We start from the raw sequence: 55,046 nt of genomic DNA, 5'->3' as shown, positions 1-55,046 counted from the left end.
GGACGCGCCATTACCTCGGTGCCGACACCCGGGATGCCCTGGACCAACTTCTCGTCCCGCAGCAGCTTCATGGCCCGGTCAGCCGTGGCCGTGCTGACCTCCCAATGGTCGGCCAGCCCGCGGATGCTCGGCAGCAGGTCACCCGGCGAGAGCTCCCCGGAGCTGATGAGGTCGCGGTAGAAAGCCGCGATTCGCGCGTACGGCGGTCGGTTGTCCGCTCGGGGTTGCCCTGGCATGTCGCCTCGCCTCCTTCTTTTTCGTCTGGGTGCCTCACTATACCGCTTGACACTTGAGGTTACCTGATGCAACCTGATGTATGTAAGGCGGCGGCGCGGTGATCCTCCGGGAACACCGCGCAACCGCACCAGCAAGACCGCAGTAGTCGTCCGCCTTCGGGCGGCCGGGGTCGAGAGCTCCACCAAACTCCCCCGGGCCTGACAGCACGACGACTGCGTGCACCGTCGCAGCGCAGTGCGCTGTCTGTCCTGCGGGACGCCCGGCTTGCCGAGCGACCTGGAGTGGCAGAGAGAGCATCGGCGACGCGCCCCCTGCCACTCCATTCACGAGGAGTCCGCATGTCTGCTTCGACGATTGAGCGCACCGCCCGTCCCCGTAAGAGCCGGACCCGCTCCCGGAACATCAACGGCCGCCCGGCGCTCGTCATCTCCACCCTCCGCCCCCACCAGTACGACCTACGCCCCGCCTGCGCGTCGCTGATCTGCCCTGACTGCAAAACGTGGGTGCCGATCACCGGCATCCAGGCCCGGCAGCAGAAGCTCGTCCCGCACGACACCGGCCGTGCGGGGAAGGACCCGGCCGTCCGCTGCCAGGGCAGCAACCGCCTCGTCACCGTCGACGTCGCGTTCGAGAAGTGGCAGCAGCGCCTCCAGGACGGCGGCGCCGAGACCGCCGCCCGGCGCCCGACCACCGTGCTGCCGAAGGCGTTCAGCCCCCGGACCGACCAAACGCTCCGGGCCCGCGCGCAGCGCACGCCGGCCGGACGCGAAGCCGACTGGAACGCGGTACTGCCCCAGGTCGCTGACGTCGACGTTGCCCGTCGGCAGGTGCCCGCCGGCGACGCGCCGCTGGACGGCCCGACGGTTCCGCTGACCACGCTTCACCCTCAGCGCCCGACCTGCTGACCAACCGCACGATCGACCACGGCCCCGGCCGCCCCGCACGACCGGGGGCGGCCGGGGCCGTGGCTGCTCGTACGAACAGCCTGAACAGCACGACAGCCCCGGTGACTTGAGACCCTCCGGGGCTGTCCAGGACCTACGTGGAGGACCTGATGCAGCCCAGCATCGCACGGAACGACGGCGACTCCGACCCGATCATGGACGAGGCCCTGCGCCGAGTCCGCGAGGGGCGGTGACCGGCATGGACTGGCGCCACAACGCGATCTGCCGCGAAGAGGCGGACCCCGAGCTGTTCTTCCCCATCGGCAACACCGGCCCGGCGCTCCTGCAGATCGAGGAGGCCAAGGCCGTCTGCCGCCGCTGCCCCGTCATGGAGCACTGCCTCCAGTGGGCGCTGGAGTCCGGCGAGGACACCGGCGTCTGGGGCGGCCTGTCCGAGGACGAACGGCGCGCGATGAAGCGCCGCGCCGCCCGCAACCGGGCCCAGACGAGGAAGGAGGCGTCGGCATGAGCGACGCCGACCTGAAGCGCCTGGAGGACTGGCGCCGCCGGACCGAGAAGGAGCACGACTTCGGCCGCCGCGCTCATGGCTGAGGGCCTGTACGACCGCTACATGAAGGCCGCGGCCGCCAACCGCGCGCACGGCGAGACCTGCGAAGGGTGCTCGCCGGACGCGCGGTGCGACACCGGCCAGCGCTTGTACGAGTCGTTCGCCCGGCTCCAGGACTCCTACCTCGCCCAGCAGAAGCAGAAGCGGCGCTGACCCGCCCTGCGGGACGGAAGCCCAACTTCCTGCCCGCGCCCCGCTCCTCAACCAGGCCGGCCGCCCGCACTACGGGCGGCCGGCCTTCCGCACGCCTTCGGTCCGGGAGAGTCTCGGGCCCGCTTCCCCTCGCCAGGAGAGCTCATGCACCGCAGCACCCAGCTCGACACCGCGACCACCATCACCGACACGGCCCGGCAGCTGCCGGAGTCGCTGTGCACGCACCGGCCGACGTGCCCGACCGCCGACAGCCCGGACCGCGAGGCCGCGCACACCATCGCCAGCCACCCCGAACAGGGCTGGAGCCTGCTCTGCAACTCCGTCGTGATCTTCGAGGACACCGGCGAGCTTCTCCCCGACGGCCAGATCATCGCCCCGCACCGCCCCCTCGCGGCCACGGCCTGACGGCTGCCCGATCCGCCCGCACCGACCGCCGAACCCCTGGCGGCCGGGTCGGGCGGTGACAGGGAGCCGGACAGCCCGGACCACGATCCGCGAGGAGAAACCGGATGCACGCCTACACCGGAGCCGCAGCCACCACGGCCACGACGTTCAAGCCCGACGACTACGTGCTCTACCGCAACCCGGAGAAGTTCTGGAAGGGCGAGCCGAACCACACGTTCGTCTGCCGGGTGGAGGCATCCTTCCCCGCGTCCCGCGGCCAGGTCTGCTACACCCTCACCCGCCTGAGCGACAACGGCCGGATCTACAACGCCCAGCCCGCCTACATGCGGCTGCTGCCGTCGGCCGACGCGATGCGCGACATCGACACCGCGCCGCTCAGCACCGACGCGGTCGCCGACGACATGACCCCGGCCGCCGTCGCCTGGCTCACCCAGCAGGCCGCCACCGCCTCCCGGCGGCCGGAACTGCCGCCGAAGCACGCCTGACCCGCACACCCCCCGCACCAGGCTGCGGCCGCCGCCTCCCCTCTATACAGGCGGCGGCCGCAGCCAGGCGTACATCGAGAAAGGACCCGCCGCTGTGACCGCCCGACGCCAGACCCGCCGGCCCGCCACGAAGACGACGAAGACCACCACGACCAGCCCGGCCGACAAGACCCCCGAGACCACCAACGGGGCCGTGGCCACCGCGCCCGCGCCCGGGCCGGAGGTCGACACCGGGGCCGCGGTGACCGCCGCGCGCGCAGAGGCCGACCAGCTGCTCGCCGCCGCCCGCAGCGAGGCCGCCGCACTGCTGGAGACGGCCCGGCAGCAGCAGGCCGACGCCGACGCGATCACCGCGAAGGCGCAGGCAGAAGCCGAAGCCGCCACCACCAAGGCGCAGGCGGAGGCGGACGAAGTCGTCGCCGCCGCGACCGCGCAGGCCGAGCGGATGCGCAAGCTCACCGGCGAGCAGATCTCGGCGGCCGAGGAGACCGTGCAGCGCGCCCGTACGATCGCCGACGGCGACCTGGCCGCCGCCGAGCAGACCCTGGCCCGCCGTCGGCAGGCCGCCGAGAAGCTCCAGGTGGAGGCGGAGGCGGAGGCCGGACGGATCGTGGAAGCGGCCCGTACGCGTGCCGAACAGATCCGCGCCGAGGCCGACGAGGACAAGGCGCGGGTCCAGGGTGAGGCCGAGGCCACCGCCGCGCACGCCGCGCACCTGGTGGAGGAGGCCAAGCAGCGGGCCGCCGACCTCATCGCAGCCGCTGAGGACGACGCCCGCGCCCGGCGCGAGGCCGCTGCCGAGATGCGCGAGCAGGCGGAGAAGGACTCCGAGCAGCTGCGGACCCAGGCCCGCGGGGAGGTCGCGGCCGCCGAGGAAGACGCGGCCAGGATCCTGGACACCGCCCGTGGCCAGGCGCGCGAGCTGCTGCGTGAAGCCGAGGAGGACGCCGACGAGCGGCGCTCCGAGGCGCAGCAGACGCTCCAGGCGGCGCAGGAGCAGGCCGAGGACAGCGTCCTCAAGGTCCGCTCGATCGCCGAGGCCAAGGCTGCCGGCGCCATCTCCAGCGCGGAGGCCGCGGCCGCCGAGCGGATCGCTGCGGCCGAGCTGGAAGCGGCCCGCCTGGTCGTCGACGCCGAGAAGGAAGCCGAGTCGGTGCGCTCTCGCTCCCGCTCCGAGCAGCAGGAGGCGTGGGCGGAGCTGGAGGCCACCCGCGAGGAGGTCGCCAAGGCCGAAGCGCTCATCGCCCGCCAGGTGAAGAGGAAGAACTTCGTCAACACCTGGGGCCCGCGCGTGGCCCTGGGCGCGACGATCGTCCTCACCGCCTCCGGCGAGTTCGCGCTGGCCAAGCTGACCGGCTGGCCCGCCGAGGTCGCCTGGGCGCTGCCGCTGGCGATCGACGTGTACGTCGTGCAGGCGTTCCGCCGGCACCGCGACGTCGCCGCCGCGCTGATCCTCATGGTCGCCGCGAATGCCGCCTACCACCTGGCAGCGGCCGGGCTGGTCGGCGTCGACAAGGCCGACGGCAACAAGCCGCTGTGGTGGCTGATCGTCGCGGTCGCCGCGATCGCCCCGTGGGTGATGTGGCGCATCCACCAGATCACCAAGGAGCCCGGTGAGACGGACTCCGGTGAGACGGGCCCGACCAAGCAGTCCGGGCCGGGTGAGACCGAGCGGAGCACCGCCGCCGGTGAGACTGGGCCCGCCCGAACCGCCGATCTCACCCCGCCAGGTGAGACGGTCCCCCACCCGCGCAGCGCCCCGGCACCCGATGCCGAGACGGGCGAGGGCGAGACGGGGTGGACCTTTGAGACGGCCACAAGTGAGACGGGCCACTGGGTGAGCACCGGTGAGACGGCGACCTACACGGTTGAGACTCCCAGGTCAGACCGTGAGACGAACGAAGGCGGCACGGGCGCGGTCGCCATTCCGCTGCGCCCCGCTGAGACGAACCGCCCCGCGCTCGCCCGGGACGCTGAGATCGAAGGACAGGTCACCTCGCTCCTGACGCTGATGTACCGGCGCCAGGGCAAGGACACCGTCTCAGTCGACGAGGCGAAGGACATCCTCGGCGTCTCACGGGCCACCGCCGGACGCCGCCTTGAGATCGCACGGTCCCGCTTCAAGAACGTCTCGTGAGACCGCACGGCTCGCACCGACCGCCGACGGGCGCTCAGCCCTGACGGCACGGCACCACTCAGCGGACCCGCCGGAAAGCCGGCGTGCCCGCATCATCCGGCACACATCAGTGAGGGCCAGCCCGCGGGATTCGGGCTGGCCCTCGCCGCGACTGCCGGAAGCAGTCCACAGCCCCCCGAGTACAGCAGATCCGATCCCCACGGAGGACCCCGTGAGCACCGACGACAAGCCCTTCTTCGACGACCCGAACGCGGCGCTGCGCGAGATCGCGCAGAACCCCGCCGCCTACGCGCACTACCTCGCGGACTTCAACCGGGTCGTGCTGGACATGGCGGCCAAGCTGGAGGTCCTCCAGCGCGAGACCCGCGTGCACTGCCGCGGGACCCGCGTGGAGGGCGACAAGATGGGCCAGGCTTTCCTGCGCTCTTTCCCGGTGGAAAAGTCCCTGAACGACGTTCTCAAGAACCTCAAGAGCGCCACTGCGGGACTGGAAAAGAGCGCCCATAAGCGCCACGCCCACGATGAAAAGGTGAGGGAGGTAAAGAAACAGCGCAAGGAAAAGGCGCAGCTCAAGGAGCGGAAGAACAACCCGCCGCTCCAGGCCGCCCCGGAAAACCCGGGACAGTGGGGTGCGCAGAGCCCGAATATGGGCTATGGTGGCCCCACGTCGATTTACAACCTGGACCGCAGGGAGTCGGCGTGAGTGCAGGTCGCCCGCTCACGAAGGTCGAGCGGAAGAGAATGAACCGTGCGGAACACGAGCGGAAAATCAGACAGGATCTGATCGCCCAGCACGGTAACGACCTCGGCACCTTCTACTACTGGCTCCGGATTATGAATATCCGGGGCACCCAGGCTTATCGCGACGGAGACACGGCGTTCATCCGTGACGTCGCGCTCGCCCTGGAGAACGTCTACCGCCGCCACGCCGGCTAGCTTCCCGCGCCCCGTACGAAGGGCCGCCTCCGATCCCGGGGGCGGCCCTTCGGCGGTCCCAACGCGTGCCGCGCGTGTCGCGTGCCGCGCGTGGCGTGCGCGCGTGTACGCGAGGCCGGTGCCGACTGTCAAGCCCAGGAGGAGGGAGTCGCGTGTCCGACGACACCGACAGCAACGTTGTTCACCTCCCCGCTCGGGGCAGTGATTCCGGCGGAATGCCGGACGCTCCCGACGGCGGGGATCTCTTCTATTCCGAACCGTCCGAAAGTGCGGGCGGTGGTGCTCCTCCGGAGTCCCCGGCGGGGACGGCACGGGAACTCCCGCCGATTCGCGGGCCTATTTCCCCGGAAACGGCTTTGCGGGAGACTGGAATTCCCGGCCCTCCGGATTCTGGCGGCGGAGAATCAGGGGGAGGTGAATATGTTCAGGCTCGTTCTCTCGCCGATCGACTCGGTGACTGGCTGGAATACCGGCTGGAAGTGGTGCGCGAACAGCACGCCGGAGAAGCGCCGTTCCGTGAGGCGGAAATAGCGCGCAAGACCGCGCTTTTGGAGGCCCGTACCGCGCAGGAAGTCGCGATGATGGAGCAGAACGGCCAGCTCCACACCGCGATGATGAAAGCGAAGGCGGACAAGACGGCAGCCCGCGGCAAGGCCGACTCGCGGTCCTCCGGCTCCGGCATGGGCGCCGACAAAGGCCGCTCGAAGGCCGGCGGCGGGGGCGGCTCACGCGGCAGCTCCGGCGGATCAAGCCGCGGTGCCAGCGGCGGCCGAGGTTCGGGAACGAACGGCTCTGGCGGAGGTCCTGGGCGCGGCTCCGGGGGCGGCAACTCCCCCAAGGGCGCCGGGAAGGGCTCTGATCGCTCCGCTGGCGGCCGTAGCGGCGGTTCGAAGGGCAATGAGTCGTCCGGCGGCTCCAAAGGCCGCCAGAACGGCTCTGGCGGGGCCGGGGCGGGCAAGGCCGGTACCGGCAAGGGCAGTTCGGGCGGCTCCGGCAAGAACGGCTCGAGCAGCTCCGGGTCCGGCAAGGGCGGCTCGAAGGGAGACGGCGGCAAGTCGCAGAACTCGCCGGCCAGCCCGGCGGCCGAACGGGCCCGCGGCCGCCAGGAGCGCGCCGCCGCCCGCCAGGCGGCACGCCAGCAGCGGCGCAGCGCCAACCAGGCCGCCAACCTCGCCGACCGCAGCAAGGACCGCGACCAGGACCGTGCCGCCAACCAGGCAGCGCGGGAAGAACGCCGAGTGGCGAAAGCCGAACGGAAGGCCGCGAGGAAGGCGAAGCGGGAGGCCGCCAAGGCCGCCGACGGCCGCACCACCTTGGGCGCGGCCGTGGCGGCTGAGGCGCAGCGGCGCTGGGATGAGCGCCGCGCGGCGGCGGAGAAGGACAAGGCCGCGAAGGACGGCAAGGCCAAGGACAGCACTGGTGATGGCAAGGCCGCCACCGGCGACAAGGACTCCGAGGCCACGACCAAGAAGATGCCCAAGGCCGACCCTGAGACGCCCTCAGACGGCCCGGACGATGGGTCCGCGACTAAGGAATCGGAGGACACGAAGAAGGACGACGAGAAGCTGTCTGACGACTCCAGCGACAAGGACCCGAAGGACGGCACCGGGACGGACGACAACTCCAAGCAGGACGACGTCCAGGACCCGCCGGACGCCGGCTCGAAGCCCGACGATGTCAAGGACCCGCCGGACGCTGGCGACAGCGGCGACGGGCGCTCCTACAAGCAGCGGCTCAAGGACTTCTTCGCCAAGTCCGGCGAGGACACCGCCCCACCCGAGCCGGAGGAGTCCTCGACGCTTCGGCCGGAGGATCTCGGGGTCACGATGGACCGCCCTGGCGGCCCGACCCGGTCTCCGAAGTCCGAATCGGCTGAGGAGGACATCCCGGACGCGGTCATCGTCGAGGACCCGAGCGATCCCTTCGGGGCGCACGTCAGCAGCCCGGCGAGCCTCCCCCGCGCCCCGGAACCCCCCGCCCAGCGTCCCGGCACCAGCCGCCCCACTGCACAGGAGGACCCCGTGGCATCGGAGGTCAGGAAGCCCGCGTCGGGCCAGGCCGGTATGGCGGCCAAGCACCGAACTGACATCACCTTCAGCGAGTACCTGATGGAGATCGTGAACATCGCGGTCGCCGCCGGACTCGACAAGGACCGCGCCGAGGGCCTGGCCGTCGCGCTCGGCAAGGTCGCCGACGCCCTGCGGGACATGGCGGCCGACCTGGTCGGTGACCACAACATCGCCACCGAGGTCGTCGACCAGATCACGGACCTGGCCGACGCCGCGGCCCGCATGAAGCAGCTGGCCGAACGGTGCGCCACCGAGTGCGAGATCGCCTCCGAGGCCGCCCGGATCGCCGCCGTCTCGGTCGGCCGGACCTACGGCGAGGACATCCAGGCCATGGACGACGCGGGCCTGGCCCACGCCTCCTCCGCCGCCCACCACGACTAGGAAAGGGGATCCGCTGATGAGCGACCTCGCGCCCCACACCAGCGGCGCCGCCGCCCGGACGGACGGCGACAACCGCTACAAGGCCGTCCAGCACAAGCTCAAGACGCTGGGCACGGCCATGACCATGGCCAGTAACGAGCTCGAAGCGCTGCTGCGCGGGATGCGCATGAACGCCCAGCGCGCGGAGGGCCTGGCGGTGGACATCGCCAACGCGGAGCTGGACCGCAAGTTCATCGAGATGACGAACCAGGTGTCCGTCGCCCTGGGCGGCGCCGCCGTCGAAGTGAAGAAGCTCTACGAGACGGCCCAGGAGGTCTCCGGCCTCGCCCACGACACGCGGCGTACGCACGCGCGGCTGTACGAGGGCCTGGACACCGTCCGCTCCGGTCGCCCGGAGCGCACCCCCAAGCCGGGCTTCTTCGCTCACTGACCCGATTCACCGAATCCCCTGATGGGCGGCCCGCCACCGACGGCGGGCCGCCCATCGTCACTCCCGAAGGAGAAACCCCCGTGTCCGTGCCGCGCAGCGTCGCCCTGGAGCGCACCCTCTACACCCTGACCGCCCCGGTCCTCGCCGCGGCCCCGAACCTCTTCGCCGACAGCCCCGTCAACACGGTCGTGCAGCTGGCGGGCGCGGCCGGCGTCGGCGGCTGGGTCCTGGCCTACAAGAGCAACGAGCCCGGCACGGGACGCAAGATCCTGCGCTGGTCCCCGCTCGTGGCCGCCGCCGCCATCGATGTCGCCGCCCGGAACACGATCGGCTGGGGTCCCTACTGCCTGGACGCCCTGCTCGCTGCCGGATGGGCGGCAGCCGGCCTGCTGGTGATGCCCTTCTCCCGGCACACCCGCCGCCGGCACCGTCCCGCCCTCGCCGCCCCGGCCTTCGCGCCGCAGCTGCAGCCCGCCCCCGAACCGTCCCCGGCCCAGCCGGACGACGGCGCGGACACCTTCACCCGCCAGGTCCGTCAGCTGTGGGAGAACCGTGGCCTGCCCGGCCGCACCATCGTCGTGAAGGCCACCCCGCACCCCGGCATGCCCAACGACCTGTCGCTGCTGCTGCGCGCCACCGAGGCCGGGCGGCCGATCTCCGGACTCACCGACGACGCTGTCGCCGCCGCGTTCGGTGTTGACGCCAGCGATGTGCGGATCGAGGAGGTGGCACGGCAGTACGGGCGCGAGGGAGGACCCGGCTGGAAGGAAGTCCACGTCACCCCCGACCTGAACGAGAGGCGCCGCAAGGCCCCCACCGACCACGAGTGGTGGGCCGACCGGATCGGGCAGGCGGGCGGCCCCGTCCCTGGCTCAGAGTTCGTCAAGAAGGTCCGAGACCCGGGACGCAAGGTCACCCACTACATCGCCCAGGTCCCCGACGACATGGGCGAGCCGCGCGTCAACCAGCACACGCTGGCGGCCGCGCTGAAGACCAAGTACGACGAGGGTCGGCTGTTCGTGACCGTCGACGGCAGCCAGGTCCTGGTCTCGCTGTGGGACACCTCGCCGCTCGCGCAGGTCTTCCCCGCAACGAGGGAGCTGCTGACCCCGGACAAGGACGGACGGTGGGTGACCGGCTACCTCGGCAACGGCCAGCCCGCCCGCAACCGGGTCTACACCGACCGGGGCGCGGCCCACGGCCTGTTCGTCGCCCCGTCCGGCGGCGGCAAGACTCAGCTGATGGCCCTGCATGTCGCGGCCGACGCCCTGTTCGGAGCCGTGGTCATGCTGGCCACCGAGGCGCCGGACGAGAAGACCGCCGCACTGGGCAAACACACCGCCCGCTACGGCATCGGCGCGCTCTACATGATCCGCCTCCTGCGCGTCCTGGACGCGCTGATGGAGATCCGTGGCGAGATGGTCTGGGAAGACGGGCGGGTGCACGACTGGGACCCGGGCCAGCCCGGCTGTCCCTACCGGATGCTGTCCGCCTACCTGGACGAGTTCCTCTCCGCCGCCCGCGACGGCGAATACGGCGCGGAGATCATGGACCTAGCTGAGGGGGTGTCGGTCAAGGGCCGCAAGTACGGCATCGGCATCAAGGTGGCCGGCCAGTCCATCTACGTGCAGGACGGGTTCACGCAGCTGCTGTGCGAGAACCTGCGGGAGAACTGCATCCCGGTCGTGCTGAAGGTCGCGCCGAAGAAGGTCGGCGAGATGTTCAAGGCCCTTGGCATCTCGTCCGAGAACACCCCGGCCCCCCTCCCCCGTTCCTTCTCTCCCGCCGAAGCGGGCCGGATCGAGCGGGTGATGCGCGGGGAGCCCGAGCCGCCGTCGGACTCCAACACCGGCGGCGCCGGATGGATCGTCGAAGCCAAGCAGCCCGATGTCCTGCGCACGTTGTTCATGGACTTCAAGGCCGGCATCGACGGCTACTTCCCCGACACCATCGCCACCCTGACCGACCACGAGATCCGCGAGCTCGAAGCGCGGGACCTGTGGTTCGACTGGACCGAGCCGCCCCGGCCCGGCGAGTTCGGCCCCGAACCCACGGACGACGAGTACGGGGACGAGGACGCGCCAAAGAAGGGCGGCGGCAAGCGCCGCAGCGGGGGCGGGAAGTCCGCAGCCCGCCGCGACGCTGTCACCTCGCCCCGCCAGGCGCTGGAGGCCATTAAGAACCTCTCCGGCGTCTGACCCACCCACACACATCCCGCAGGGCCCGGCCGTACCTGGCCGGGCCCTGCTTCCACCTGGAAGGACACACCGCTCGTGGCCGTATCGATCTCCGCCGTCGTCCTGCTCGGCATCGTCGCCTTCGTCCTCATCCGGGGCGGCTCCGTACGCCTCTGGCATGCCCTGGCCTGCGCCGGATTCGGCTTCTTCCTCGCCTCCACCGGCGCCGCACCCACCATCAACGACGCGATCGGCGCCGTCACCGGCTGGATCTCCAGCATCTGACCCGCCCCGGCCGCCGACGTCGAAGGCCGCCACCCCTAGCCCCGCACCTTCGACGCCCCAGGGAGCCCCGATGCCCCAGACCCACCCCGCCATAGACCAGACCGCCCCGACCACCGCAGCGCCCGCGCCGCCGACGGAACTGTCCCTCGAGGAACGCCTGGCGTTCATCAACGCGGCGATGACCGTGCGCCTGGACGAAGCGGCCATCGCCTACGAGGTCAACACCGCCCACATCCCCACCGAGCCCGTCGACCTGGCCGACATCATCGTCGGCCCCCTCGACACCGGGCCCGCCCCGTTGCCCGAGCTGTACCCGACACCGGTCGCAGCCCTTCTGCAGCGCGCCCACCACCGGCTGCTCACCGGCGGCTGGTGCTCCGGCGCCCTGGTCGACGAGGACGGCGCCCGCTGCATGCTCGGGGCCATCCGGATCGAGGCCCGCGGCGACAGCGGCCTGGAAGACAGCGCGGCCGCCGTGCTCCTGGACGCGATCCGCCGCAAGTTCGGCGACGACGTCCACTCCGTGCCGTCCTTCAACGACGCCCACAGCTCCAGCCGCATCCCGATGCGAATGCTTGACCAGGCCGCCGGCCTCGCCGACACCCGCGGCCTCTGACCCCCTGCTCCGGACCACCTGCCTCGCACCCGAACCCACGCGGTCGGGTGCGGGCCAGGCCGTCCGGCCTGCGCACCACCGCCCACCACACCAACCCCCAGCGAGGGAGACGCCCCGCCATGCAGTCCGACAACAAGCCCATCAACGGCCAGCAGCACCCGACCAGCCCGAACTTCTTCGACCTGATCGACCAGACACCCCCGCCGCCGCTGCCCGACGTGAAGAACGTGCCCCGTACGAAGCGCTTCGCCCAGCTGCGCGCCGGATGGGACGCCTCCTGGGAGCAGGGCGGCTTCCTGTACGAGCGGTGGGAAGAGGTGTTCCAGGCCCGGCACGCCGACTGGCACGAGATGGCCACCTGGATCAAGGCCGTACTCAGCCTGGCCGGAGTGTGCGCCGTCATCATCCTGCTGGACACCGCCAGCGACATCGTCTCCGCCGTGGCCCACCGGATCGCCACCGCCACCCCCGACACCCAGCTGGCGTCCGAGACCTCCAACAGCTTCTGGGCAGTGATCGACACCCCGATCCGCTCCTACATCGCCCAGCACACCAGCCACCTCGCCGTCAGCGGATCCGCCGTCTACGCCTTCTGGCAGGCGGTGGGCCTGTTCGGCCTGGTCGGCGGCTTCTTCCACAGCTCCGGCGCCCGCATCACCTACACCCTCTGGGGCGCGGCCAGCATCGGCATGGTGTGGTCCGCCTCCCCCGCCGACGGCCGCGCCGTCGCCACCGGGATCGCCGTCCTCGCCTGGACCATCGCCTCTGTCTTCGCCCTGCGCGGCCTGAGCCTGCGCCCGGTCATCCACACGGTCTTCCAGCCCCGGATCGACATCCGCCCCGAGGTCCATATCCCGCCGCAGTCCGCGCCCGTCCACGACGACCTGGACGAGCCGGACAACCTCCACCCGCTGCGCTGACCCACCGCACCGCCCCTGCCCGCCCTCCTGCTGGCGCCGCGCCGACCAAGGCGCGGCGCCCGGACCCGAACGGAACCCCATGAAGCAGACGAACGAGTTCTGGGTCGGCACCTACCACGGTCGCCACGACGGCGCCCAGGCCACGGTCACCGCCACCTGCGACGACACCCGCCCCGAGCCCTACGCCTGGGCGTGCACCTGCGGGGCCTCCCGCAGCTTCCCCACGCAGGACGGCATGGACCGCACCGCCTGGCGGCACACGCACCCGACCCTCTGGGACCAGCTGCGGCAGCGGGCCGCCCGACTGCTCCGGACCCGCAGCACCCGCTGAGACCTGACGCTCTGCCTGGCCCTCGCCCCGCCCCGCACCCCGGGGCCGGACGAGGACCGGACAGGCCGCCTGGCCGAACGCACCAACCCGCCACTCGCCCCGCCGACACCCGCACGACGTCGGCGGGGCGCAGCGCTGCTCACCGACACGACTGGAGGAGATCACTCGTGCTCATCCCCCGCCCGCGCCGCCGGATCGGCCGGCCCCGCCCGCAGCGTCCCGGCCCCCGCTACCCGCAGCGCCCCGACCAGCTGCCCGGCGGCTGGAGCCGTTGATGCCCAGGAGGCGCAGGAAGCGGCGCCGCGAGATCAAACGCGTGCCCCGCACCGACGCGACGCTGCCGGAGCATGATCGCGGGGCCATTCCCGAGGGCCTTCTCACCCGGAGGCAGTTACGGGAGAAGGGGCTGAGCCCCGGCGGGCACGGCCCGGTCGCGGTCCTGCGCTGCAAGGGCTGCTCGTACCGGCCCGACCAGTCGTGCAACCACCCCACGAGGGGCTGGCTCTACGACGTGGAACTTGCCCGGCCGAAGCGGACGCCGACCCTCGCACAGGAGTGGGCGCTGGACCGGGCGATGGCCGCGAGGTCCACGTGCCCCCAGTGCAAGCGCCGGTACTACTACTGCCTCCCGCTGCGCACCCAGGGCTGCTGCGACCCCTGCGCCCGGGGCTACGAGCCCAGCCCCGACACCTACTTCGCCTCCACGGCCCCGGTCAGCCACCGGCTCGCCGCCTGATCAACGAACCCCTCGAAGGAGAGTCACCGTGGCTCTGTTCACCCGCCCTGCCCCCGCGCCCGAGACCTGGACGCCGGAGGGCACGCTCGTCTCCCAGCGCTACCGCGCGCTGGAGGGCGCGACCGTCCTCGTCTACACCGCCGATGCCGACCGGGGCACCGCGCACTACGCCGCCGCCTGCCTGGGCTGCACCTACCGCGCGGACCAAAACGCCTCGCACAACCCGATGTCGGAGGCGGAGGCAGCCAAGGCCGCCAACGCGCACGCCGCGGCCTGCCGGTCGATGCCGCGCGGCGTGCCCACCCGGCCCGACGACACCGAGGCCGCCGAACTGATCCGCACCCGGCTGTGGCACCACCGCTACGGCACCATCCCGCGCCCGGTGCACCTCGCCGACTTCAACGCCCTCCGCGTCGACCTCCAGCGCTCCACCGACTGGATCAAGGCGCTGCTGGCCTCCCTCGCACGGACCGAGCCCGGCTTCCTCACCGCGACGCCCACCAGCTCCGGTCAGGGCACCCGCTTCGCCGTCCAGCCCTTCGACCGGCCCTGACACGGTGCGCATCCGAACCGCCGCGCTGGTCGCGGCTTCCATCTCTGTCATGGCCGCCGCGGCCGCCGTCACCCTCAAGGCCAGCCGCTGGCAGCTGCACGCCGACCGGCACCGGATCCACCTCACCCCCGTCGCCCGCCGCTCCTGCCCCAACTGCCGGGGCGCGGGCGGCTGGTGGGTCGGCGGCCCGTTCCCGGAGATGGAGGCGTGCGACTGCTGGGCCACCCGGCGCGAGCTGCGCATCCGGCTGCTGCCGCTGCCCGCGACCGTCGACGAACCACCGTTCTGACCCCTATCCCGGGCGGGCCGCCGCGCGCGGCCCGCCCGGCAACGACAAGGAGAAGCAATGCCCATGACCTCCACGGTCCCCGCTCCCGGCATCGACAAGAACATGGACGCCGCCTGCGCCGCTGTCACCAACGAGATCAGCCGCACGGACGGCAAGTCGTCCTTACTGCTCGCCTTCAACGGCGCCGTCCTCGCCGGACTTGCGTCCGTCGCCGACAAGGACCTGCCCCTGGCGACCAAGGTGTTCGGTACGGCGGCCGTCCTCGCCCTGGGCGCGGCCGCCGTGCTGCTGCTCCTGGTCGTCCGGCCCCGGCTCCGCGGGGACGACCGGGCGTCCTTCCCGTACTGGGCGCAGCTCGACGAGGACGCGATCCGCGACTGCATGCAGGGCGACCCCCGCCCCGCCCGCATCCGGGTCCTGTCCGCGCTCGCAGTCCGCAAGTTCCTCTACCTGCGCCGCGCGGTCGACCTCAGCCTCACCGCTCTGGCTCTGCTCGCGCTAGCCGCCGCCGGTACCGCGCTGTGACGGCGGCCGCGGTGCCCACACCTCGCACCCGCATCGACCGCGTTCGCGCTTCCGCCGGCATCGCCCAGCTCGCCCTTCAGCAGATCGAGGACGAACTGCGCGGCGAGGTCGGCGCCCAGGAGCTCGCGGAGGTCCTGCGCGAGCTCCACCACGAGGACCACCGCCAGGACGGCGTCTTCGGCTCCCTCGCGCAGCCGCTCACCGTCGCCGCGCAGGCCGCCGCGCGGATTGAGCCGGACCGCGACGGCGAGATGTCGTGCCCGCTGCACGAGGCCGCCGCGCTCATCACCGAGAACGCCGGCCTCCAGACCTACTACGCCACCCGTGCCCTTGACCCGCAGGGAGAATCCGCATGAAGACCTTCCGCCTGGAAAACGCGCTGCCCGTCGACACGACCATCCCCGACCCGTCGCTGGTCTGCCTGATCGGCGCGGCCGGGTCGGGCAAGTCGACGTGGGCGAGGACCTGGCCCGACACGCAGGTCCTGGAGCTCGACAAGTTCCGGGCCCTGGTCAGCGACGACGCAGGTTGCCAGGAGGCGACCGGCGACGCCGTGCTCGCGCTCCAAGCCGTCCTGGAGGCCCGCCTCGCCCGCCGCAAGATGACGGTCATCGACGCCACGAACTGCGAGCAGGCCGTGCGCGCCAACCTGATCGAGACCGCCCGCCGCCACGGCGTGCCCACGGTCGCGCTGGTCGTCCCCACCCCGGCCTCCGTGTGCGTCGAACGCCAGGAAGGCCGACCCGCGAACCGGCGCGTGCCCGAGCAGGCCGTCCTCGCGCAGCACGCCGCCATGGTCGACGCGTGGCCCGGCCTGCCCGGCGAGGGCTTCGACCACGTCGTCGTCGCGGAGAACATCTACCGCCTGGAGCCGCTGCTGCAGCGGCTCAGCGACGCCAGGCGCGCGGATCTCGGCTGGGACGGCGGCGGGGGCCTGGGCGACCTGCTCCTGGTGCGCCGTTACTTCGGCCCCGAGATCCTGCCGATGTGGCGCTGGCGCGACGGCTCCGACATCGCCGACGGCGACCGCGTCGCCGAGATCCGCCTCGGCCAGCAGCGCCTCACTCTCGCCCTGCGCACCGACGTGGACGGCGAGGGCGACATCGGCTTCGACGTCCTGGTGCCCTGCCCGCACGACGACCAGTGCACCGCTCACGCCTGGGCCCCCGCCTACAGCGTCACCTGCCTCTTCCGGGCGCTGAACGGCGACCTGGACGACGACGAGGACAGCGTCTGCACCCTCCACGGCGGTTTCGACAACGCGGACCAGGAGCCCGACGACCACGCCGCCGTAGCGCTCCGCGAGACCGCCGGGAGCGCGCGATGACCTTCCTCCAGGAAAGCAGCAAGCCCGGCTGGAGCGACTGGGAGCTGGCCCGCCTGGTGGTGCACCTGCGCGGCTACGCCAAGTACGCCGATGACCCGCAGGCCGACGCTGCCCGGCGCCTTGGGGACGCGTTCACGGCAGACGAAGTCCGTCGGGCCGACGCCTTCCTGGAGGCCGGCCGCCAGGACACCGACCGCCTCGCCGCGATCGAAGCCCGACTCGGCAAGGACGCCACCAGCGAGGAGGCATGGCTCGCGCAGCAGCTCACCACGGCGTGGGCGCGGCTGGACGAGCTGCGGGACCGTATCGACGACGGCGGCAGCCTCATGGCCAACACCCATGTCGCCAGCGCCATCGACTACGTCCGCGGATCCCGGCCGTGAGCCGCGCCGCTGACGGTCCGCACCCGCACCCGCTCACCCCCGCCGAACTCCCGGCCGGGGACGACTGGTGGAGCGGCTGCGGGGAGTGCACCACCCCGGTCCAGGGCGGTGCGGCTGGCCTGGCCGCGCACCGCCGCACCGTCCATGACCCCCGCCGTGACTACGGCGACCGCCGTACCCGCATCACGATCCAGCTCGACTTCTGACCCGACCGGCACGCCGAAGGAGATCCGCCCATGCCCATGTCCGCCGCCGCGAAGGCGTACTACGCCGCCCACACCCAGGCCCTGCGCGAGCACGGCGCCATGAACGCCGCCCGGCTGTGGCCGCGCCAGGCCCTGCAGTACACGACCGTCAACGGCGCCCGCTTCCTGCCGTTCCCGTCCCGGATGCCCGTCCGGTCCGTGGCCCCGACCGTCCGCTCCGCCCTCAAGAAGCACACCGTCCACGAGTACGACGTCACCGCCCGCGACGGCTCCCCGCTGCGCATCGTCTACATCCGCCACGCTCCCGGCACCTGGTCCGGCGGCGAGGACGTCATCGACGTCTACGAGGTCCCCGCCGAGAACCCGGACGTGCTCAGCGGGTGATGGTCCTCCGTGCCGCCCCGACCCCTGCCGATCCGGCCGGGGCCGGGGCGGTCGCGGTGGTCCCTCACCACCGCGAGCACGAGAGGAGTTGGACGTCATGACCGAGCGCTATTTCGAGGTGGACGTCCCGATACGGAGCACCGACACGGGCCTGTGCGGCGTGCACGTCTTCACCGGCCGGGCCGACAGCGACAGCGCCGCCCTCAAGGCCGCGCACGAGGTCTACGACGCGGCCCGCACCGCGGCCCAGGCCGGACTCGAGATGCCCCACGGGCGCCCGGACGGCTGGGGTGCCTGCGGGTACCGGCCCGGCTGGGAGCTCGACTGGCCCGCCGCGAAGGCCGGCCCCTGGAGGAACCCGTACAGCTGGCTCAACTCCAGCCCGATGGAGCTGTAGCTCTGCCCCGGGACAGCCGCTCTGCTTGCCGGCTTCGACGGCTGCCCCGGGCCCATCCATCCCGTACGAGACGAGACGGAGACCCCAAGTATGTCGCCCTTACCCCGCGTTCCGGCCCGGATCGGCCAGCGCACCCTCCTTCTGACGACCGCCGCCGTGCCGTTGACCGGCTGGGCCCTCCACGCGGTCGCGCTGCACAAGCAGCTCGCCGCCACCCGCCGCGACCCGCTGACCGGTCTCCTGCGCCGCGACGCCTACACCGCCCGCGCCCGGAGCCTGGTAGCCCGCCACGGCGACGACGTGGCCGTGGTCATGGTCGACGCCGACCACTTCAAGCAGATCAATGACGGATTCGGGCACGCGGCCGGGGACGCCGTCCTCGCCGCGTTCGGTGCCCGGCTCAGCACCTGGGCGGGCCCGCGCGCAGCCGTCGGCCGCCTCGGGGGCGACGAGTTCGCCGTCGTCCTGAGGCTGCCCGCCGACCGGCGCGAGCGGCGCCTGGACCAGCTGGTCCGGCTGCTGCGCAAGCCGGTTGTCCTGGACGACGGCCGCACGATCGACGTCGCCGCCTCGGTAGGCGCCGCATCTCCGGACGGGATCGGCGCCCGCGACCTGTCCAAGCTCCAGCGGGCAGCCGATGCCGCCCTGTACGACGGCAAGCACACCGGCCGCGCGGTCTTGGCTGCCGCCGCGCACACCACGGTGCCGTCCATCAACGGCCGCCGGGCAGGCCGACCGGGCACGGCCGTGTGGGGGCGGGCAGCATGAGCACCGCGAACCTCCGCTGCCGCGGCATCACGATCCGCCAGCCCTGGGCCACCTGCATCCTCGCCGGGAAGACCACCGAGAACAGGCCCCGGCCCTGGCCCTGGCGTGGCTGGGTACTCCTGCACGCCGGACAGAAGCTGGAGCGCACCGCCCTGGGCGACCCGCTGGTCGCCACCGCGATCCGCGGCCGCGAGCTCCCCCTCGGCGCGGTCATCGGCGTCGCCCGCCTCACCGACTGCCACCCCGACCAGGGACCCGAGCGCTGCACCAGCCCTTGGGCGCAGCGCGAGGCCCACCACCTGGTCCTCACCGACGTCCACGAACTCGCCCTGCCCGTGCCCGCCAAGGGCGCGCTCCCGGCCTGGAAGCCGTCCCGCGACCTCGTGGACCAGGTCCTCGCTCAGCTCCCCCACCTCCGACCGGAGGCCACCTCATGAGCAGCAGCCCGCAGGCCGTCGACGACCAGGCCCTCGCCTACCCCGAGCCGGCCGCCCACCCGAACTGGCACCGGCACGGGCGGCCGGCCCCCGCGCCGCTCACACCGGACCGCCAGCGCCGCAACCAGGAACTGCTCCTGCTGGCCCTGCGCACGCACCGCCCCCACACCCACCGCAACCTCGCGGAGGCGAGCTGATGGACACCATCCCGATCGGCATAGACGGCTACCTCGACACCGAGCCCGTCCCCGGCCCCCGCGACACGGCCCGCTTCCGCCTGATCTCCTCCCCCTCCGAGGACGTCAGTGAGGAAAGCGTGCTGGCCTGCGTCACCGGTGACCCGTTCATCGTCCACCTGGTCCTCACCGAGCTCCGGCCCGGCGACTACCTGCACGTCGCCGGATTCCTGACCCTCCCGGCCCACTCCAACGGCGCTGTCCAGCTCCAAGTCGAAGCCCTCGAAGTCCTCCAAGAGGTACCGCTCGCACTCGCGGAGACCGCTGGTGAGGACGAAGTCGCCGACGAGCTCACCTTCGACCGCTACGGCGCCTACGTCGCGGTCAGCAGCAGTGCCACCCCGGCCGTCCAGCTGTGGACCGAGGCCGGCACCTGGATCGGCATCGTCACCGACCCCGCCTCCATTCAGGCCCTGATCACCGCCTTCGAGAAGTCCACCCGCAAGCCCTGACCCGCCCCGCCCTCACCCCGTGAAGGAGCACCAGCTCATGGCCCGCATCTCCATCAAGGTCGAACCGCTCCACGAAAACGGCACCGTCTGCCTCCACGCCGTCAGCCCCTCCGGCAAGCCCCGCGACCCGAACTCCGGCTGCACCGGCCGCCGCTCCTACCGGGTCCAGTGCAGCGCCTGCGGCACCGTCGGCACGCCGCACGGCCTACGCGTCCTGGCCGAGCCCGAGCAGACCAAGCACCGCGGGCAGCACCAGACGGCCCTCGCCAACCGCTGACCACCGCACCCGCCCGCCCTCGAACGGCGGCACGCAGCACCACCCCTGTTCGGCCCGGGGCGACCGCCGGCTACGAGCCCGGCCGCCCCGGAGCCCTCCCACCACGAAGATCGGAACGCGATGCTCACACAGCTCTGGGTCGGCACTTACCACGGCGCTCACGACGGACAACGCGTCGTCGTCACCACCACACGGAACGACGAGCAGGACCTCCCCTACGGCCTGCAGTGCACCTGCGGCCTGACCCGGCGCTTCACGGATCCGGTCGGCATGGACCGCGCCGCCTGGCGCCACACCCACCCCACCCTCTGGGACCGCTACAAGCAGCGCCTCCGGCGACTGCCCCGAACCCGCCCCTTCCCCGAGACGGAGAACGCCCGATGAAGCGCCTCTTCCACCGCTGCGGCACGTCTGGCGCCCTCAGCTCCGAAGACCAGGCCGTCGTGGACGAATACCGAGCGATGCTCGCGGCCCGCAAAAACCCGCAGCCTTGGACACCCGGCAGCGGCGTTGATGTCGCGGTTCGCATCGGACCGTTCGTCGAGCGGGCCCACCCCCGGCCCGGCGACGACCACGGCCCCGTTATCGCGGTCGCCCTGGTCCACCCGGACACCCCGCACACGCCCTACGACCGCCGCTACAACACTGGCTGGGTCCGCTGCGAAACGACCGCCATCCTCGGAACCTGGCACCCCGCCTACCGCATGCTCACCCACGCCGCGGCGGCTCTGGACTTCCCCGACGACATCGGCATGAGGCCAGCGCACTACGCCGTCCATGTCGAAGCCCGGCGCCCCGACGGCACCCGGCACGTCCTGTTCTGCCTCGGCCCGTACACCCAGTGCGGCCACGCCGACCGCGATGTCGCCCAACTCAACGCACAGCTGGCACAGGCCGCCCCCGGTAGGCAGGTGCTTACAGCATCGGCTGTGCCGTTCGACGTCAGCGCTCACGAGAGCTACAGCGACCCGTACGAGAGCGACGCCGCCGCGCTCCTGGCCGCCGCCGTCGCCGGGCGCGACCTCCCACACGGCATCGACCTCAGCGCCTGAGCACACGAAGCGGCCCCCGCCATCCGGACCTCGATCCGGGCGGCGGGGGCCGCTTTTTGCGTTTCTGGAGCGGGTCAGCTCTTGGTTGGTTTTACGGCCGTAAAACTCGCTGTGCGGGGACTGCTCGATGCGGCAGCCAGCTCGTCGCCTGCCTCACCCGTTTTACGGCCGTAAAACCACGGCGCTCCGCACGCCCTGCCGGACGCTTTCTGATCATCTGAGAGGATGCTTCCCGTCCATCCGAAGTACCGGGTTCCCGGGAAGTAGTCGGAGAGCAGTACATGCCCTACATCACCGTGCTCTTGAACCGTAAGGGCGGGGTCGGCAAGTCACTCTTGTCGGTCAACCTCGCTGCGGTCTACGCAGAAATCCTCGGCTGCGATGGCGGCGCCGAGACCGCAGGCGACGGCCCGTCCGTAGCGGTTGTCTCAATAGACCCCCAAGGCACCAGCATCGAACACGCTGAGAAGGTAAAGAAGGCTGGCAGGCCAGTCCCCTTCCGCGTCATCGACGCCAGCCAGAGCCTCGACAAGCTGCGCCGTCTGCGCAGCGCCAAGGCCGACATCATCATCGTCGACACCCCCGGCTTCATGCCGCTGAAGGCAGACGACGACGAAGACGAGTCCATCGACCCTCTCGGTGACGGCACCACCGGAGACGCCCTCCGAGCGGTCCTCGATGTTGCCGACGACGTCATCGTCCCCCTCGAAGCAGAGGGATCGGCCTTCACCCCGACCAAGGTCACCGTCGAGCGCGTCCTCATCCCCCGCCAGATCCCCTACGGGGTCGTCGTCAACAACTGGGACCCCCGCGACGGCACTGCAGACCGCGACCGCACCATCAGCCTCGTTCAACGCAGAGGCTGGGAGCTGTACAACGCCACCGTCCGGCACTACAAGCCGCACACCCGCGGCATCACCAACGGGCGATTCTGCACCCAGTACGAGTCCAACCACATCGCCACCAAGGCCAAGCAGGACTTCGTGTCCCTCGCCTTGGAGCACCAGCTCCGCCGCCAGAAGTACGCAGGAGGCCGATAGATGGCCAAGCACGACGAGTTCGACGACTTCTTCGGCGATGAAGACGACACCCCAGTCGTCGACACCCGAGCCGACGGCCGCCTGCTCCGTGTCCCGCTCAGCCGGCTTGCCCCCAACCTGGTCAACCCGCGTACCGACTTCGGCACCGAAGACGAGCTGATCGACCTCGGGAAGAGCCTGCTGCGCCGCCAGATCCAGGCATGCCCCGCCGTCAGCCGCGGCGCCTACCTGAAACTGTGGCCCGACCACGTGGAGCAGATCGGTGACGTCGACTACGTCCTCGTCACCGGTGAGCGTCGATACCGTGGCGCCACGGCTGCCGGCGGCCCCACCCTGAACTGTGTTGTCGACGACGGGTTGGCCAAAGACCGCAGGACGTTCATGGAAGCCGTGGTCTCCGAGAACGTCGACCGGCAGAACTTCAACCCCATCGAAGAGGCATACGCCGTCCAGTCCCTTGTTGCCGAGTTCGGCTCCAACCGCGCCGTAGCCCAGCACTTCGAGCGGGTCGACGGATGGGTCACCCAACGCATCCTGCTCACGCACCTGGCCCCTGAGGCCCAGGACCTGGTGCGGAAGAAGGCCATGCCGCTCGATGCCGCCCGGTCGCTGGGGAAGCTGGCCCGGGACAACGAGTGGGGCGGCACGGAACAGATGGCATGGTGGCAAGACGAGCAGAAGCAGCGGACGGCAGCGTCTGCCGAGCGATCCGTCGCCAAGAAGGCTGCCAAGAAGGCCGCTGGGGCGCCTGCCGTTCCCAAGCCGCTGACTGGTGGGCTGCCTGCTGGGGCTGAGCAGCAAAAGGCCGATCCGTTTTACGGCCGTAAAACGGATCCGGCCGACCCCGCATCGGCGGAACCGGATGTAACGCAGCAAAACCTGCCTGCCAGCGAAGCAGGGGAGGGCGTGCCATCCGTTCCCGGACAGGCCAACCCAGGCGAAGCCACGGCTGGGGGAGAGGTTCAGCCACGCAAGCTGTTCCCCTACGAAGACGGTGTCGACGCGGCGCGCTTCCTGATCCTCAAGATGCCGCCTGACGAGTTCAACAAGATGCTGGACGTGCTCAACAGGCACAGGGAAAGGCAGGCCGTCTCGGCCGGCTGACCCGTGCCCCCACTCAGGGGTCAACTGGTCGGTCCTTCATGGGGCCCGGCTTCCCGAACAGCGGAAGCCGGGCCCCGTGGCGCTGCGGCCGTTCAGGGGCTCTCGCGCAGTTCAGTGCCGCGACCTCGCTACCGCTGGTCGGCGCCCGGGCGTAGGACGTCCGCGTAGACCCGGGCCCGTACGCCCGGCTCGCCTGGAATACGGCGGAGAGGGGTGACGCCGGACGTGGCCCACACCCGCTCCAAGCACTTCATCACCGCCGTAACGGTGTCCTCGTCCGGGCCGGTGATATCCAGCACCACCAGACCCGGCTCCGCGATGTGCTGCTCGTCGATCTGCTCCATGCCTTCCCTCACGAACCGCCCCTGGCTACCGGTTCGCCAGCAGCGGTTCAATCATCCGAACGAGCTCAGGCCATCCGCAGCCCAACCGGGCCAGCCCTCGACTGCCGGAAGCTCTGGCGGAAGTGGCGGCGCTGTTCGGTGGTGAGGCGGTCCAGGTCGGTGGTGAAGCGGGGCGTGGCCTCGTAGGTGGGCACGTCGTTTCTCCGGGAAGCCGGAAGCCCCCGGCTGCGCCGAGGGCGGTGTGTGTCTCGCTCGGTTGAAGGGAGTCGCTGACGTGGTGGAGGAGGCGGAGTCTTTGGCCGTCAGGTGGGGGAGCGGTACGTAGGTGTGTGCGTCTTGACGGTGGAGTCGTCGGTTGTCGGTTGTCGGGGTGTGTGAGGTGGGGGTGACTGGTCGCCGCGCAGCATTTGCATGGCCCTCTGTAGGGGCCGTGAGTGCGAAAGACCGTGTTCGCCTGGCGGGCGCGACGTCACCGCCCGCGCCCGCCGTGCGGGATCGGCCGTGAAGTTCCGGTGAACTCTCCCGCCCTACGGGATCGTGCTTTTCCGCAGGTCAGAGCCGATGTCACCTGTGGGGATGATCAGTGTGGCGAAGGTGCAGAGGCTTAACGCCTGGCGGTACTACGTGCGCGGGGTGGCCTTCGGCGACGGGCGCCGTCCTGCCCGCCAGCCGTTGAAGGACGCCCAGGAGAAGGCCGGTCTCCCGCCCGGAGTGTGGATGGGGCGCGGCCTGACCGCGCTCGGGCTCACCGCCGGGGAGACGGTGACGCAGCGGCAGATGGAGCTGATGTACGGGATGGGTCGGCACCCGGACGCCGACCGGATCGAGCGCGAGCGCCTGGCCGACGGGGACACCCCAGCCGAGGCCCGGCTGGCGACCGTCCTGGGGCAGCCGGTCGAAGAGGTCGAGAGGCGGAAGCAGACGCCGCTGTTCGCGCTGGACTTCGTGTTCCGGCCGCAGGCGTCCCTGGTCGTGCTGTGGGCGCTGGGAGACGACCACACCCGGCGCGTCATCGAGCAGGCGCACGAGCGCGCGGTCGCCACCGTGCTGGGTTGGCTTGAGGATGAGGTCGCGGAGACCCGGTGGTCTTCTGGCCGCAATCGCGCAAAGGCGCCGGCCTTGGTCGCCGCCGCGTTCCGGCACTTCGACAACAGGGACGGCTTCCCCCTCCTTCACGAGCACGTTCTGATCCTCAACCGGGTGCAGCGCCCGGACGGCTCCTGGTATGCGCTGGACACCGTTCGCCTCTACCAGCACATCGTGGCGGCCGGGACGCTCTACACCCTCACGATGACGACCGAGGTGTGTGAGGAGCTGGGCCTTGCGACCGTGCCGCGGGAGGTGACGCCCGGCCTGCGTCCGGTCATGGAGATAGCCGGGGTGGACCAGGACCTCATCGACTGGTCGGCCACCCGCCGCGAGCAGATCGACGCGGCCCTGGAGGGCATCACCGACACGTACGTCAAGAAGCACGGCCGGCTGCCCGGCGAGCGCGGCCGCAACGGACTCGGCTGGTGGGCGGCGCAGGACACCCGCCGGGAGAAGAAGACCCCGAAGCCGCTGGAGCAGCTGCGCGCGTGGTGGCGTGCGTCCGCGATCCTGCGCTTCGGCAAGCAGATGGTCGACGGGCTCCTGGAGCGCTGCCAGGCAGCGGGGAAGGCGATCCGGGCCCGCGTGGGCCCGCGAGTGGACACCGCCCTCGCCGCCGTCGACGTCGCCGCGATCGTCTTCACCGTGCGCCGCACCTTCGCCCGCCGCCACGTCCTGGCCGAAGCCCGCCGGCACCTGCTGGAGACCCTGCGCGGCCGCGGCTTTGCGCCCGGCCTGGACGACTACATCGCCGACCGCGCCCTGACCCGCCACGCCCGCCAGCTCACCGTTGCCCAGCCCGGCCGCCGCACCCCGGTGCCCGACCAGCTCACCTACACCGCGGACTTCGCCTGGCCACACCGGTGGTGGATCGCCGACGCAGGGGGCAAGCCGCCCCGGGAATCCAGCAGGTACGAGCGGGCCCGGGTCGCCAGCCTCGTCCTGCAGAACGCGATCCGCGACGCCCGCATCCTTTCCACCGCGCGGGACGAAGGGCCGGCCGCGACCACGTCGGCCGCCGCGCGCGGTGACGACCACAACCACGACCAGGCGGCGCCGCACGCCGTCGACCACCCGGACCAGGACACCGCCCTCACCCCGGCGCAGCGGGCCGCCGCCGTCCACGCCCACCAGCAGGCCGCGATGCCCGAGGAATACCTGGAGGGCCGCACGACCGACCCGGCGACATGGCTGCGGACCCCGGAGAACATCGCCCGCCTCGCCGCGCTCACCCAGGACGCCGCCGCCCGCCGCCGCGCCGTCGCCGACCATCTCCAGCAGACCGGGCAGCCGGCCACGGATGCGGTCCGCCCCGCCGATCAGCAGCAGCACCACACCACCCGGCCCGACCAGGGCAGGGGACCCGGCCGCGACCGGTGAGGGATGCCAACCGGCCAGCGCATGGCCGATCTGCGACTTCACCCGCGAGCCCCGGCGGACCGGACTGACAATCGGGGACGTTGGCACCCGGCACGGGAGGAACCTTGACCGACCTGCACGAACCGCTGGAACCGCTCGACAACTACCCCGACGAGCTGCCCCCGCCCCGCCAGCGCGGCGACGTGAACCTGGTGGGCCTGCTCAGCATCGCCGACGACCTCGCCCGCAGCCTGGCGGCGCTGAAGATCAGGGTGCAGCCCCACGACCCGAAGACCTCGCTCGTCAGCCCGGAGAAGGCACGCGAGAACACCGCGCGGGAAGTCGACCGCCTCCTAGGGAAAGCCGTCTACCTCCAGCGCCACGCCCACGCCGCCATGCTCGGGCGCTGCGTGCTCGGCGCGGACTCCAAGGAAGACTGCTCCACCGAGGGCGCCAACCTCCAGCTCAACGTCTGGGACGACCACACCCGAAGGGACATCGTCGAAGACGGCACCACCGGCTGCATCGCCCACACCGTCGAAGCCGCCCGCCGGACCATGGCCGACCCCACCAGCCGCAGGATCCTCCTCGCCTTCGTCCACCAGGACGAAGGAGCGGCCGTCTCCCGCGCCCTCGGCCTGGGGCCGGACGACACCAAGCAGTTCCTGCACCGCGGCCTCATCCTGCGCCCCGAACACCGCGTCTTCTGACCCCGCTGCCCCAGCACTTCCGCATTGGAGCGTCACGTTGACCTATGAGGCCCGCGACCTGAACCTGACCGACCCGACGAAGGGCTTCATGCACTTCGTCCTCTACGCCGAGCCGCGCTTCAGTGTTGCTACGTCGTCGCTGAATGCGGAGGTGAAGATCGAGGCGCAGCAGACCGTGACACCGCACTTCCAGGAGTGGCTGAGCAGGCTGGTGCGGTGCGAGCCGAACGCGATGCACTGCATGCTGGTGGAGCGCACGAAGATCCCGGCCCTGTTCCACCCGTGCGTCACCGAGGACCCCAGCAGCCCTTCGGCCATGAACGGTTCGGGCTGCCTGTGCCGCCGCACCTTCTACGACCCCGAGTTCGGGCTGCCCGTCGTCGGCGAGCACTTCAAGCACCGAGGCGAAGGCGGCACCGATCAGTGGAGCTACCAGACGTTCGCTCCGCTCGCCCTGCGCCCTGACGACGTCTTCAGCCGCTTCTACATCGGCCGCAGCCTGTTCTGGGCCCGAACGGAGAAAGGGGTGTTGTCGCTCCTCCCGCAGCGCGAGGGGCGCGGGTACAGCGTCGGTTACAACGGCGGGGGCCCGGGCGCCCTGGCTGCCTACCTCACCCAGCTCGCCGACAGCGACGGCCAGAGCACGGCCGCCGGCGCTTCGTACGAGGAAGCGCACCCTGCGATCCTCGCCTGGACCCAGAGCGGTGCGGCCGAGCGAGGCACGAACGAGCTGAGCCTGGGCGACCTCAAGGCCATGCAGCGGAGCTGACCGACGCCCCCCACGACGCCCACGGACGGCTTGTCCGTGGGCGTCCTTGTGTCCGCTGGACCTCCCCGCCGCTTCGCCTCGCGGGACGAACGGCGAAGTCTCCGTGCCAGCTGTCGGGACACGGCCGTACCGTGCGCGCTGCACGCGACGGGGACCGAGGAGGGTGCGGGGATTGACCCGCCCAACCACGGAGGCCCCGATGGTCGACCCGATCCCGACTCGCCGACGCGTCCCGACTGCGCGCGGCGCTCTACCCGGCTCCGAAGCCGTCGCCCCGGCGCCGCTCCCAGCAGGATCCGTGCGGCCGGCCGAACCGGCGGCGCACCGCGCGCCTGCGCCGACGCCGTCGGCGGTGAGTGCGGGACATCCCGGCATCGGGTGCGCCCACTGACGATGCGGTGCACTCCGCCACCGCATCGCCTGCCGTGCCGACGATGTCGTGCACTCTCGCGGTGCGCACGATGCACCGCACCGTGCGCACCTGGTGCGCGCCGACGATGTCGTGCACTCCCCACTCGGTGCGGTGCGCACCACGATGCGCGCGACGGTGGCCTCCACTCCCGTTCCACTCCACCCGGTACGTACACGGACAGTGATGGTGCATCGGATGCCGTGCACTCGATGCGCACCCCTTGACCAGGTGCTCCACCCTCCACGGACCCTTCCATCGGGCAGAAATCAACCCTTGTCCAGGCACGAGTTTTCCGCGTTTCTCCTTGACCTCGCTCGCCAACGCCCCGGCGATGCCGAGCTCGGCCAACGATGCGCGCCTACAGAGGGGAGACTTCTCTGTCCCGCCGCACCGTGCACCGTCACCGTACGTAGCACCGGTGAGTGGTGCGCTGAGTGCCGTGCACTCTCGTATTTGGGTGCGCACCACCGGGTGGGAGTGGACGACATCTTGCGCACCGGCCCGGGAGTGGACGCCACTGTGGTGCGCATCAGGTGCGCAGTGGAGTCCACTCGGTGCGCACCATCCGGTGGGGGAGTGCGGTACATCGCGCACCACTCATTCCACCGGTGCGCGCGGGGTGCGCACCGGTGCGCCGTCGGCATCGTCACCCGGGTGGCGTGGCGCGGTTGTCGAGTGCCCGGCTGTCCCTACGATCCGGCCGTGGGACAGACCCCGGCACAGAAGGCCGCGCAGGCGGCGAGCGGGCAGCAGCCGAAGAGGAAGCGGCCCGGCAAGGCGCAGCGCGAGGCGATCAAGCGGGCGCAGGCGGCCAAGAAGGCCGGCGGCGGGAAGCCGACCGCGAAGAAGGCCGCAGCGAAGAAGGCGGTGCCGCTGCCGCGCGGCTCGCTGCGGGCCGCGTACCCGGGCACCTGCCCGGCCTGCCTGAAGGACTACGGCAAGAGCGACGTCATCACGAAGGTGGCCGACGGCTGGGGACACCCCGCCTGCGCGCCGCGCCGGCTGTCGGCGGCCGAGCGGGAGTTCGCCAGGAACAAGGCCCGGATCGAGAGCGGCGAGACCTACCGTGCCCAGAAGCCTTCGGACTGGCGGCTCGGCTCCTCACCGTCCAGCTCCCGTCCGGCCCGCTGAGCGGACGGCCGGGCGGTGTGGCGTCGGCCACGGACAAAACGGCCCGGTCCAGGGGTAGTCAAGGCGAAAACGGACATCCGTCGACGGCGATCGTCAGACCGCGGCCAAGGGGTGGCACCTCACGGTGGCTCCGGCCCGTGCGCAGACCGCGCGCGAGCCGGACGACCGCCGACCCGGCCTGCAGGCCGGAGGATCCGAGGACACCGTGCCCGCCGACCTCACGCCCATCCCCGCCTACGAACCGCACGCTGCCGCCGACCAGACGCCCGTCGCAGACCTGGACCAAGCCCCGCAGGGCCCCTCCACGGGCCCCTCCATCGCCCCTTCCACGGCCGCCGCGCCCGCGCGGACGGTTCGTGCAGGTCAGCCCCGGCGGTCAAGGCCCTGCGACGCGTTCGACAACCCTTCTAAGTCTTCGAACCAGACATGGAAGCCCACCCACACCCGAAGGAAGGAAGTGCTGAAGGCTCTCGGGATCTTCCAGAGGGCTACCGCCGATCAGCTGTGGCGGATGATGCGCCCCGGCGACCGGCACGACAGGATCACGAGGGACACCCTCAACGCGCTCAAGGACTCGGGCCTGGTCCGGGTGGAGACGCGGCTGGAGTCGGGACATCAGCTGTGGGTGCTCACCGAGAAGGGCCACAAGGAAGCCAAGCCGCTGCTGCCGAAGAACGTACGGATCTCCGCGCTGCGCAAGCTCGAGTACGACGACGAAGGCCGGCCGCAACAAGCCGACGGCTACGACGAGCACGCTGCCGCCGTCACCTCGACCGCCGCTGTGCTCACCGGGGCCGGGTACGGCACGCCGCTGTCGTGGCAGACCGAGATCGGGCACAGGCTCCCGTACGGATACACCCAGTACGCCGACCTGACGATGCGCGCCCCGGACGCCGGGGTGCCCGCGATGCTCCTGGAGGTCGACCGCGTCACCGAGCCCGTCGACGACCTGGTGCAGAAGGTTCGGCGCTACGCCGAGTGGTTCGAGCTCCTGGCGCCGAAGGCCGACCCGAACCACGAGCGAGCAGCCCGTCACGAGGGAGCGGCGGTGCACGCCTTCCGGCTGTGGTCACGCCTCTACCCGGCGACCGACCGCGAGGGCTACGTCCCGGTGGCGTTCGTGTTCACCGGGAAGACGGTCGCGCAGCGCGCCAGCCGGATGCGGCGCCTGGAGCAGGCCGCCCGCCGCTACTTCGCCGGCGAGCCGTATCCGGGTCAGGGCTCGGGCATCACGGCCGTCAACTACCACCAGGCGGTACCCGTGGTCGTCACCGAGCTGGAGCGGATAACCGCCGACCCGGCCGGGGCCGCCGGCACGGTGTGGCGCAGGCTCGGGCGAGACGAGTGGCAGACGCTGACGCAGGCCCTGGACAACCCCGACGGCGACCGGCTGTACGCCGTGCAGTGGGAGCAGGCCCGCCGACGGCAGGCGGAACGCAAGGCCGCGGCCCGCGAGGCGCAGCGGCCCGTGTGCACCCGCTGCGGGAACAAGCTCACCGACGACCGCTGGCAGTCGATCCGGCAGTCCTCGTGGCGCAGCGAGGGAGACGACCTATGCGGGTCGTGCCTGCACGAACACTACGAACAGGTGCAGGCGGAGAAGGACGCGCGGCGCGAGGCGGAGGAAGCCGCGGACCGCGAGGCGGCCGAAGCGGAGCGGAAGAAGAGCCGTGGCCTGTTCGGCCGCCGCCGATAGCCGCAGCAGATCTTTGTCGTCCGGCCGGACAGGCGGCCCGGCCGGACGCGAGGATGGGAGCCGCGAACGACGCTGCGAAGGGGGAGACGTCATGGGACTGGCGCGCAAGAGCTGTGCGGTGGGCACCTCGTTCACGGTGGAGGAGCACCGGCACCTGGCCGATCTGGAGTACGGCGCGAACATGCTGGACGACTTCACCTGGTGCGACCTGCAAGCCGGGCACGACGGTGAATGGCACTACGCCTTGGCGCAGATGGCAGGCGAAGACGAATGGTGGCTGCGCTGGCGGACCGGAGCCCGCGAGCTGATCACCCTGCCAGGCTGCACCGCGCGCGACACCGAGAACATCCCGTCCGACCCGGAGCCGTGCCTGCTGTACGCCGACCACGACGGTCCCCACACCTACGAGTTCGACTACAAGATCCGGCGGGACGGGCAGGGCGCGCTACACCGGGCTCTGACCGTAGGAGACCTGCGCAAGGCCATCGCAGACCTGGACGACGACACAGCCATCCGGATCGGCGCGGTCACCACCGGCGTCCTCACCGACGGCGACTTCGAGGTGCTGCTCCAGGCGGCGGCCGAAGCCGCCCTCCCGTACACGTCCGCCGGCGGACAGGTGGATCCGGCCCTGGTCCTGCTCATCGGCCTCAACTCCATGCATCCCAGCGCCGAGAAGGACTGACCGAGTCGGCGGGCGGCGCGGTTGACCTGTGACAGCGAACCTGGACCGATTGCCATCGAAGTTGGACCGAACGCAATTCGTGACAACGAAGATGGGGTCCAGTACTGGTAGAAGTCTGTAATCGGGTGATCTGAGTTTCCGGCCCGCTTGGCCCGAAGGCATGTCACTCTACGTCGTCAAGCTGGCCGGGGTCTTCCCGGGAAGCCGCGAGAGCTCCCCTGCAATGCTCAACCGCCCGGTCTGAGGGCACGGCGCCGACGGCAAGACCACTGAATGACGTAGCCCTTGGCGACACGACCTAGCGGAGTAGTGACATGAAGTCCTGATTCAACTACGGTGCGTAATCACATGTCAGCAGGTTCTCCCGCAGGGGGCAAGCAAATGCTCAGTAGCAAGCCGGAGTTGATCTGGCAGGGCCGTATTCACCTCGGTGACGAGCCGGGCGTCTACGGTGATGCGAGTTATGCGGGGCTTACCACCGAGATCCCGCTGACTCTGCAGAAGACCGATCCGGCTGGGCAGGACAGCACCACGCTCCGGGTGGTGACGCAGGATGTCGAGACCTTCACCGGGTACCCGGGGCATCTGATCACCGTGGTGCTCTACGAACCGGACCCGGCCGCATCATTCCACTCCCGGGAGGTCGTGCTGGCGACCGCCCGGCTGACCAGTGCCGACGGCGGCCACAAGGATGTCCTTCTCGACCTGACCAACCGGCCGAGTCCGCTCCGGGTCAGTGTGCGGATCCGCGTGGACACTGAGGTACCGCCCGGGCTGTACGACGACTTCGTCGTCACCAAGCTGCTCAACAAGTCGTCAGGCTACGTGTTCGTGGCGTCGCTGGGCTTCACCGCCTGAGCACGGCCGGCCGACGGTGGGTCTGGCGCAGCTGTCCGCCGTGGTGCACAGCCATGCCACGAGCTGGCACGACGGCGGGGTCGCGGTGCTCTCTCCGGACGGTGAGATCTTGGCGCTCGCCTCGGAGCGGGTCGGCGACCGGCGCAAGCACAGCTGGGACTCCCGGCTGGCCTACGAGTACCTGAAGTCGTTCCCGGAGTACCGGCCGCTGTTTGGCGGTCCGGGTGACCGTTTCATCGACAACTCCGTCGGCCTGTACCCGGACGAGCACCATCTGTTCCACGCGGCGAGCACCTTCTACGGCTCAGGCTTCGCGGATGCCGCAGTCCTCGTGGTGGACGGCCAGGGCTACTGCAGGGACCGGCTGGTCACCACCTCCCTCTGGTCGGGAACCGACGCCGGGCTGCGGCTGGTGGAGGAGCGGGCTAGCTTGGAAGGGGTCTTCGCGGCCGACTCGATCGGGCACTTCTACACCGCGGTCGGCGCCTTGGCGGGCATGGGGAGCCTGCATGACGAGGGCAAGACGATGGCTCTGGCGGCTTACGGCCGGCCGTCCCCGTTCCTCGACCGGCTCCGGGCATACGCCAAGGCGAACCAGGACGGCACGTACTGGGTCGACCGGCGGTTCGTTTCGACCGTGCTCGCCAACACGCTGGGGCGTGAGCTCTTCGGCTGGGCGGCACCCGCGCCGCAGGACCAGATCCTGTGGGACGAGCTGGTCGCGGCGCGGAAGCGGCCGCCAGAAGTCGCCCGCTTCGATCAGGACGATATGGACATCGCCTATGCCGGTCAGGTGATCCTGGAGGAGATCCTGCTCGGTCTGTCACGCCGTGCCCATCGGCTGACCGGCAGCAGCAGGCTCTGCCTCGCGGGCGGGGTGGCGCTCAACTGCGTGGCGAATGGGCGGATCCTCGACGAGGGTCCGTTCCGCGAGGTGTTTGTGGTGCCCGCCCCGGGCGATGACGGGCAGGCAATCGGCAAGCTGCTCCACGAGGTGCGCAGTCAAGGTCTGACGGTCGACACCACGATGCGCACCGCCTACTACGGACCGCGGTATCCGCCGGAGGCGGTGGAGGAGGCGGTGCGAGAGCTCGGCGATCGGGCCGAATGCGTCCGACTGAGCGAACACGAGGTGGTGGAACAGACGGCCGCCCGGCTGGCGGGCGGCCAGGTGATCGGTTGGTGGCAGGGGCGCTCCGAGCTTGGGCCGCGGGCGTTGGGGCACCGCAGTATCTTGGCGGACCCCAGGTTGGACGGGATGCGAGAGCGCATCAACTCGGAGGTCAAGGAACGCGAGTGGTTCCGTCCGTTGGCTCCGATGGTGCCCGAGGAGCGGGCAGCAGAGTTCTTCGAGCTGGACCAGCCGAGCCCCTTCATGGCGCTCGCGGTCAAGGTCCGGCCGAGCAGTCGGCACTTGATCCCGGCCGTCACCCATGTCGACGGCACGGCCCGGGTGCAGACCATCCGGCGCGATCAGGACGAGCGCTGCCATCGGCTGCTGCGACGCTTCGGCGAGCGCACCGGTATCCCGGTCCTGCTGAACACCTCTTTCAATCGGCGCGAGGAGCCGCTGGTCGAGACGCCGACCGATGCCTGCCAGGCCTTCCTAGCGATGAACCTCGACGCGCTGGTGCTGGAGAATTACTTGCTGGCTAAGCGCTCGATTGGGGGGCCTAGACCGGCCTAGGCCAGCACGTGGCCGATCAGGGTGCGCTGGGTGGCCGACCATTCGGCCAGTTGCTCGGCGCCGACGGTGTGCAGGACCAATTGGTCCTCGGCGGGCCCCGCGGAGATCTCGGTGCCGTCCGGCAGAAAGACGGCGCTTCGGCCCAGGTACTCGGTGCCGTCCTGCTCCACCCCGTGGCGGTTGCAGAAGACGCTGATGACCTGGTTCTCCAGGGCCCTCGCCTGGTGGATCTTCCGGAGGAAGTCGACCGACACGGTTGACGGGCTGAGCACCAGCTGGGCGCCGACAACCGCTGCCGCCCGGGCCGGACCAGGGTCGGCGATGTCCATGCAGATCTGCACGGTGCTCTGCCAACCCGCGATGTCGACCATCCGGTGTTCGGCAGTGCCCGGGCTGAACACATCGTGCTCGGCGCCGAAGAGCCGCACCTTGTCGTGGACCGCGGTGAGCCCGTTCGCTCCGATGACCAGCGCTCGGTTGAAGCTCCGGCCGGAGCAGTGCACGGGCAGGCTGCCGACGAAGCGCAGCCGCTGTCTCGCGCCCACCGCGATCAGTGGTTCGAGCAGCACGGCCAGTTCCGCCTCGGTCGGGAAGGCCGCGGGCAGCGTGCGGTAGCTGCCGAGGAAGAACTCGGGGAGGACCACAACGGCGTCGGTGATCTCGCGAACGGCCGAGCGGACGAAGTCCACGTTCTCCGATTCCGAGCGCAGCTGAGGAGCGAACTGGAGGAAGCCGATCCGGAGCACCGCGCTCGGCTCGATGTCCACGGGTTCCCCGGCCTGGTGCGGGGGCGCTGGCGGGAGCTCTCGGCGCAGGCCGTGGGAGATCGCGCTGACGGACGTCGGCGAGGCGACGGGCAAAGCTGCGGAACGGATCATTTCGGGGGTCTTGTCGAGGTTGATGGTCCAGGTCTATACCTGTTGAAGATTACAACACCTCCTGTGCGCGACGGCTTGGAAGCGGAAGTCGCTCGTGTCACACGAGCCGCTGCGCGGCAGGCGAGTCCACCCGGCACGCGGAAACCTCCGCCGCCACATCCTGTGCGAACAAGACCGGCCCGTCTTACGACTTGGGACACCGACTCAATCATATGTTCGATTTTTCGTTCTGCGCGCTGACCTGCGGCGATCCGTCTTCGCTGTCACAAACCACGCAGTGGTGCAGGTTCAGTGGCAATCGGTCCAGGTTCGCTGTCACAGGTCAGCGGTGACCGGTGACCGATTCTGCAGAGTTGCATGGGTCGGTCACGCCACTGACGTGCGGTTTGACCGACGGCGGGGCACCGATCGGTCACGCCGGTGGCGGTGACCGTCGTGACCGGTCACGCGGTCGGGCAAGCCCAAGGCTTACCTGGGCAAGCTCACTGGAGAGCAGGCTTGCCCGGCCTGACTGACGGCCGCTTGGTCCCCGGGTCGGCAGTGCGCGGCCCCAGAGCATCCGACGACGTGTACTTCCCGCGTTACTAGGAGGAGCCCTGGGCAAGCCGCCCCGAACGGAGGCTTGCCCAGCCGAGCTATTGGGGCTGTCCGCAGCCCTCACCGTGTCGGAGGCGTTGGGCATACTGCTGGCCATGCCGCTGCCGGTTCGCCTGCATCTGATGATCACTTTCGTGATGGCGGTGACCGGGACGTTCGCGGGAGCCGCGCTCGGCCTGGCACTGTTCGGCCGCCTGCTGTCCCTGCTCTGTGCCGGAGCCGGCGGCATTGGCGCGGCCGCCTGGGCGCTGCTCCCGCCAGATCGCCGACTTCTTCAGGGAACAGCTCCGGCCCGCGTGGGAGATCCCCCGGCCGGTCGACGGGGACGCGGAAGCTCTCGCTGACAACGTGGTTGCGGGCCTGTGCATGTACCAAGCCGCGATGTTCCCCCTGGCGCGAGGCGGGGTGAGTGCCGCAGAGCGTACCGCCCGCCGGACGGTGGCCTACCGGCTCTCCGCGTACGAGGGCCTGCCGAGCCAGATCCAGGTATCGGCGGCCGTAGCCCTGGAAGCCATAGACCAGGGGAAGGACGAAGCGCGGGCGGCAGAGGCGATGAGCGATCTGCGGGTCACGGTGTACGAGCACCGCAGCAGCCGGTAGGAGCCGCGGGCAGGGTTGCACCGGAAGGGGGCTGAACCGTTGTCTGGACGGTTGCTTTCAGTGGGGGACCGGAGGTGTGACCGGGAGTGGGAGCCTGGCAAATCGGACACCCCTCGTCGTCCCTGGTCAGGCCCGGTGGGCAAGCCTCCCCGCGACGAGGACACCTCTTTCCCACGCGATAGCCGAGGGGAAGAGGATTCAGGTTCGATGGCCGGCGCGGCGATCGAGGGCGTCGGTTGTCCGAAGGTCGGGGCGCGGCCCCCGTCGCGGCCTTCTGGTGGCCAAGGCCGCACCCCTTGCCTCCGAACGTACCCGCCGCCCGGAGGCCGCCTTCAGCCGGTCATGCCGAGCGCGTTCTCGGGACTGCAGTAGGGGCAGGGCTCGACGCCCTCGGCGAGCATCCGGCGGGCCTCCTCACGGCCGAGGGGCTTGCCGCCGCTCATCGCGCAGTCCCCAACGTGGACGCGCAGCGCCTTCGGCCCGGCCCCGGTCCGGATGGATTCGAGTTTCCAGTCCGGCGGCGGAGGCGGGGGCCGGCGGGCCGCCGCGGCGGCCAGCTCCGTCTCCAGCTCGCTGATCGTCCGCTCGGCCAGCTTCTGCTGCCAGCCCAGCCACGCCCGTACGGCCCGCCAGCTCTCAAGCCGGGCCTCCAGGTCGCTCATGAGGACCGCGTCCCGGGCTCGGTGACGACGAACTCCTCGCCACTCCAGCGCACGCTCAGCTCCCGCACCCCGTCCGGCCCGCTCTCGGCCGCCCGGAACAGCTCGATGCGCCCCGCGGTGCTCCAGCCGTGCTGCGCCCAGTACGGGTGCGAGGTGATCAGGCACGACAGTCGGATCAGCTCCCGTCGCAGCTCGGCCGCTCCCACGGTGGGGCGCAGGGCGAGCTGGTTGTAGGCGCGGATCTGCTGGCGCTTGAGGCTGATCAGGTCGGCAGGGAAGCGGAAGGACGTCACCTATTTATTCAAGCAGGTGTTCGAATTGCGGGGCCAGTCCGCAGCTCAGAGCCTCGTTTCGCCGTCCCTTATCCACAGGCCCGCGGCCGTAGAAGGGAGGTGTCCGCATCCGGGTGTGCAGTACCCGGACGCACACCGAAAGGGCACGGCCATGGCACAGACGAAGTTCGACAAGCAGGTGGAGGAGAACGCCGAGTCCCTCGTGTTCGGGATCGGCCGGGTGCTGGCCGGCCGGGACCTGGACGGCGTGAAGCGCACCGACGCCACGTTCTGGCGCTCGGGAACCCGCGTCCTGCCGAAGGTGGAGGGCCGCGTCCGGCGCCGCTCCTACAAGCCCGGGTGGCAGCGCCTGTCCTTCCGCCTCGCGCTGGGGGCCGGTGTCTGGGAGACCGGCTACCTGGCCACCCAGGACCTGGAAGCCACCAGGCGAGGCGTCCAGGAACTGTGGGACAACCGGGACCAGGCGCTCGCCGCGCTGGAGCCCGGCGGGATCGGCGCGGCCTCCGTCCTCACCGTCGGCACCGCGGCCTACATGGTGCTGACCCGCGAGCGCCGGGAGCTGATGCGCGAGTGGGTCGGCCCGTTGCACGACGCCCTCCACCAGCCGCTCGGTCTGGCGGAGCAGACCGACCCGCGCCGCTACCTCCACATCCCGAAGAACTTCTCCGACGACGACGCGGAGATACGCATCGACCTGCCCACCCGGCTGGGCTTCTCCCGCGAAGTCGTCGCCGACCTCATCACCCAGAAGCTCGCCCTGGAGGGCGTGACGTTCTCCTGGCACCCCGAGGGCCGCAAGCCGTACGTGCTGGTGAAGAAGACCCGAAAGCCCCCGGCCAAGGCCCTCTTCAAGGACCCCAAGATGCGGGAGCTGGTGACCAAGGCCAAGGAGTCCGCGCCCATCATCGGGATCGGCGCCGGCGGGCGGATCGTCTCCGTCGACCTGGACGCCGAATCCCCGCACATCCTGGTCAACGCCAGCACCGGCGGCGGCAAGTCGGTGACCTTGCGCTGCATCGCCTGCCAGATGCTCCACCACGGCTCGCTCGTGTACGTCCTCGACACCAAGCGGATCTCCCACCCGTGGGCGAGCGGCCTCCCCGGCGTCACCTACTGCCGCGACATCGCCGACATCCACGACGCCCTGGTGGCCCTCGGCATGGAAGGCCGGCGCCGGGTTCGCGTCGCCGACGAACTGGGCATCGGCGCCGACCCGGACGCCATCGGCCCGCGGCTGCTGATCCTCCTTGAAGAGGTCAACGCGACGATGAAGCAGCTGGCGCGCTACTGGGAGAAGATCCGCGAGTCCGGCGACCCGAAGGTCTCCCCGGCCGTCGACGCGCTCAACGAGATCCTCTACATGGGCCGCCAGGTCCGCATGCACGTCCTCCTGGTCGCCCAGTCCGCGACCGCCCGCGCCCTCGGCGGCCCGGAGGTACGCGAGCAGTTCGCCACCCGCATCCTGACCCGCTACAGCGTCAACGCCTGGCGCATGCTCGCCCCGGAGATCCACCCAGCGCCGAAGTCCACCAAGCACCACGGCCGCGCCCAAGTCGTCAGCGGCGGCACCGCCCGCGAGACACAGGTCCTCTTCTTCACCGAGACCGAAGCCCGCGACTGGGCCAGCACCGGCTCGGCGGCCACGGAGAAGAAACACGCGCCCGTCCCGGCGCAGCCCAGCCCCGTGCAGCTCCAGCCGCCCGCCGACTCCCTCGCCGACGCCTGGAGCAACAGCGCCCCGGCCACCACCCCCACAGCCGACCCGGCAACGGCGTCGCCCTACGACGGCGACTTCCTCGCCGACGCCTGGAACCTCACGCCCCCGGCCGCCAACCCGGGCGGCGCGGCCAGCACCACCACGGCGACGTCGCCGGCGAACACGGCACCGGCCGACAACGACGACCAGGCGGTCGGGCTGCGCGAGGCCCACCAGCACCACCTGCCGGACATCACCATCGCCGCCCTGCGCTACGCCCGCGCCAACGACCAGACCTTCCCCGCCTCGGCCGACAAGCGCGGCGCCGAACTCCTCTACCGCGTCGGCGACCTCAAGAAGTGGGCCCGCAACCGGCCCCGCGCCGCCACCGGCACCACCGACCTGGACTGACCCGCCAGTCCGCCGACAGCGGCGAACCAGCCCTGTCCGGTTCAGCCGACACGATCCCCCTCGTCCCGGAGAACACCCGGTTCACCAGGACCAGCACAGAAGAGGAACACCGCACCATGAAGAAGACCGCGCTCCCGAAGATGCTGAGCTTCGCCGCCCCCGACCTCCGCGAGCAGATAGAGGCGCTCCCCGCCGGGACCGCGCTCATCGGCATCAGCACCACCGGACGGGCCATCGCCGTCGACCTGGACGCCGAATGCCCGCACGTCCTGGTCTGCACCGGCTCCGGCGGCGGCAGCACCACGGTCCTGCGCTCGCTCACCGCCCAGTTCCTGCACCAGGGCGCCCACGCCCTGGTCCTCGACCCCAAGCGGATCTCCCACCTGTGGGCCAAGACCCTGCCGACGGTGACCCACCGCGGCAACGTCGCCGGCATCCACGACGCCCTGGTCGCCCTCGCCTCCGAGCTCAAGCGCCGCCTCGACACCGAAGGCGACCTCGGCAACGTGCCGCGCCTGATCGTCGCGATCGACGAGGCCGACACCACCCTGCGGCAGCTCGCCCGATACTGGGAGACGTTCCGGCAGAAGGACGACCCCAAGACGTCCCCGGCCATCACCGCGATCGAGGAAGCCCTCTGGGCGGGACGCGCGGCCCGCGTCCACGTCATCTTCGACGGGCGGCCCAGCGCCGGTGCCCTCGGAGCGCAGGCCCACGAGCTGTTCGCCACGGTGATCCTGTCGCGGTTCACGGCCGACACCTGGCGGCGCCTCGCCCCGATGGCCGGCCCCGCCCCGAAGCAGAGCACGCACCCGGGCCGCTTCCACGTCGTCCAGCAGGGTGGCACCCACGAGACGCAGGCGATCCTGATGTCCGACGCCGACGTCGTCAACTGGCTCACCGAGCCGACGGACAGCGAGAGCTGACGCCGAGCCAGAAACCCCATGGGCCCCGGGGGGATCAGCCATGACAACCCGGGGCCCGCGCCGCACGTAGTGGCACGAGCTCAAGCTCGGTGTTCCCGTTCCGAAGCCCAGCACCAACCCGGGCCGCGTCCACGTCGTGCAGGGCTTGACCGCCCACCCCACGCAGGCGCTACTCCATGAGCGACGCCGAAGCCGCCGCGCAGGCCAACGGTGAGGAGACCGAGACGTCCTGACCCCGCCTGACCGAAGAGGGGGGTGTCCGCCTGCACGGCGGGCACCCCCCTTGGGACGTCCCGGAAACGGAAGGCCCGTTGTCGGACCCGCTCCGTACCCTTGGCTGAGGTACCTGAGACAGGAGGGCAACGTGGCCCGCATCAATCAGCGCGCGATCGACAAGCACGTCAAGGACATCGCCAAGAGCTACGAGCGCGCAGCCAATCGGAACCCCATCCGGGTACCGATCCAGACCGAGGCGACTGGCACAGGAGGAACCATGCCCGGCCGTGACACCGCCGAAGACGACCCGGTCCTGGCCCGACTCCTGATGTGGCTCGACGAGCAGGCCCAGCAGAACCCCTCGCACTACATCGACGTGACCCGGTTCGTCGAAGAACAGCAGCTGCACGACGAGGACGCCTCCGTGCTCGCCTTCGAGCTGGAACAGCGCGACTTGGTCCGCGTCGCGCGCACCGCGGGCGGGACCCCCGACGTCCATCTCACCGACGCGGGCCGCGCCGCGATCCACCGCCTGAAGAAGCTGCGCTTGGACCGCGCCGCCCGGCTCCGATACACCATGGATGCCTTTCACCGGTGGCTGTTCGACACCGCCGGCGACCAGAAGCCCATCAACCCGGTGCTGTTCCTCGCCACGCCCGCCGCCTACTTCGCCGGATCCGAGATCACCGGGACCGAGCTGCACGAAGCGCTCGCCCACCTGACTCAGCACAAGCTGATCGAGCACATCGACACCGAACCCGCCACCGTCGCCATCACACCTCAGGGCGTCAGCTGCGCCCTGGCAGGAGGAAATGTGCAGGACCACGTCAACCAGCCCCGACCCGGCACCACGTACAACACCTACCTGCCGAACGCCAAGGGCGTCATCATCGGCGAGCAGCAGAACTTCACCCAGAACAACTCCGACGGGGTCGACCCCACGCTGTTCGTCCAGCTCGCCGGGTACGTCGGCCAGGTCAGCGGCACGCTGAACATGCACGAGTCGGACCGTGTGGAACTGGAGCGCGTCGCCCAGGACCTTCACGCCGAAGCGACTTCGCCGAATCCCGAGCCGGGACGCCTGCGGCAGTTCGCGACCCAGGTGAAGGACCAACTCGTGGAGGCCGGTACCACCATCGCGGCCACGATGGGCGTCCAGATGGCTGAGCAGGCTCTGGGCTCGCTCATGTAGCCGCGCCGTACAACCGCTACGGGCCCCGGGGCGTCGCCCCCGGGGTTCGGCTATGGCTTCGAACCCGGTCTGCGGAAAACCCGTGTTCCACGATCTGGCGCGTTGACATCATCGACGGATGCTTGTCACACCCGTACCCGGCGCGCACCGGGACAACGTGCTGAAGACCCTGCAGTCCGTACACATGGCCGCGGGGAACATCAACGGGGGAGCGCCGGAGTCCGCCTACGGGAGGCTGCTCTCCTACCTGGTGTGGGCGAACGACTCAGTACGGCTGCTCACCTCCCAGATCAGCGGCCGTGACATCGATCGCCTGGTCCGCACGCGGACGCATCAGACGCTCCTGGACGGGGTCGGCCACCTGGCTGGCAGCGATCAGCAGAAGCTGGTGAACGGGCTCGTCAGCCTTGAGATTGAGCAGCGTATCGCCGCCCTCGGCGACGCCATCGACGCCCTCCAGGACCAGATGGCGAAGTGGCCGAGCGGGATCTCGCTCCTCGTGCCGGACACCAGCTTCTACATCCAGCACGACGCGAAGCTCCTGGACGTCGACTTCGCGGCGCTCGCCGGGATCACCGGCCCGGTCCGCGTGCTGTTCCCCATGGTCGTCGTGGACGAACTGGACCGACTGAAGGAGACGAAGGACCGGCACGCGCGATGGCGCGCCGGCTACACCCTCGCCGTCCTCGACAAACTCCTCGACGACGACGCGGGCGCGCCGCACGAGGTCGAGGTCCTGCTCGACCCACCTGGGCACACCCGCCTGCCCCTCCCCGACGACGAGATCATCGACCGGGCGCTCTCCGCCCGTGCCATCGCGGCTGGCCCGGTCCGGCTCGTCACCTACGACACGGGCCAAGCCATGCGGGCCAAGACGGCCGACATGCCGGTCCTGAAGCTGCGCACCGACGCGGGCACAGGCGAGGAGCCGAACAAGTAGAGCGCGCCGACACCTGCTTGCCCCGACTTGTTCAAGGAGCCAGCGGGGGAGCGCCCCTCAGGGGCGTGTCCGTCAGCGCGGGGTGGGTGGGGCACCACGGGTGTTAGGGGTGCCCCACGCTGCCGCCTACCGTCGGGCGAGGGCCTGGTTCATCTTGGTCATCACACCGAAGAACGTGCCGGTCGCCGCAACGACACCAGCTGAGGCACCGGCAAGGTAATCCCCCGTGACGGCGATCGTGCCGACTGCACTGGCCACGCCGCAGGCGCCTGCCGCGCTGACAGAAGTGCTCAGGATGACCCCCCAGCGCACGGGCAGCTGACCGCCATCCTGGTCGTTCTCGCTCATCGTCTTCTCCTGGTCGTATTGCGAGTGATCAAGGTGAGAGCCGTCGCCCGGCGCCGAGAGGCGACGGATCCACCGGCTTCCAGCCTCGCGAGTCAGCTCTGCGAGAACCAGATCGGGCAAGTTGGTCATTAGCCTGATCGTTGGTCCATGAAGCACAACAGCGACCCCACCCCGTCGAACTGCGCCGTAGGACTCCCCGACGAGCCGGTGCCGCAGCCGCCCGCCGCGCTGATCAGCGGCGGCCTGGGGACCTGGGACAGCAACGGACACTCCTCGTTCGACCTCACACACCTCGACGGCCCGTACCGCTACCACGTCCACGCTCAGTGGAGCGACGCCAAGAAGGCCGTCATCATCACCGCCCTCGCCATCGAGCCCAAGAAGGGGGTGGAGGCCGCCGGGATCAGCGGCTTGAAGAGCATCCCGATGGAGCAGATCCGCCAGCATGTGAACACCGTCATGGGATCGCCGTGGTCCGGCAGGTCGCATATCGCGTTGATGAAGGAGGAGATCGCGGAGCTTCCCACCCGCCGGCGGCAGGCATCGCCCGAACGCCATCTTGTCGCGGCGTGGATCGCGCAGGAGGCTGAGGCTGCGCAAGCGGAAGACCCCCAAGCCCCGTCGCCCAACGAGGCTGTCCGTCGCTTCTTCGGGTTCGCGCCCTCCTCGAAGGCCAACGTGACCCGGCTCCTCAATGAGTGCCGGGACCTTGGCTATCTGCCGGTACGTGACGAGAAGCCGGACGAGCCTCCCGTCGCGTACGAGCGCGGGAGGACCGGGACGATGGACATGATCCATCAGCGGATCTTTCTCGCTGTGCTGGACGACATCGCCGGCCAGGGTGGTGAAGGAGGCCGTCTTGCTGCTGCTCTACGAGAAGAACTGGACACCGCCAAGGAAGAGCCGTGCGCCACGCTGGAACTCGATCTCGACGCCATCCGCGCGATGTTCCCCACGAAGCCAATCGGCGATGACCCCGATGCCTATGCGCCGCTGCCTCTCCAGGCCCACCTCCTCCAGAGCTACAAGCACACCTTCGACCGTCTGGCGGTCAGCCACCGCAACGAGCCTGTCGACGTGATCTGCGGCCTGCTCAAGGAGGCGTGCCGTGAAATGGGCATCACGATCAATGGCACGTTCATCCACGACCACGCCATAGCGATCACCGAACGCCGATCCGTCCGATTTCCCCCTCACCCGGCCGCGTAGACAAGCCGAGGGGCGCGCCCTCGCCAACAGGTTCGCTCGAGTGAACGCGGATCGGGTGTCGGAGTGCTCCGGCACGATGATTCAGACAGAGCGGTCGAACATGGCGAGGCGCGTGCTCATGAGAATGGAACTGGACCTGCCGATTCCTGAGGCGTAGATGTCCGTCATCACCATGTCGTACGGGACCGGGCCCCCATAGGCTGGGCGAATGCCGAAGGAATCTCCCGCGGCGAAGCGGGCTCGGAAGGCTGCGCTCAAGGCCGCTGCGCGCGCTCGCGCCGCCCGGATCGTCGCAGGCGAAATCCCCGACTACTTACGGCAGCCGAGCACGGGCAGACGGGAGCCTCGACCGCTCACGCCTAAGCACAAGGTGGTCCAGGCCCCGTCCGAGCAGCCCACCAGAGCGCTCATCCCTCCCAGGAGTACCCCGCTAAGCGGTCTTGGGGAAGTGGCGTGCGTTTCCGCGTCGTTCGGTGCGTGCTCTCGGCGTGCCAGCTGAAGGCCCTCGTACTGGATGTACGTGGGTCTTCGGCCGGTGCGACGAGAGTGCGTGCCGGGCGGCGTGGGGGCGTGCCTCACTTCCCCAAGCCCGCTTAGCGTGGACGCGGGCGCCGCCCGCTGTCAGCGCCCGGGGATACCCTTCCCGCTCCAGCGGCCCGGGCATGCCGGGCCGCTCGTGGCGAAGGGTGGGGACGTGAGCTTCCACATGCATCTGCGGGCCGTCCGGGAATCCGAGGTCCGGCGTGACTACGGCTGGCTGGCGGAGTTCATGGGGGCTGCCTGGGACTGGGACGTCCGCCAGGCCGAGCGTGAGGCGGGGATCGCGGAGTCGATCGAGAAGGACTTCGGCTCGGTTCACGAACTCTACGAGGCAGCCGGTCGGCTCCCGGAGGGGCAGGACGGGGCGTGGGAACTGCCCGTCTTCGGCGGACACATCATCCACCACCCTGCCAACGAGCATCCGCCCTTCGTCCACTTGACCCCGGCCGCGACGCAGCGGGCGTCGGCCTTCCTCACGGACGTCTCGTTCGACGCCGTTTGGCAGGCGAACGGCCCCCGGATGTGCGCTGCGTTCGGTCCGGGCTGGGCCGAGGAGGACGTCAAGAGCAGCTATCTCCACCGCCACGCCGCCCTCCAGGCCTTCTACGACCGCGCCGCCACGGCCGGAAAGGCCGTCGTCAAAGCGTTTTGGTACTAAGCGGTCTCGGTGATGCGGGCTGTTGTTCGGGTATGAGACGGGGCAGGGAGGGGCTGCCTTATGCCGAAGATCCTGCGTGTGGAGTTGACGTTTGATCAGGAACGCGAGGTGCGCGAGCGTCTGCGGGCGCGTGATCTCGCGCCGGGTACCAGACTGCGTCTGGAGTGCATACGGCTGATGGGGCGGGGCCTGACCGTGCCCGAGGTGGCTGACCTGCTCGAATGCAACGAGGTCACCGTGCGTGGTGCGGTCCACCGTTTCACGGCGGGCGGGTTCGACGCGTTGGCGGATGCCCCGCGCCCGGGCCGCCCGGCATCGGTCACCCGTGAGGACCGCGAGGCGCTGGCCGCCTTGCTGGACGAGTCCGCCCGGCAGGGCCGTACCTGGACTGCCGCCGCGTTGTGTGACTGGCTGGCCGCGGAACGGGGGGCGCGGGTCTCGCCGGCCTGGCTGACCGAGTTGCTCCACCGGGACGGGTTCCGGTGGAAACGGACCCGGGACACGCTGCGGCACAAGGCCGACCCCGTCCTCCAGCAGGCCGCCCGGGCCCAGCTGGAGGATTTACGGCTTTACGGCTGGACGCGCACCAGGGCATCTACCCCGAGCGCGTCCACACCACCGCCGAAGCGGTCGGCACCGCAGTCGATCAGGCCCTGGAACGTCAGCGGGCACGAATCAAAGGATCAGCAGCCAACTTCACCAAAGCCGCTTAGTGCCTCGGGACCGGGAGCAGTACGCGGACAACGCACCGCCGGTGTGGGTGAGGGGAGGCTCCCGTGCCCAAGATGACTAGTGGCTCGGCGAGGTCATGGCATCCGGGGATGACCACGGCCTCGAAGGAAGACATCCAGCACATGCGCCCGAAGCAGCGGAACAAGTACCGCCGCCTCGGGTTCACCTGGACGGAAATCAAGAAGATCGATCGCGCCATCGGCCGCGGCGAGACCACCCTCACCCTCAAGACCACCGCTGGCGAGGTGACGATGGCACTTCCACCCCGATGGCGCTGACCGCAAGACATGTGCCTCTTCTGGTTCTGGCAGGGGTACAACGCCACACCCTGCCCGAGGGCGCGCGGTCCTGGGCCTCGCGCTCCGCTCAGCGCTCGTGGCCCGGGTCTGTCGGTGCGGTCCCGCATGCTTGGAGTTCACCTGGCACGAAGGACAACCATGACTTTGGACTTCAACGCGGACGAACCGGTAGTCGGTCTGGCACGGCAGCGAGAGCTGATCCGGGCCGTTTTGAGCGCCAGCAGTGCGGACGAGACGCGCTGGCTGGAGTGGAAGTCCCAACACGACGTGTCGAAGGCGGAAGGAGCCTTCGCTGTATCGAAAGCGATCCTCGGCTTCGCCAACCGGATACCCGACGTGGCGGAGCAGTGGGTTGGGGGCCACGCCTACCTCCTGGTAGGGGTTGATGAGGACGGGATCTATGGAGTTCCGACACACGATGTCGAGAAGGTTGATGTCTGGCTGAGGCGCTTCCTGGGCGACTTCAGCCGCTACCAGTTCACGTACGTGCCCATGGACATCGACGAGGGCCGACGCCATGTCATGCTCGTCGACGTCTTTCCCCCACGATGGGGCGATCTCATCCATCCCCTGCACAAGGAATTCGCGAGCTTCCGCCCGGGTGTCGTCTTCCATCGGTACGCCGGGAGGACCGAACCCGCTCACCCCGCAGAGATTTACGCACTCACCGAGCGGGCCCGTAGGGCAACGAATCGTGTGAACGTCGAGGTAACCATGACCACCGGCGCCGTCGCCGTGCTCGCACCGACCGAGGCCGCCCGACGAACGATCACCGACTTCCTCCGCGACGAGCTGCTGGGCCAGCTGGAGGCCGCGGACCAGAGGAAGAAGGCGGCGGCCTCCAATCCGTTCGGTGGCTTCGGGTCACTCCAAGTCCTGTGGCCTGACTCCCGCTCCCCGGAGGAATTCCGGCAGGAGGTGGACGAGTACCTGAGCGACTTCGACCTCGCGATGCAGCATGCACTGGCACAGGCGGTCGGCGACGCCGGCACGCCTCTGACCCTCACGCTGACCAACCCCGGCGAAGACAACCTCACGAAGGTCCAGGTCGTGCTGAGCCTCCCCGACACCGTCTCGGCGCATGTCACGGCCGACGCAGAGGAAGAGGTCGACTGGCCTTCCCAGCCGGCCAAATATGGGGAGGGCACCATCCCCGTCATCGGCGGCTACCCAGGGGTGCTCGGGGTGCAGCCACCGGCCTACCACCTGCCGTCCCTACATTCCCCGGACATCGAGCGGCAGGATGGCCGCACCATCGTCCGCTTCGCTCCGGTGGACCTTCGCCCCCATGAGACCGTGACGCTGGATCCGATCACGGTTTACAGCAGCCAGGAAGCCGACCCCTTCGTCTCGGAGTGGCGAGCGACGGCGACCAACGTCAGCAGTAAGGTCCAGCGGTCTCTGTCCATCCCCGCTCAGCGTCTCGACCTCGACCTGCGGGAGGTACTTCGTCCCCTCTTCGGAGACAGCGACGACGGCGTGGGGGAAGACGAGGACGGCTCGGAACGGTAGGAGTCAAAGCGCGGCCAAGGCCCAGGAGAAGGCCGTGGCTACCTGTGCTCGAAGAGGGAAAGGCCCAAGATTCCAGGGCTTTACACACACTCCAGTGCGATGCCGCCGCCCCGGAGACAGAGAAGGACCCCGGGACGCACAGCGCACCCGGGGTCTCGTCCGACAGCGTCACGCCGCCGCCCACTCCAAGCCGAGGGCGGCCAGCGTCTGGAGCTTGTCGGCGGTGAGCTTGGCGCGGCGGGTCTTGGTGTTCGACAGAAACACCCCGAGCGTGACCTCGGTGCCGTCCTCCAGCCGCTCTAGGTGGGCCCTGCGGACCGTCAGCGAGCCCGTGCGGGCCTTGTACTGCGGCTCGAAGACGCTCACGGCCGTTGCAGGCGCCTTTACGGGCTCCGGCTCCGGGGCCAGCGGGACGACACCGACGTCCTCCCCCGGTCGAGCTATTCGCCGAGGCGGTCGTCGTCGAAGGGGCTGACGCGATCGCGATCGCGCTGGACGTCGACGATCCGGGTCCTTCTCGGCCTCGCCGCAGCCATCTGCTACTACAAGCGACTCGTCCGCCTCACCACATAGGCGGTCTAAAACGCTGCCAGTTCGTCGCGCACAGCGCGGCATGTCGGGTTATCTCGACCGAGTCGGCGCTCGTAGATCCGCAACGACTCGGCGAGGAAGGACGTCGCGCCGGTTCGGTCGCCTTCGTTGCGAGCCAAGCTACCCAGCACTCTGAGCGTGTCCGCTGTCTCGGCATGGTCGGGGGCGAGGCTGCTTTGACGGATGGTCAGGGCCTGCTCCAGGCACTCCCGACCTGCGAGGGCCCGGCCCTCCGCCAGGTTGACTACGCCCAGAGAGTGGAGGCACCGGGCGTAGTCTGGGGCGGCTTCGCCGACGCATCGGCGGCAGACCTCGACCGCGTGCTCCACATCGGCCAGGGCCTTTACCCGATCGCCCTGTGCATGGCGGACGATCGCCAGGTTGGCAAGGGTAATAGCGGTGTCTCGCTGCTCCTTCCCGTGCAGCTGCATTCGCAGGGCGAGCGCTTCCTCAAGCCGTTCCTGGGCCTCGGGCAGCCTGCCGAGGGAGCTTAGGGTCATTCCGTAGTTGTTGATGATCTTGGCGGTGAGAGGGTGGTTGGACAGCCCGGCACGTTGCTGGATATTGAGGGCACGTTCGTAGAAGGCTGCTGCTTCGGCGTGTGCCCCCGTGCGCTCACGAACCATGCCCAGGTTGTTTAGAATCGTAGCGAGTCCCGGGCTGAACGGGCCTTGTGCCTGCTCCTCCAAAGCCAGAGCATCCAGATATGTGCGCAACGCCCAGCCATAGGCGCCGCGAAGCCACTGCTCGAAGCCGATGTTGTTGAGGAAGGTGCTGGAGCCAGGGCGAGCCTCTGCGAGCAATGCATCCCGCATACGATTCCACTGTGCGCTTAGCTGTTTGACCTCTGAGGGAGAGCCTCCTTCCTCAGCAATGCTCATCAGGAAGTTGATCCTCCTCATTGCATACATCGATCCGCCCCGCCTTCTTTCGAGGACTGGCAGCGCTTGTACGTACAGATCGCGGGCTGCACGGAAGTCACCCAGAGTGGCATGCAGTTGTGACAGGGCGACCTGCGCGCCGGCGGTGCGCACATCGTCCGGTCCCAGTGCCTCGAGGCGGATGCGCAGCGTCCGCTCCAAGATCTCGCGGGCCTTCTCGAGCTCCCCCTGCTGAATCAGCAAGATTCCGAGGGCGCTGAGGGAGCTGGTGGTGCGCGGATCCGAAGGTCCTAGGATGCGCTCAAGGATGTCAAGCGCCTCCTCGTAGTAGCGGCGGGCCAAGGCCAGAGAACCCTCGGCACGGGCAAGCGATCCGAGGTTATTGAGCGTGGCAGCGCGGTTCGCCTCGTCGCTGAGCGCCTCCCACATGGGCAGGGCTCTAACCAGAAACGCCCGGGCGTCGCCGAAGCGACCAGCGATCTGGTACGCAAATCCCAAGTCGTTGACGCTCACCGCGGTCAACGGATGACCCTGGCCGTGCAACTGTTCGTCGATCTGTAGGGCACGTTCGAGGTAGTACACAAAATCGTGGCTCTCCGAGAGGCCGTCCTGACGCAGATGGTTACCCAGACTGCGGGCGAGGCGCACGGCGGTCTGGCCACCGCGCTCTAGTGCCGCCTCCGTGACCGCTCGCATGTGGGACTCCAGGCCTCTGGCGGTGAGATTGTCGCCGGTGTCGTTGCATTCGTCGAAGAGTTCTTGGAGAGAACCCTCCACCGCCGCCCGTCCGTCCCCGTCGGCTTGCCGGTCAGCGACGAACGACGCGACTAGGCGGTGCAGGCGCGCCCCGGCCGACTGGGTTTGCAGCAAGCCAAGCTCAACGAGGCGGTGCAAAGCGTCCTCTGCCATCAGTAGCGCGTCGGTGTCGCCGAGGTCGACTCCGGCGGATCGGTAGAGGAGGAGGCGCGGCGTATTCTCGCCTGGCACGAGGCAGGCGATGCGCTCGAGCAGGGCCAGCGCCAGCGCGTCGACGGCTGTTGCCGGATCGAGTCGGTCATAGCTTAGGGCGAAGGTTCGGCTTACATTCTGCGCGTGGCCGGTCGGCGAGATACCTGCCTTCTGTAGCGAGCCATGCGAAAGCGGCCCGGTCCTGCGCAGTTGCGTAAGGTATGCGGTTGGGGTGAGGACCTCGCTATAGCGGGCCAGGAAGCTCCCCGCCATATGAAGAGCGAGTGGTAGATCACCCAGCTCGGCGGCCACGGCGTCAAGGGTGTCATCGTTCGCCAGCAAATCGGCTCGATAGCGGCGCAGCAATTCGACGCTTTCGGGGCGCTGCAACACGTCCACGTTGAGGACGTCCACGCCGAGATGTGGGTCCCATACCTCCCGTCGTGTCGTGACCAAGACCCGGCAGCCACCGGTCGGCGGCCGCCACCGGGCCAGCAGTGCCTCGTCCTCGCAGTTGTCGAAGATGAGCAAGCGCGGCAGGCCGCTCTGCCAAGCCGCGAGTACCAGCCGTACCTGGTCTTCAAAGTTCAGCGTGCTGTAGTCCGGGCGTAGCTCGAGTCCGCCCGGCCCGCCGCATGCGGCGATCTCACCCGGGACTGCATCCGGATCTGCGAAGGTCAGCCAGAAGACTCCGCCCGCGAAATAGGGGCCGTAGCGGTGCACGAACTCAGCGGCGAGCTGGGTCTTACCGACCCCGGCGAGTCCCGCCACGGCCAGCACCCTGCTGGAGCCCGCGAAGCCAGCGGCCAGTGTCCGTAGATCATCCATACGGCCCACGAATAGCGGATTGGGCCCTAGGGCCACACGGGATCCGGCAGGCAGCGCCCCTCTTGGCGGCACTTTTCCCAATGGCAACTCGGCCAATTTCCAGGCCGCGGCCACCAGAGTCTCCTCAGCGACCGGCTGCGGCGGCACATACTGGTAGCTGACGACCATCGCCGTGCCGCCGGGCGCGGCCTGCGCGATGTACCTACCGCTGGCCTCCTGCCGGACCTCGTCTTGCGCGGACATCGTCGACCCCGGGTCCTTAGTCCCGAGAGTTGTCCGCCGGCCGATCGACGTGGACCTCCGCATGCCCCGAACGGTCCGCCTGAGCGATGTAGTTGCCGACCGCCTGCTGTACGTGGCTCTCGCCGCCAGGCTCGGCCTGAAGCCGCTCAATCAGGTTCTCGGCGGCCCTCAACAGCTCGGGGTCTTTCCCCGCTCCACTGACTGCGACTTCCTCGGCCAGGACCTGCTGACGGGCCTCCGAATCCGGCCGGGCCTCAAGCTCCTCCACCGCCTGGGCCACACCGCTGTCCTCACCATGCTTGCGGCGCAGCAGATCCTTCAAACCCTTGTAAGCATCCATGACGAGGCTCTCGCCGACGCTGCCAGCCCCGCGAGTCACCCCCGCCGCGACCGCAGCCACGATCGCTGCTGTCAACAGTTCCATGCGCGCTCCCTCGGCTGTCCTGCCCTCCTGCCAGGGTGCACCCCAGTGCGAAACCCTGCCATTTCGCGCGCGGGGCGTCGCGCGCTGTCATTGACGTGCTGTGGGTGCGTGTTCCTGCTCTACGCCGTTGGCGGCACCGCGTTGAGGACTTCAACGGAGTGGACAGCGGGCTACGTCGGTTTGGCGGCCTACAGGGAGGTGGAGGTGGCGGGTGTGAGGTTCGGCCGTGATGTTACTGGGATGTTCCGCCTTGTATGTCACTGATGTGTAGGTGCATTGTTGTTGCTCAAGAGCGGTTGGACCCGGTCGATCATGGTGACAGTTCTCCGAACTTTGCAGTGACATGGAGACGTATCGGCCAGTGTCGCGGTCGCCGTATCTCCTTTGCTTTCCTGGTTTTCGCAGGGCCGTCTGAGTACGCGGAGTGTGTCTGGCAGTTCCTGACGGGTGTCGGGGGCGGCCGGGGCCGCCCCCGCACGGTGACGTCAGACCGCCGCCCACGCCAGACCGAGGCCAGCCAACTGCGCGAGCTTGTCCTCCGTGAGCTTGGCGCGGCGGGTCTTGGTGTTCGACAGGAACACGCCGAGCTTGACCTCGGTGCCGTCCTCCAGCCGCTCCAGGTGGGCCCGGGGGACCGTCAGAGAGCCCTCCCGGGCTTTATACTGCGCCAGGGCCGCAACGCCCCTCTCGAAGGCACTCACGGCCGCCGTGGGCGGCTGCTCGGGTGTCTGCGTCTCCGTGGCCGACGGCGCGATGCCGAGCCGCTCCAGACGATCGCGCTGCCCACTCGTCAGGGCCTGCCAGACTTCCGGCTTGCGCTGCTTGGCCAGCCACTTGCCGACGTCCATCCCGTGGACGGTGAAGCCGGGCAGGACCTCCGCCTGGCCCTCTTCGTCGGTCAGCAGCTCGCGCAGCGCGGCGAAGTGCCGTTGCCACTCCGGCGTCCACGACGGGTTCCAGTCCTCGTCGACCGCCTTCAATGCCTCCTCCCACTCGGGGTGGTCGTCCAGGGCGCCGGGCCTGCGCATGTTGGACAGCCACTGCCCCACCGGGCGGTCCAGCGCCGTCGCGGACCGGGGCGCGCACAGCGTCCAGTGCTCCTCGAAGTACGCCTTGGCGGCCTCCAGGTTCTCCTGGAACCGCTCGTCGGCCAGCGACCAGACCATGCCGAGCTTCTCCAGCCGCTTCGCGCGCAGGCCGGTCATCTGCCCCGCCCCGTACGCCCGTCGCTGCTCGGCGATCCACTGTCCAAGGGGGTAGGCGCCCTCCTTGTGTCCGTACGGGACCCGGGCGTGAAGCTCGCGTTCGGTGAACTTCTTGAGCGACGCCCAGCCGCGAGCCCAGTCCTGCTTCTCCGTGTCGATCACGTTGAAGCTGACCCAGTCTGCGACCATCACTGGGTCACGCGGAGCGGCAAAACGGAGTAGCAGACGGGATTCGGCCTCGCCTTCCTCGGGCGGCGGACCGATGTACTCGGACGGCTGCGCGACGTCCTTCTGAGGCTCCTGCGGGATCGCGAGCAATTCGATTGCCTCTTCGTCGTGAGCGCGCAATCCCTCAAGAATCTTCACCAAAGGCCGGTACGATCCCGAGGTGAACATGTCCTCCGGCTTTTCTCCGGGCTGGAGAAATACCGGCACGATCAGAGAGGCGAGCTTGCCTTGTCCCGGCGTCTGACGTAGCGCCCGGCCGATGGCCTGGACGATGTCGTGCGGAGCGCCCTTGGGGTCCAGCAGGGCAACGGAGTCCACGGCCCGGATGTCCACGCCCTCACCCAGGACACGGCAGTTGGAGAGCACGGCGCGCCGCGCGGTGGAGCCGAAGCCGCCCAGGACCTCTCGCCGGCGCTCGGGGACGTGTTCGCCGCACAGCCAGTCCGCCCAGATCTTCGCCGGGTACTTCTCGGGCTGGTCGGCGTGCAGCTTCGCGGCCACGCGCTCCAGGCCCTCCGCGTACGCCTGCGCCTCTATCGTCCGGTGGTGGAAGGTGATGCACGTCTGGAGCTGGTGCTCCGTCATGGTGTGCAGCAGTGCGGCCTGGAGCGCCCCGAGCCGCTGCCCGCGCACCTCCTCGCTGCGCCGGTCCTCGCCCATCAGCCGCTCGGGCGTGACGACCGGGTCCTGGAGCTCCAGGACGATGATCTGGTACCGGGCAAGCAACCCGCGCGAGACGGCAGAGGCCAGGCTGAGCTTGTAGAGGACGGGCCCGAAGACCTTCTCGTCGTCCATGCTCGCCGCCATCTCCCGAGGCAGCGGGTCGCGCGCTCCCTCGGCAACCTCCCGGCTCAGCCGCTCCTCCCAGATCCGCGGCGTGGCCGTCAGGTACAGCCGGCGGTGCGCCGGGATGACGTTCTGGTTGTGGATGTCGGCCCACGCCTTACCCATCGAGCCCGAAGTCCTGTGGGCCTCATCGACCACCGCGAGGTCTACCGGGGCCAACTGTTGCCCGTAGACGCCCTCGAAAGCCTCCGCGAGCACGCCCAGGGACGCGTACGTGGCGTAGATGGTCACCGGCCCCTCGCCGTGCCACAACGCCAGCTGCACGGGGTTCGTTGTGCAGCGCACCTGGAGGCTCCACAGCTCCGGGTCGTCCTGGAGAGAGCACACGGCGACTGCCGGCCCCGTGTGCCCGGCCGCGCGCCACGCCTGGACGGTCTGGGTCAGAAGGTCCAGCGTCGGCACCAGGACGAGAACGCGGCCCTTGGGCACAATGCGCTTTGCCGACGCCGCCGCAATGATGGTCTTTCCCGTCCCGCACGCGGCGTTCACCTGCCCGCGCAGGCCGTTGAAGGGAATGCCGCCCGGCGGGATATCGAGACCGCGCACAATGGCAGCAACAGCCTCGATCTGGTGGTCACGCAGCTTCACGGCCATTCCCGTGCTCTCCTTTTCGCGGAATGTGTCGCGCAATCAGAAATGAAAATCCGGCGCGGTGGGACGGGGCCGGAGGTTGTGGTGTCTGTACCCAGACTCTACACAGCCAACAGCCGTGATGCATCACCCGCGCGACAGGTTCGCCATGGAGGCTGACACTTGGCTGATATCCACCCACAAGCACGGTTCATACGGTATGCTGACGGGGCATTAGTGAACATGTTGAGGCGGTTTCGAGTTGGGGGAGGGGTTCGGGTGGAGCGCAGCGGAACCCGTCACTACGGTGGGGCCGACACCCCGTCAGGCTGGCGATCCGTCACTCTCGTTGCTGGGGTGGTACCTAGGGTTCCCAAGCCCTACACAGGCCCGCGCGCGATGCACCTTCCCTTGCTCCCAGCCCAGGCAACCGCGCTTGCGCGGCTGCCCCCCAATTCGCGCTTGCGCGAATTACCCTGCCTTTTGAATTCCGCTTGCGGAATTCCATTCCCCCGCTTGCGGGGGAATGCGCCGGAGCGAAGCGGAGGCGTTCACTTCCCGGCGGCTTGCCGCCGGGTATCCCGCTCCGCGGG

General features: G+C 69.9%; 64 protein-coding genes (1 of these 64 running past the window's edge). 52 read left to right on the top strand and 12 right to left on the bottom strand.

From position 1 onward, the window contains the following. On the bottom strand, nucleotides 1–236 hold the beginning of the coding sequence (locus ACIPYQ_RS39090; RefSeq protein ID WP_401259219.1) for a GntR family transcriptional regulator. The gene continues 523 nt to the left of window position 1, outside the view; 236 of the gene's 759 nt are visible here — the first part of the coding sequence; it begins with the start codon at nucleotides 234–236; the stop codon falls past the left edge of the window. Between the two features lie 339 nt (nucleotides 237–575). On the opposite strand from ACIPYQ_RS39090, the gene ACIPYQ_RS39085 reads away from it, so the two are divergent. The 8 genes from ACIPYQ_RS39085 (at nucleotide 576) to ACIPYQ_RS39050 (ending at nucleotide 5,865) form a co-directional block, all read left to right on the top strand. Next, the gene (locus ACIPYQ_RS39085; RefSeq protein ID WP_401259218.1) at nucleotides 576–1,142 is read left to right on the top strand and encodes a hypothetical protein; all 567 of its coding nucleotides are present in this window, start codon (nucleotides 576–578) and stop codon (nucleotides 1,140–1,142) included. 238 nt (nucleotides 1,143–1,380) lie between these two features. After that, complete coding sequence (locus ACIPYQ_RS39080; RefSeq protein ID WP_401259217.1) at nucleotides 1,381–1,650, top strand: WhiB family transcriptional regulator; 270 nt, start codon at nucleotides 1,381–1,383, stop codon at nucleotides 1,648–1,650. 75 nt (nucleotides 1,651–1,725) lie between these two features. Next, nucleotides 1,726–1,902, top strand: a complete 177-nt coding sequence (locus ACIPYQ_RS39075; RefSeq protein WP_401259216.1) for a hypothetical protein — start codon at nucleotides 1,726–1,728, stop codon at nucleotides 1,900–1,902. 213 nt (nucleotides 1,903–2,115) lie between these two features. After that, nucleotides 2,116–2,307: a DUF5999 family protein gene (locus tag ACIPYQ_RS39070; RefSeq protein WP_401259251.1), complete on the top strand. Its 192-nt coding sequence runs from the start codon at nucleotides 2,116–2,118 to the stop codon at nucleotides 2,305–2,307. A gap of 104 nt (nucleotides 2,308–2,411) precedes the next feature. Beyond that, nucleotides 2,412–2,792, top strand: coding sequence for a hypothetical protein (locus ACIPYQ_RS39065; RefSeq protein ID WP_401259214.1), 381 nt, complete (start codon nucleotides 2,412–2,414; stop codon nucleotides 2,790–2,792). Between the two features lie 94 nt (nucleotides 2,793–2,886). Next, complete coding sequence (locus ACIPYQ_RS39060; protein WP_401259213.1) at nucleotides 2,887–4,929, top strand: hypothetical protein; 2,043 nt, start codon at nucleotides 2,887–2,889, stop codon at nucleotides 4,927–4,929. 211 nt (nucleotides 4,930–5,140) lie between these two features. Then, nucleotides 5,141–5,632, top strand: a complete 492-nt coding sequence (locus ACIPYQ_RS39055; protein ID WP_401259211.1) for a hypothetical protein — start codon at nucleotides 5,141–5,143, stop codon at nucleotides 5,630–5,632. Then, nucleotides 5,629–5,865 carry a hypothetical protein gene (locus tag ACIPYQ_RS39050; protein ID WP_401259210.1) on the top strand — a complete coding sequence of 79 codons (237 nt, stop codon included), beginning with the start codon at nucleotides 5,629–5,631 and terminating at the stop codon, nucleotides 5,863–5,865. The genes ACIPYQ_RS39055 and ACIPYQ_RS39050 overlap by 4 nt, the downstream gene beginning before the upstream one ends. Nucleotides 5,866–6,269: 404 nt before the next feature. Here ACIPYQ_RS39050 and ACIPYQ_RS39045 read toward each other — a convergent pair whose 3' ends face one another. Next, nucleotides 6,270–6,470, bottom strand: a complete 201-nt coding sequence (locus ACIPYQ_RS39045; RefSeq protein WP_401259209.1) for a hypothetical protein — start codon at nucleotides 6,468–6,470, stop codon at nucleotides 6,270–6,272. On the opposite strand from ACIPYQ_RS39045, the gene ACIPYQ_RS39040 reads away from it, so the two are divergent. The 26 genes from ACIPYQ_RS39040 (at nucleotide 6,444) to ACIPYQ_RS38915 (ending at nucleotide 23,240) form a co-directional block, all read left to right on the top strand. Continuing rightward, nucleotides 6,444–8,315, top strand: a complete 1,872-nt coding sequence (locus tag ACIPYQ_RS39040; RefSeq protein ID WP_401259208.1) for an ATP/GTP-binding protein — start codon at nucleotides 6,444–6,446, stop codon at nucleotides 8,313–8,315. The two genes, ACIPYQ_RS39045 and ACIPYQ_RS39040, sit on opposite strands and share 27 nt — an antisense overlap. Nucleotides 8,316–8,331: 16 nt before the next feature. Then, on the top strand, nucleotides 8,332–8,745 hold the full coding sequence (locus tag ACIPYQ_RS39035) for a conjugal transfer protein TraB (protein WP_401259207.1): 414 nt from the start codon (nucleotides 8,332–8,334) through the stop codon (nucleotides 8,743–8,745). A gap of 80 nt (nucleotides 8,746–8,825) precedes the next feature. Next, the gene (locus ACIPYQ_RS39030) at nucleotides 8,826–10,943 is read left to right on the top strand and encodes a chromosome segregation protein ParM (protein WP_401259205.1); all 2,118 of its coding nucleotides are present in this window, start codon (nucleotides 8,826–8,828) and stop codon (nucleotides 10,941–10,943) included. A gap of 75 nt (nucleotides 10,944–11,018) precedes the next feature. After that, nucleotides 11,019–11,207, top strand: a complete 189-nt coding sequence (locus ACIPYQ_RS39025) for a hypothetical protein (RefSeq protein WP_401259204.1) — start codon at nucleotides 11,019–11,021, stop codon at nucleotides 11,205–11,207. Nucleotides 11,208–11,277: 70 nt separating this feature from the next. Next, nucleotides 11,278–11,823, top strand: a complete 546-nt coding sequence (locus ACIPYQ_RS39020) for a hypothetical protein (RefSeq protein WP_401259203.1) — start codon at nucleotides 11,278–11,280, stop codon at nucleotides 11,821–11,823. A 119-nt stretch (nucleotides 11,824–11,942) separates the two neighbouring features. Beyond that, the gene (locus ACIPYQ_RS39015; protein WP_401259202.1) at nucleotides 11,943–12,743 is read left to right on the top strand and encodes a hypothetical protein; all 801 of its coding nucleotides are present in this window, start codon (nucleotides 11,943–11,945) and stop codon (nucleotides 12,741–12,743) included. Between the two features lie 79 nt (nucleotides 12,744–12,822). Continuing rightward, a complete protein-coding gene (locus ACIPYQ_RS39010; protein WP_401259201.1) occupies nucleotides 12,823–13,074 on the top strand; it encodes a hypothetical protein in 252 nt (83 codons plus the stop codon). 316 nt (nucleotides 13,075–13,390) lie between these two features. Then, nucleotides 13,391–13,810: an RRQRL motif-containing zinc-binding protein gene (locus ACIPYQ_RS39005; RefSeq protein ID WP_401259200.1), complete on the top strand. Its 420-nt coding sequence runs from the start codon at nucleotides 13,391–13,393 to the stop codon at nucleotides 13,808–13,810. 28 nt (nucleotides 13,811–13,838) lie between these two features. Next, nucleotides 13,839–14,363, top strand: a complete 525-nt coding sequence (locus tag ACIPYQ_RS39000; protein ID WP_401259199.1) for a hypothetical protein — start codon at nucleotides 13,839–13,841, stop codon at nucleotides 14,361–14,363. A gap of 4 nt (nucleotides 14,364–14,367) precedes the next feature. Next, nucleotides 14,368–14,652, top strand: coding sequence for a hypothetical protein (locus tag ACIPYQ_RS38995; RefSeq protein WP_401259198.1), 285 nt, complete (start codon nucleotides 14,368–14,370; stop codon nucleotides 14,650–14,652). Nucleotides 14,653–14,715: 63 nt separating this feature from the next. Then, nucleotides 14,716–15,177, top strand: coding sequence for a Pycsar system effector family protein (locus tag ACIPYQ_RS38990; protein WP_401259197.1), 462 nt, complete (start codon nucleotides 14,716–14,718; stop codon nucleotides 15,175–15,177). 11 nt (nucleotides 15,178–15,188) lie between these two features. Continuing rightward, nucleotides 15,189–15,533 (top strand): hypothetical protein, encoded by a 345-nt coding sequence (locus ACIPYQ_RS38985; protein WP_401259196.1) that lies wholly within the window; start codon nucleotides 15,189–15,191, stop codon nucleotides 15,531–15,533. Continuing rightward, a complete protein-coding gene (locus ACIPYQ_RS38980) occupies nucleotides 15,530–16,504 on the top strand; it encodes an AAA family ATPase (protein ID WP_401259195.1) in 975 nt (324 codons plus the stop codon). The genes ACIPYQ_RS38985 and ACIPYQ_RS38980 overlap by 4 nt, the downstream gene beginning before the upstream one ends. Further along, nucleotides 16,501–16,887 (top strand): hypothetical protein, encoded by a 387-nt coding sequence (locus ACIPYQ_RS38975; protein WP_401259194.1) that lies wholly within the window; start codon nucleotides 16,501–16,503, stop codon nucleotides 16,885–16,887. The genes ACIPYQ_RS38980 and ACIPYQ_RS38975 overlap by 4 nt, the downstream gene beginning before the upstream one ends. Then, a complete protein-coding gene (locus ACIPYQ_RS38970) occupies nucleotides 16,884–17,093 on the top strand; it encodes a hypothetical protein (protein ID WP_401259192.1) in 210 nt (69 codons plus the stop codon). Before ACIPYQ_RS38975 ends, ACIPYQ_RS38970 begins: the two co-directional genes overlap by 4 nt. A gap of 30 nt (nucleotides 17,094–17,123) precedes the next feature. Further along, the gene (locus ACIPYQ_RS38965) at nucleotides 17,124–17,477 is read left to right on the top strand and encodes a hypothetical protein (RefSeq protein WP_401259190.1); all 354 of its coding nucleotides are present in this window, start codon (nucleotides 17,124–17,126) and stop codon (nucleotides 17,475–17,477) included. Between the two features lie 97 nt (nucleotides 17,478–17,574). Then, nucleotides 17,575–17,874, top strand: coding sequence for a hypothetical protein (locus ACIPYQ_RS38960; protein ID WP_401259189.1), 300 nt, complete (start codon nucleotides 17,575–17,577; stop codon nucleotides 17,872–17,874). 90 nt (nucleotides 17,875–17,964) lie between these two features. After that, complete coding sequence (locus ACIPYQ_RS38955; protein ID WP_401259187.1) at nucleotides 17,965–18,642, top strand: GGDEF domain-containing protein; 678 nt, start codon at nucleotides 17,965–17,967, stop codon at nucleotides 18,640–18,642. Continuing rightward, entirely contained in the window at nucleotides 18,639–19,079 is a 441-nt protein-coding gene (locus ACIPYQ_RS38950; protein WP_401259185.1) for a hypothetical protein, read from the top strand. Before ACIPYQ_RS38955 ends, ACIPYQ_RS38950 begins: the two co-directional genes overlap by 4 nt. Next, a complete protein-coding gene (locus ACIPYQ_RS38945; protein WP_401259184.1) occupies nucleotides 19,076–19,276 on the top strand; it encodes a hypothetical protein in 201 nt (66 codons plus the stop codon). Before ACIPYQ_RS38950 ends, ACIPYQ_RS38945 begins: the two co-directional genes overlap by 4 nt. Next, on the top strand, nucleotides 19,276–19,767 hold the full coding sequence (locus ACIPYQ_RS38940) for a hypothetical protein (RefSeq protein ID WP_401259182.1): 492 nt from the start codon (nucleotides 19,276–19,278) through the stop codon (nucleotides 19,765–19,767). Before ACIPYQ_RS38945 ends, ACIPYQ_RS38940 begins: the two co-directional genes overlap by 1 nt. A gap of 37 nt (nucleotides 19,768–19,804) precedes the next feature. Then, nucleotides 19,805–20,044: a hypothetical protein gene (locus ACIPYQ_RS38935; protein ID WP_401259180.1), complete on the top strand. Its 240-nt coding sequence runs from the start codon at nucleotides 19,805–19,807 to the stop codon at nucleotides 20,042–20,044. 120 nt (nucleotides 20,045–20,164) lie between these two features. After that, on the top strand, nucleotides 20,165–20,428 hold the full coding sequence (locus tag ACIPYQ_RS38930) for a hypothetical protein (protein WP_401259178.1): 264 nt from the start codon (nucleotides 20,165–20,167) through the stop codon (nucleotides 20,426–20,428). Further along, on the top strand, nucleotides 20,425–21,096 hold the full coding sequence (locus ACIPYQ_RS38925; protein WP_401259176.1) for a hypothetical protein: 672 nt from the start codon (nucleotides 20,425–20,427) through the stop codon (nucleotides 21,094–21,096). Before ACIPYQ_RS38930 ends, ACIPYQ_RS38925 begins: the two co-directional genes overlap by 4 nt. A 281-nt stretch (nucleotides 21,097–21,377) precedes the next feature. Continuing rightward, nucleotides 21,378–22,136, top strand: a complete 759-nt coding sequence (locus ACIPYQ_RS38920; protein WP_401259174.1) for a ParA family protein — start codon at nucleotides 21,378–21,380, stop codon at nucleotides 22,134–22,136. Continuing rightward, nucleotides 22,137–23,240, top strand: coding sequence for a ParB/RepB/Spo0J family partition protein (locus tag ACIPYQ_RS38915; RefSeq protein WP_401259172.1), 1,104 nt, complete (start codon nucleotides 22,137–22,139; stop codon nucleotides 23,238–23,240). Nucleotides 23,241–23,368: 128 nt separating this feature from the next. Here ACIPYQ_RS38915 and ACIPYQ_RS38910 read toward each other — a convergent pair whose 3' ends face one another. Both ACIPYQ_RS38910 and ACIPYQ_RS38905 read right to left on the bottom strand, forming a co-directional pair. After that, nucleotides 23,369–23,596 carry a DUF6207 family protein gene (locus ACIPYQ_RS38910; RefSeq protein ID WP_401259170.1) on the bottom strand — a complete coding sequence of 76 codons (228 nt, stop codon included), beginning with the start codon at nucleotides 23,594–23,596 and terminating at the stop codon, nucleotides 23,369–23,371. Nucleotides 23,597–23,649: 53 nt separating this feature from the next. After that, on the bottom strand, nucleotides 23,650–23,778 hold the full coding sequence (locus ACIPYQ_RS38905) for a hypothetical protein (RefSeq protein WP_401259168.1): 129 nt from the start codon (nucleotides 23,776–23,778) through the stop codon (nucleotides 23,650–23,652). Nucleotides 23,779–24,160: 382 nt separating this feature from the next. Between ACIPYQ_RS38905 and mobF the strand changes: the two genes are divergently transcribed. The 8 genes from mobF (at nucleotide 24,161) to ACIPYQ_RS38865 (ending at nucleotide 33,980) form a co-directional block, all read left to right on the top strand. Continuing rightward, nucleotides 24,161–26,053: a MobF family relaxase gene (gene mobF, locus ACIPYQ_RS38900; RefSeq protein WP_401259166.1), complete on the top strand. Its 1,893-nt coding sequence runs from the start codon at nucleotides 24,161–24,163 to the stop codon at nucleotides 26,051–26,053. 104 nt (nucleotides 26,054–26,157) lie between these two features. Beyond that, nucleotides 26,158–26,742, top strand: coding sequence for a hypothetical protein (locus ACIPYQ_RS38895; RefSeq protein WP_401259164.1), 585 nt, complete (start codon nucleotides 26,158–26,160; stop codon nucleotides 26,740–26,742). Between the two features lie 37 nt (nucleotides 26,743–26,779). Beyond that, a complete protein-coding gene (locus ACIPYQ_RS38890; protein WP_401259163.1) occupies nucleotides 26,780–27,511 on the top strand; it encodes a hypothetical protein in 732 nt (243 codons plus the stop codon). A 1,114-nt stretch (nucleotides 27,512–28,625) separates the two neighbouring features. Then, nucleotides 28,626–29,054, top strand: coding sequence for a hypothetical protein (locus tag ACIPYQ_RS38885; protein ID WP_401259162.1), 429 nt, complete (start codon nucleotides 28,626–28,628; stop codon nucleotides 29,052–29,054). Nucleotides 29,055–29,511: 457 nt separating this feature from the next. Further along, on the top strand, nucleotides 29,512–30,750 hold the full coding sequence (locus ACIPYQ_RS38880; RefSeq protein ID WP_401259160.1) for a replication-relaxation family protein: 1,239 nt from the start codon (nucleotides 29,512–29,514) through the stop codon (nucleotides 30,748–30,750). A 91-nt stretch (nucleotides 30,751–30,841) separates the two neighbouring features. Continuing rightward, nucleotides 30,842–31,435 carry a hypothetical protein gene (locus tag ACIPYQ_RS38875; RefSeq protein WP_401259158.1) on the top strand — a complete coding sequence of 198 codons (594 nt, stop codon included), beginning with the start codon at nucleotides 30,842–30,844 and terminating at the stop codon, nucleotides 31,433–31,435. Nucleotides 31,436–31,816: 381 nt separating this feature from the next. Further along, nucleotides 31,817–32,293, top strand: a complete 477-nt coding sequence (locus ACIPYQ_RS38870) for a hypothetical protein (RefSeq protein ID WP_401259156.1) — start codon at nucleotides 31,817–31,819, stop codon at nucleotides 32,291–32,293. Between the two features lie 16 nt (nucleotides 32,294–32,309). Beyond that, nucleotides 32,310–33,980 carry a carbamoyltransferase gene (locus ACIPYQ_RS38865; RefSeq protein ID WP_401259155.1) on the top strand — a complete coding sequence of 557 codons (1,671 nt, stop codon included), beginning with the start codon at nucleotides 32,310–32,312 and terminating at the stop codon, nucleotides 33,978–33,980. Here ACIPYQ_RS38865 and ACIPYQ_RS38860 read toward each other — a convergent pair. After that, complete coding sequence (locus tag ACIPYQ_RS38860; protein ID WP_401259153.1) at nucleotides 33,977–34,858, bottom strand: carbon-nitrogen hydrolase family protein; 882 nt, start codon at nucleotides 34,856–34,858, stop codon at nucleotides 33,977–33,979. The genes ACIPYQ_RS38865 and ACIPYQ_RS38860 overlap by 4 nt on opposite strands. 1,002 nt (nucleotides 34,859–35,860) lie before the next feature. Between ACIPYQ_RS38860 and ACIPYQ_RS38855 the strand changes: the two genes are divergently transcribed. Next, on the top strand, nucleotides 35,861–36,055 hold the full coding sequence (locus ACIPYQ_RS38855) for a hypothetical protein (protein WP_401259151.1): 195 nt from the start codon (nucleotides 35,861–35,863) through the stop codon (nucleotides 36,053–36,055). Nucleotides 36,056–36,387: 332 nt separating this feature from the next. Here ACIPYQ_RS38855 and ACIPYQ_RS38850 read toward each other — a convergent pair whose 3' ends face one another. Continuing rightward, nucleotides 36,388–36,717, bottom strand: coding sequence for a DUF6233 domain-containing protein (locus ACIPYQ_RS38850; RefSeq protein ID WP_401259150.1), 330 nt, complete (start codon nucleotides 36,715–36,717; stop codon nucleotides 36,388–36,390). Further along, nucleotides 36,714–37,010 carry a hypothetical protein gene (locus ACIPYQ_RS38845; protein WP_401259148.1) on the bottom strand — a complete coding sequence of 99 codons (297 nt, stop codon included), beginning with the start codon at nucleotides 37,008–37,010 and terminating at the stop codon, nucleotides 36,714–36,716. The genes ACIPYQ_RS38850 and ACIPYQ_RS38845 overlap by 4 nt, the downstream gene beginning before the upstream one ends. 151 nt (nucleotides 37,011–37,161) lie before the next feature. Between ACIPYQ_RS38845 and ACIPYQ_RS38840 the strand changes: the two genes are divergently transcribed. The 4 genes from ACIPYQ_RS38840 (at nucleotide 37,162) to ACIPYQ_RS38825 (ending at nucleotide 42,391) form a co-directional block, all read left to right on the top strand. Further along, the gene (locus ACIPYQ_RS38840; RefSeq protein WP_401259146.1) at nucleotides 37,162–39,117 is read left to right on the top strand and encodes a pRL2-11; all 1,956 of its coding nucleotides are present in this window, start codon (nucleotides 37,162–37,164) and stop codon (nucleotides 39,115–39,117) included. Nucleotides 39,118–39,233: 116 nt separating this feature from the next. Beyond that, entirely contained in the window at nucleotides 39,234–40,043 is an 810-nt protein-coding gene (locus ACIPYQ_RS38835; protein ID WP_401259144.1) for a hypothetical protein, read from the top strand. Nucleotides 40,044–40,407: 364 nt separating this feature from the next. Continuing rightward, nucleotides 40,408–41,451 carry a hypothetical protein gene (locus tag ACIPYQ_RS38830; RefSeq protein ID WP_401259142.1) on the top strand — a complete coding sequence of 348 codons (1,044 nt, stop codon included), beginning with the start codon at nucleotides 40,408–40,410 and terminating at the stop codon, nucleotides 41,449–41,451. Between the two features lie 118 nt (nucleotides 41,452–41,569). Further along, the gene (locus ACIPYQ_RS38825; protein WP_401259140.1) at nucleotides 41,570–42,391 is read left to right on the top strand and encodes a PIN domain-containing protein; all 822 of its coding nucleotides are present in this window, start codon (nucleotides 41,570–41,572) and stop codon (nucleotides 42,389–42,391) included. A gap of 126 nt (nucleotides 42,392–42,517) precedes the next feature. Here ACIPYQ_RS38825 and ACIPYQ_RS38820 read toward each other — a convergent pair whose 3' ends face one another. Further along, nucleotides 42,518–42,868, bottom strand: a complete 351-nt coding sequence (locus tag ACIPYQ_RS38820) for a hypothetical protein (RefSeq protein ID WP_401259138.1) — start codon at nucleotides 42,866–42,868, stop codon at nucleotides 42,518–42,520. Between the two features lie 18 nt (nucleotides 42,869–42,886). Between ACIPYQ_RS38820 and ACIPYQ_RS38815 the strand changes: the two genes are divergently transcribed. From ACIPYQ_RS38815 to ACIPYQ_RS38795, 5 genes are all read left to right on the top strand, one after another. Then, entirely contained in the window at nucleotides 42,887–43,948 is a 1,062-nt protein-coding gene (locus tag ACIPYQ_RS38815) for a hypothetical protein (RefSeq protein WP_401259136.1), read from the top strand. A 694-nt stretch (nucleotides 43,949–44,642) separates the two neighbouring features. Next, on the top strand, nucleotides 44,643–45,146 hold the full coding sequence (locus ACIPYQ_RS38810; RefSeq protein ID WP_397737883.1) for a DUF1877 family protein: 504 nt from the start codon (nucleotides 44,643–44,645) through the stop codon (nucleotides 45,144–45,146). Between the two features lie 60 nt (nucleotides 45,147–45,206). Further along, entirely contained in the window at nucleotides 45,207–45,935 is a 729-nt protein-coding gene (locus ACIPYQ_RS38805; RefSeq protein ID WP_401259134.1) for a transposase, read from the top strand. 32 nt (nucleotides 45,936–45,967) lie between these two features. Then, entirely contained in the window at nucleotides 45,968–46,156 is a 189-nt protein-coding gene (locus ACIPYQ_RS38800; protein ID WP_366399654.1) for a hypothetical protein, read from the top strand. 159 nt (nucleotides 46,157–46,315) lie between these two features. Continuing rightward, on the top strand, nucleotides 46,316–47,689 hold the full coding sequence (locus ACIPYQ_RS38795; protein ID WP_401259132.1) for an ATP-binding protein: 1,374 nt from the start codon (nucleotides 46,316–46,318) through the stop codon (nucleotides 47,687–47,689). A gap of 168 nt (nucleotides 47,690–47,857) precedes the next feature. Here the strand turns inward: ACIPYQ_RS38795 and ACIPYQ_RS38790 are convergent, their stop codons facing one another. From ACIPYQ_RS38790 to ACIPYQ_RS38775, 4 genes are all read right to left on the bottom strand, one after another. Beyond that, nucleotides 47,858–48,055 (bottom strand): hypothetical protein, encoded by a 198-nt coding sequence (locus ACIPYQ_RS38790; protein WP_401259131.1) that lies wholly within the window; start codon nucleotides 48,053–48,055, stop codon nucleotides 47,858–47,860. A 212-nt stretch (nucleotides 48,056–48,267) separates the two neighbouring features. Continuing rightward, on the bottom strand, nucleotides 48,268–51,180 hold the full coding sequence (locus ACIPYQ_RS38785; protein ID WP_401259130.1) for a tetratricopeptide repeat protein: 2,913 nt from the start codon (nucleotides 51,178–51,180) through the stop codon (nucleotides 48,268–48,270). Between the two features lie 16 nt (nucleotides 51,181–51,196). Beyond that, a complete protein-coding gene (locus tag ACIPYQ_RS38780; protein ID WP_401259128.1) occupies nucleotides 51,197–51,604 on the bottom strand; it encodes a hypothetical protein in 408 nt (135 codons plus the stop codon). A 485-nt stretch (nucleotides 51,605–52,089) separates the two neighbouring features. After that, on the bottom strand, nucleotides 52,090–54,477 hold the full coding sequence (locus ACIPYQ_RS38775) for a Helicase associated domain protein (RefSeq protein ID WP_401259126.1): 2,388 nt from the start codon (nucleotides 54,475–54,477) through the stop codon (nucleotides 52,090–52,092). Nucleotides 54,478–55,046: the final 569 nt, after the last annotated feature.

The organism is Streptomyces sp. NPDC090045 (assembly GCF_044747975.1).
In the GTDB taxonomy this organism is placed as follows: domain Bacteria; phylum Actinomycetota; class Actinomycetes; order Streptomycetales; family Streptomycetaceae; genus Streptomyces.
Note: the sequence above shows the minus strand (reverse complement) of the source record. Positions and strands in the feature narration are given on the sequence as shown.

Bases quoted from the DNA above. Each gene is read 5' to 3' on its own strand.
- ACIPYQ_RS39085 (WP_401259218.1), top strand. From the start codon at position 576: ATGTCTGCTTCGACGATTGAGCGCACCGCCCGTCCCCGTAAGAGCCGG.
- ACIPYQ_RS39080 (WP_401259217.1), top strand. From the start codon at position 1,381: ATGGACTGGCGCCACAACGCGATCTGCCGCGAAGAGGCGGACCCCGAG.
- ACIPYQ_RS39075 (WP_401259216.1), top strand. From the start codon at position 1,726: ATGGCTGAGGGCCTGTACGACCGCTACATGAAGGCCGCGGCCGCCAAC.
- ACIPYQ_RS39065 (WP_401259214.1), top strand. From the start codon at position 2,412: ATGCACGCCTACACCGGAGCCGCAGCCACCACGGCCACGACGTTCAAG.
- ACIPYQ_RS39040 (WP_401259208.1), top strand. From the start codon at position 6,444: ATGATGGAGCAGAACGGCCAGCTCCACACCGCGATGATGAAAGCGAAG.
- ACIPYQ_RS39035 (WP_401259207.1), top strand. From the start codon at position 8,332: ATGAGCGACCTCGCGCCCCACACCAGCGGCGCCGCCGCCCGGACGGAC.
- ACIPYQ_RS39020 (WP_401259203.1), top strand. From the start codon at position 11,278: ATGCCCCAGACCCACCCCGCCATAGACCAGACCGCCCCGACCACCGCA.
- ACIPYQ_RS39015 (WP_401259202.1), top strand. From the start codon at position 11,943: ATGCAGTCCGACAACAAGCCCATCAACGGCCAGCAGCACCCGACCAGC.
- ACIPYQ_RS39010 (WP_401259201.1), top strand. From the start codon at position 12,823: ATGAAGCAGACGAACGAGTTCTGGGTCGGCACCTACCACGGTCGCCAC.
- ACIPYQ_RS38990 (WP_401259197.1), top strand. From the start codon at position 14,716: ATGACCTCCACGGTCCCCGCTCCCGGCATCGACAAGAACATGGACGCC.
- ACIPYQ_RS38980 (WP_401259195.1), top strand. From the start codon at position 15,530: ATGAAGACCTTCCGCCTGGAAAACGCGCTGCCCGTCGACACGACCATC.
- ACIPYQ_RS38975 (WP_401259194.1), top strand. From the start codon at position 16,501: ATGACCTTCCTCCAGGAAAGCAGCAAGCCCGGCTGGAGCGACTGGGAG.
- ACIPYQ_RS38965 (WP_401259190.1), top strand. From the start codon at position 17,124: ATGCCCATGTCCGCCGCCGCGAAGGCGTACTACGCCGCCCACACCCAG.
- ACIPYQ_RS38960 (WP_401259189.1), top strand. From the start codon at position 17,575: ATGACCGAGCGCTATTTCGAGGTGGACGTCCCGATACGGAGCACCGAC.
- ACIPYQ_RS38955 (WP_401259187.1), top strand. From the start codon at position 17,965: ATGTCGCCCTTACCCCGCGTTCCGGCCCGGATCGGCCAGCGCACCCTC.
- ACIPYQ_RS38950 (WP_401259185.1), top strand. From the start codon at position 18,639: ATGAGCACCGCGAACCTCCGCTGCCGCGGCATCACGATCCGCCAGCCC.
- ACIPYQ_RS38945 (WP_401259184.1), top strand. From the start codon at position 19,076: ATGAGCAGCAGCCCGCAGGCCGTCGACGACCAGGCCCTCGCCTACCCC.
- ACIPYQ_RS38940 (WP_401259182.1), top strand. From the start codon at position 19,276: ATGGACACCATCCCGATCGGCATAGACGGCTACCTCGACACCGAGCCC.
- ACIPYQ_RS38935 (WP_401259180.1), top strand. From the start codon at position 19,805: ATGGCCCGCATCTCCATCAAGGTCGAACCGCTCCACGAAAACGGCACC.
- ACIPYQ_RS38930 (WP_401259178.1), top strand. From the start codon at position 20,165: ATGCTCACACAGCTCTGGGTCGGCACTTACCACGGCGCTCACGACGGA.
- ACIPYQ_RS38925 (WP_401259176.1), top strand. From the start codon at position 20,425: ATGAAGCGCCTCTTCCACCGCTGCGGCACGTCTGGCGCCCTCAGCTCC.
- ACIPYQ_RS38920 (WP_401259174.1), top strand. From the start codon at position 21,378: ATGCCCTACATCACCGTGCTCTTGAACCGTAAGGGCGGGGTCGGCAAG.
- ACIPYQ_RS38915 (WP_401259172.1), top strand. From the start codon at position 22,137: ATGGCCAAGCACGACGAGTTCGACGACTTCTTCGGCGATGAAGACGAC.
- mobF (WP_401259166.1), top strand. From the start codon at position 24,161: ATGATCAGTGTGGCGAAGGTGCAGAGGCTTAACGCCTGGCGGTACTAC.
- ACIPYQ_RS38875 (WP_401259158.1), top strand. From the start codon at position 30,842: ATGGGACTGGCGCGCAAGAGCTGTGCGGTGGGCACCTCGTTCACGGTG.
- ACIPYQ_RS38870 (WP_401259156.1), top strand. From the start codon at position 31,817: ATGCTCAGTAGCAAGCCGGAGTTGATCTGGCAGGGCCGTATTCACCTC.
- ACIPYQ_RS38860 (WP_401259153.1), bottom strand. From the start codon at position 34,858: ATGATCCGTTCCGCAGCTTTGCCCGTCGCCTCGCCGACGTCCGTCAGC.
- ACIPYQ_RS38850 (WP_401259150.1), bottom strand. From the start codon at position 36,717: ATGAGCGACCTGGAGGCCCGGCTTGAGAGCTGGCGGGCCGTACGGGCG.
- ACIPYQ_RS38840 (WP_401259146.1), top strand. From the start codon at position 37,162: ATGGCACAGACGAAGTTCGACAAGCAGGTGGAGGAGAACGCCGAGTCC.
- ACIPYQ_RS38835 (WP_401259144.1), top strand. From the start codon at position 39,234: ATGAAGAAGACCGCGCTCCCGAAGATGCTGAGCTTCGCCGCCCCCGAC.
- ACIPYQ_RS38825 (WP_401259140.1), top strand. From the start codon at position 41,570: ATGCTTGTCACACCCGTACCCGGCGCGCACCGGGACAACGTGCTGAAG.
- ACIPYQ_RS38820 (WP_401259138.1), bottom strand. From the start codon at position 42,868: ATGACCAACTTGCCCGATCTGGTTCTCGCAGAGCTGACTCGCGAGGCT.
- ACIPYQ_RS38815 (WP_401259136.1), top strand. From the start codon at position 42,887: ATGAAGCACAACAGCGACCCCACCCCGTCGAACTGCGCCGTAGGACTC.
- ACIPYQ_RS38805 (WP_401259134.1), top strand. From the start codon at position 45,207: ATGCCGAAGATCCTGCGTGTGGAGTTGACGTTTGATCAGGAACGCGAG.
- ACIPYQ_RS38800 (WP_366399654.1), top strand. From the start codon at position 45,968: ATGACCACGGCCTCGAAGGAAGACATCCAGCACATGCGCCCGAAGCAG.
- ACIPYQ_RS38795 (WP_401259132.1), top strand. From the start codon at position 46,316: ATGACTTTGGACTTCAACGCGGACGAACCGGTAGTCGGTCTGGCACGG.
- ACIPYQ_RS38785 (WP_401259130.1), bottom strand. From the start codon at position 51,180: ATGTCCGCGCAAGACGAGGTCCGGCAGGAGGCCAGCGGTAGGTACATC.
- ACIPYQ_RS38780 (WP_401259128.1), bottom strand. From the start codon at position 51,604: ATGGAACTGTTGACAGCAGCGATCGTGGCTGCGGTCGCGGCGGGGGTG.
- ACIPYQ_RS38775 (WP_401259126.1), bottom strand. From the start codon at position 54,477: ATGGCCGTGAAGCTGCGTGACCACCAGATCGAGGCTGTTGCTGCCATT.